Raw genomic sequence first — 57,671 nt, forward strand, 5'->3', positions numbered from 1 at the left:
GTTGAGTAACTGACAAAGATGCTTAAGGTTTGATGTGTTTTACCTTCATTGGTCAGTCCATTGATTGGAACGTAGTTTACCTTCAAGGTATACCTTTGAACCGTTCTTTAAATATTCAGTGACTTTAGTCAGTTTTCCAAATAGAACTAGCTGATGCCATTCCACTATGGTATGCCATTCATTATTTCGTTTGAATGATTCATTGGTAGCTAAGGTGGCTGTGACAAAAGATTGACCGTCCTTTCCGCTGATGCTTTTAGGCGATTCAATATATGGCGTGTGTCAGCTTTACTGGCATGGGAATATATCTTTAGATCTTTGATGCATTTATTGATGGAAAATAATGCACTTTTCAGCTTTGATTTACTTATGAAGATATGTCCATAATGTGTTGCAGGATTTTATACCCAATTCATCCTGTAAAACCAAACAGGTTTGGTAGTTGCCCAGCATCGGCAGTAAGTATTGATACATCTGCCTTGCGTATAGATAACGCCAAGACTTTTTTAGTGGCATACCTTGTTCGATTAATGCATGATTCCAGTCAAGCTTAACTCTTTTATAGCTAAAAAATTGGACCAAGCTTTGTCTATTAGTTAGTTTTTCCACGTCAGACAAAATATTTTTTTTGATTTCATTTCTGATAGGAATCATTCTATCTATTGAATTAAAAGTAATTTCGCGCGTGAGCGAGAGTTTATGTTTCTTAATATGGATACCTGTTTTAATATGTATTGCCTCACTAAAAGTTAACCCAAATTGTGTACGCCAGGCTGGCGTCAGGACAAAATGCAATAATTTAATCAGTGATCTAGTAGAGGGCTGATCTACTGTGCCGCATTGTTCCACTTCCAGTTTCGGATTTCTGGCATATCCTGACCGTATCTGTCTATGTATTGCTTATGCTCAATGAGCTTGTCTTGAATCATTTGTTTCAGATAGTCCCCTTTGGAGCCCAAATGAGGTAATCTATCAATTACGTCTTGCACTAAGTTGAAACGATCTAACTTGTTCTGAACTCTTAAGTCAAAAGGTGTGGTGATTGTTCCTTCCTCTGTATAACCTCGGACATGAATATTGCGGTTGAAACGCCTGTAGGTTAATCGATGTATAAGCCATGGATATCCATGGAATGCAAAGATAATGTGCTTATTCTTTGTGAATAGCGAATCATAGTCTTTGTCACTTAATCCATGTGGATGTTCGGTGTTGGGCACTAGCTTCATCAGATCGACAACATTGATTAATCGAATCTTTAAATTGGGAAGATTTTGCCGCAAAATGGAAACTGCAGCTAGAGCTTCAAGAGTAGGTGTGTCGCCACAGCAGGCCATCACTATATCGGGTTCACTGTCCTGATCATTACTAGCCCATTGCCATATCCCAACACCTTCAGTGCAATGAATTATGGCTGCATCTATAGTTAACCATTGCGGTAGGGGATGTTTACCAGCTACCACAACGTTGACATAATTTCGGCTACGCAAACAGTGATCCACCACCGAAAGCAGACAATTGGCATCCGGTGGAAGATACAGGCGCACTATGTCAGCCTTCTTATTGATAACATGATCTAGAAAGCCAGGATCTTGGTGGGTGAAGCCATTGTGATCTTGCTGCCAGACGTGTGAGGCTAGAAGAATATTCAGTGATGAAATCTTCAGACGCCAGGGTAGCTCCAAACATACTTTTAGCCATTTGGCATGTTGGCTGAACATCGAGTCGACTATGCGAATGAATGCCTCATAACTGTTGAATAACCCATGTCGACCAGTCAAAAGATATCCCTCTAGCCAACCTTCGCACTGGTGTTCACTAAGCATCGAGTCTAGTACACGTCCAGATGGTGCAAGAAATTGATCCTCTTTTACTTCTATAGCGTCCCACTGGCGATTGGTTGCTTCAAAGACAGTGCCTAAAAGATTTGAAAGGGTCTCATCAGGACCAAAGATACGAAAGTTTCGTTGATCCTGATTGAGCTTGGTGACATCACGCAAAAAACCACCCAAAACAAGGGTATCTTGTGCAGCCACGGCACCTGGTGAAGGTACTTGCACGGCATGGGCATGGAAGTCTGGCATGCGCAAGTCACGCAACAGAATGCCGCCATTAGCGTGAGGATTAGCCCCCATCCGTCTATTACCTTTAGGGGCTAGTTCGGCTAAATCTGGAAGAAGTTGGCCATGTTCATCAAACAGCTCTTCTGGTTTGTAGCTTTTCATCCATTTTTCAAGCAGTTTAAGATGACTAGGATTCTGAGCATCAACCAAAAGAGGGACCTGGTGTGAACGAAATGTTCCCTCAATTTGCAGACCATCAACTATTTTCGGCCCAGTCCAACCTTTAGGTGTTTTAAGGACTATCATGGGCCAGCGTGGGCGAGTGGAGTCATTTGTGCTCCGCGCTTTCTTTTGTTTTTTCTGGATGTCTTTGATGATCTTGTCAAGGGTAGTGGCCATTAGTTCATGTACTGTTTCTGGCTCATCACCTTCCACAAAGTGAGGTATCCAGCCGCATCCTCGTAGAAACTGCTCCAGTTCCTCATGAGTGATGCGAGCCAATACAGTTGGGTTACTTATCTTATAACCATTGAGGTGCAGAATAGGCAGTACTGTGCCATCGGTAATAGGGTTGAGAAATTTATTGGATTGCCAAGCGGTTGCTAAGGGCCCTGTTTCTGCTTCACCATCACCGATGACGCAGGCAACGATAAGACAGGGGTTATCGAAAACAGCTCCAAAGGCATGACTCAGCGAATATCCCAATTCTCCACCTTCGTGAATTGAGCCAGGTGTTGTTGGCGCAACATGGCTTGAAATCCCACCAGGAAAAGAGAATTGTGTAAACAGCTTTTGCATCCCGGCTTCATCCTGGCTGATGTCTGGATAGATTTCACTGTAGGTTCCTTCAAGGTAGGTATTACTTACTAAAGCAGCACCGCCATGACCAGGACCTGCGATATAGAACATATTTAAATCGTATTTTTTTATGACTCTATTTAAATGTACATAGATGAAATTCAAGCCAGGTAACGTGCCCCAGTGCCCAACAATAAATGGTTTTACATGTGATAGCTTGAGTGGTTCTCGAAGGAGTGGATTATCGTAGAGATAAATCTGGCCAACTGATAGATAGTTGGCAGCGCGCCAATAGGCATCCATCTTATGAAGCAATTCTTGAGAAAGAGTGTTTGTCATCATCATTCTACTCTATTTTTTTAGATATATGGGATCAATCGCACAAAATTCCATCTCTCAGGCTCCTTGTAGATTGCAGGATAATTTGCTTCAAACGGTTGTTGGCACTTACTTATAGCACTTCCTTACAACAGGACATAGTACAATAGATATGTTTAATAATAACCAAAGTATTATTGAACTTATCCATAAATTGCCATCAACTTTCAGTAAATACTGGGTATAGAATAAAAAGGCAAAGAAAGAAAGTTCAGATATTATCCCAAGAACCCATTCTTTTATGTTATTCATAATAAACTCACCTCCTATATATTAAGTTTAGTAAACTTTTAAGATGAAGGCTTATCAAATCAAGAGGTTAATCTTAGGTCCAGGCACACAGTGGGATAAGTTGTTACCAAAACCAAGTTACAGTTAATGGTTTTATCGCTAAAATAGCAATGACAACAACATATACCCACCAATGGGCGTTTATAAGAAATGGTAATAGAGTTCCAAGCATTAGAGCTAAGAAAAACATTGCCAAAGCTAACAATACCTGGTTTGAAGGATTATTTGTTTTTAGATAATTGTGCATTTTCTCAAATAAATTACCTTTTTGTGAAAAAAGATGAATCCATAAAGGCATAGAGCAAAGGAGAGTTAAAGCAAGATAAAACCACCAATTTAAAGCGGATAGCTTAGGGTATAATGAATAGATTAATAATCCAACAACCAAATAGACGCATTTAACCAGCCCTAAATCTAAAATTGAAAATTGTTGTAACTTCTTTGATAAAAAACTGTCCATTGTCATAATATGAACCTCCTTTTCAGCATCAAGATTATTGGTAGTGATCTCTAGTAATAACGGTCTTATAAAGTAACAATTTCACAGTACTTCCTATGAACATCCAAACCAGTGCATAACCCCAAATGAGTAAAGCATAACTCCAGCCTATTGGAGTAACAAACCATCCGTAGACTGCTGCCAATGTTCCAAGTATTTGGGTCAGCTCAATGGTACAAAAGAGCCGCCAATTAGGCCATGGACGTTGCCAAATGGATCCCGTATTTCGAGTCACATAGATTGTAAAATGACCTGCTACTAATAGTTTTAGGAAAATAAAGGTTTGAATCACTGAAAAGGACAAATAGAAATAATCTTTGGCAACGTAAAACAATATAAAAGTACTAATAACACCCGTTATGCCTAATGCTGTGCTGATAATTAAGACACGGTGCATGTTCCACCGAACAGGATATCGAGCAACGGGCACGTTATCGTAGGCTATCATCATGATAGGAAAATCATTCAAAATAGCAAGTAGCACGATCATCACGGCCGTCACAGGATAAAAATTAAAAACAACGATACTGGCAGAGATAAATAGTAATACTCGAATTGTTTCAGCAATTCTGAATGTTGCATAACTATTCATCCGTTCAAAAATTTTTCTGGCTTCTTCAACTGCACGCGTAATAACGGAGAGTCCACGCTCGGTTAAAACTAAATCTGCGGCTGCTCGCGCCGCATCAACTGCACCGCCAACAGCGATCCCGATATCCGCTTGTTTCAAGGCTGGGGCATCATTTACGCCATCCCCTGTCATTCCAACGATATGATCATCTGATTGTAAAATGGTTACAATTTTAAATTTATGCTCTGGAAATACTTCAGCAAAGCCATCAACTCGTTCAAGTTGACTGATTGCTGGCTCACCCTCATTGAACAGTTCCGCAGCAGAAACGATATTTTCTCCCAAGCCAATCTTATGTGAAATTTCTTTCGCAATAGAGCCATGGTCCCCAGTAAGCATTTTAATTTCCAGGCCCATATTCTTAGCAGATTGAATGGTTTGTAACGTATCATCTCTTGGGGGATCAAATAATGCGATTAATCCAAGGTAGTGCCATTTGTCATCATTATCTCTTCTTGCGATGCCTAATGCCCTATATCCTTCATTTGCCAATTGATCTACTGCATTCTCCACTTGTTTTTTAAACTCTGGCTGTTGGACCAATTCAAGGATTACTTGGGGTGCACCTTTGGCGACTTGAAACGAAATATTATCCTGTTTGATAGTGGCTTCTGTCCGTTTTTGTTTTGAGTCAAAGGGAATAAATTTGAGTGTTTCAAAATTCTTCAAATTGATAATAGGAGGAAGTGCGTTCAATATTGCCTGATCAATGACATCCTCAACATTTTGTTCGGATGCCAATGCTGCTGCCAGTATCAGTTCCTCTTTACTTTTAGCCTCTATTAGAACAGGTTCGCCCATGGTGAGTTGATTTTTCGTAAGTGTTCCTGTTTTATCTGAGCACAGTATATCCATACCAGCCATTTCTTCAATTGAAGAAAGCTTCGAAACAATTGCTTTCATCCTGGCAAGGTTTAATGCACCAACTGCCATGGTTACTGTTAAGACAGCGGGTAATGCTACTGGAATAGCTGCGATTGTCAAAATTAATGCAAATAAAAGGGTATGCAGAAAAGGATCGTGTCTAAGCTGTGCAACAATCAAAATGATAACGACCAAGATTAAGGTGAGTTTAATGAGAAAATTGCCTATTTTTAACACTGCTTTCTGGAAATGCGATGTTGTTTTAGCTGTCTCAACCAATTTGGCGGTACGACCAAAATAGGTGTTCATACCTGTTCCAGTCACGATTCCCATCATTTCACCTAGTCTGACAATGGAGCCAGAGTAGACCTCATCCCCGATTATTTTTTCGACGGGAAGCGATTCACCAGTTAAGGTTGATTGATCGACCGTCAAATATTCACCACTAAGTAATTTCATATCAGCTGGAATAATGTTGCCCAATTTAATTAAAACAATATCACCAGGAACCAATTCGCTTGCCGAAATATTTTTCCACTCACGGTCGCGCAATACCCTCGCTGTTAAAGCAAGTTTATTTTTTAAAGCAGTAATGGCATTATCTGCTTTATATTGTTGCCAAAACCCCACTCCTGCATTCAGTCCTAGCATAAGACAGATAATGGTAAAATCTTCCCATCGTTGTAAGATTCCAGACAAAAGAACAGCTGCTTCAATCATCCAGGGGATAGGTCCCCAAAAGAACGAAAGAAACTTAATAAGATTGTTTGTCTGCTTTTCTTCCAAAACATTCTTACCGAAAGAGGTGAGTCGTTTCTTTGCCTCCTGGGATGCCAGTCCAGTCTTTAGATCTGTATTTAGATTCAATGAGTTCATAATAAAAAAAATCCTTTTTCTTTAACCAGTATTAGCCATCTTTGCATCTGTTCTAAGCGCTTATCCTAATGAGAAATGAAAGCTTTTTTATGGTTTTTCCATCACTGTTACTAACATACATTACTCTAAATATAGCTATTAATGGCTATAATTATCTTAAATTACAATTTAAGGACAAAATAATGTATGGTGAAGAGGATGCAATAAAAGAAGACATTAGAAGCGTTTTGAATAGAAATGGGTATTCTGCTAAGGAATTTAAAATATCCATTGAAAATGGCTCAAGTTATGACCCAAACCAAATTGTCGGTGCCCAAGTATGGATAACCATAGAAAAGAATTCTATAAAAAAACAATATGAGTTATACCGCAGTGACTGGCCTAATGATTTTGAAACGGATTTAAAAAATGGTTATTTTAATTTTTAGGTTATCACTACGAGTGAATTGCCGAACTAAATCCATATTGAATTTTTATAGATTATTCGGAACCGAAGTAATTATATAAATTATGATAAGGGAATTATATGGAAATTACCTTCCTTGGTGCGACAGAAACAGTAACCGGTTCCAAATATTTATTATCCTTTGATAATAGAAAAATATTAGTGGATTGCGGATTATATCAAGGCCGCAAGGACTTGAGATTACGCAACTGGAATCGCTTGCCCATTGATCCTGCAACAATCGATACCGTTCTTATAACACATGCCCATATTGATCATACTGGTTATTTACCCCTTTTGATTAAGAATGGATTTAGAGGCACAATTTATAGCACAGAAGGTACAAAGGATTTATGCTCCATTCTTCTACCTGATAGTGGACATCTTCAGGAGGAAGAAGCAGAAATTGCGAACAAATACGGATATTCCAAACATGCTCCTGCATTTCCACTGTACACACAAAAAGAGGCTGAAGAAGCCCTAAATTATTTTGATACCATTGCTTTTAATCAACAGGTTAATTTGACTGATGAGTTTAGTTTTCAGTTTCTTCCAGCAGGGCATATCATCGGTTCATCATTTATCCGTATACAACATAAAGATTATTCTCTTTTGTTTACTGGGGATATGGGAAGACTTCATGATCCTGTGATGAAAGCACCCACAGTGATTCATGATATTGATTACCTGGTTGTTGAGTCGACCTATGGAAATCGACTCCATGAGCCTGGCCATCCCAAAGATTATTTAAAAGACATTATTAACAAAACGGCGCAGCGAGGAGGAACAGTTGTGATTCCATCCTTTGCAGTTGGTCGTGCGCAAGCGATGTTGCATTATATTTATCTTCTAAAAAAAGAAAAATCCATTCCAGATATTCCCGTTTTTCTTGATAGCCCAATGGCAGTTAATGCAACCCATATTTTACTGAAGCATATTGAGAACCTGCGCTTAAATGAGGATGAGTGCCGACAATTAAATAATATTGCAACCTATGTTAATACTCCTGAAGAATCAAAAGAATTAGATAATAATCCTTTTCCTAAAATTATTATTTCTGCAAGTGGAATGGCCACTGGAGGACGTGTCTTGTTTCATATTAAAGCTTATGGTGGTGATAGCAAGAATACGATTCTTTTCACAGGTTACCAGGCCGAAGGCACACGTGGAGCTCGCATGGTAAAGGGAGAAAAAGAAATAAAAATTCATGGTGCAATGGTTCAAATCCAGGCTCAGGTAGAATCATTATCTAATACATCGGCGCATTCCGATTATGAAGAAACATTAAAGTGGTTAAGCTTTTATAAGAAAGCACCTAAAAAAGTATTTATTACTCATGGTGAGCTTGCTGCAGCAAACTCGCTGAAGGAAAAAATTGAACAACAATTGGGTTGGTCGTGTGTTGTTCCGCATTATTTACAGAAAGAAACATTATCATGAATGTTAATGAAGCAAAATTAAAGCTCAAGTTATTGGGAATTAATACTTATATAGAACCTGTAATTTACATTCGTGAAGACTCACATATTTGTAATGCAGAAGGATTTCAAGCACAGGCACGGGTTAGAGTCTCTCTAAATGGTCATTCCTTGATCGCAACACTGAATACAGTTCAGTCTGAGTTATTACATCATAATGAAGCAAGTCTTTCGACTTACGCATGGAGTTTCTTGAAAGCGAAAAGCGGTGATGTAATTACTATTTCTCATCCAAGACCCTTGGAATCATTGAATTTTATACGCTCAAAAATATATGGGAATGAATTCAGGTTAAATGAAATCAACCAAATTATGGAAGATCTTAGCGCTGGTCGTTTATCGGACATTGATATCACCATGTTTCTTTCTGCATCAGCGGCTATAGGACTTAACCAACAAGAGACACTTGATCTAACCCATGCAATGGTTAAAACGGGTAAAATCTTAACCTGGCCCTCTGATTTAATCGTTGATAAACATTGCGTTGGCGGCTTACCTGGTAACCGTACGACGTTAATTGTCGTACCGATTGTGGCTGCTTTTGGTTTGATGATTCCAAAAACATCTTCTCGTGCCATCACTTCTCCAGCAGGAACAGCCGATACTATGGAAGTATTTGCACCAGTCAATTTGGATATTAAAACCATGCGTAAGGTGGTGGAACAGGAAAATGGGTGTATTGTCTGGGGTGGTTCTGTTTCATTGAGCCCTGCGGATGATTTACTGATTCGCATTGAACGCCCAATGAATTTAGATTCAGAAGGCCAGCTTGTTGCATCTATTCTTTCTAAAAAAATTGCTGCCGGCTCAAATCATCTTCTTATTGATATCCCAATCGGTTCCACTGCAAAAATTCGTAGTTTGCAAGAAGCCAATGCCCTTAAACGCGTTCTAGAAAAAACAGCTCAAGCGTTTTCTATTAAAACAACCATTATTATTACTGATGGAACTCAACCTGTAGGTCGTGGAATAGGCCCATCATTAGAAGCACAAGATGTATTGTCTGTTTTAAGTGGTGATCAAAATGCTCCTTCTGACTTAAGGGAGCGGGCTTTAACTCTTGCCGGGCATATTATTGAATTCTCGCCCAAGGTTCAATCAGGTACAGGTAAAAGTATTGCTACATCAATTTTAGAGAGTGGAAAAGCATTAGAAAAATTTGAAGCCATCTGTAAGGCCCAAGGTGGAATGTTTTCTATACCCCAATCGAACTATAAGCATACTGTGGAAGCAACCAAACCAGGAAAAATTATTAGCATTGATAACAACCATATTGCTCGTCTTGCAAAATTAGCTGGGGCGCCAACTTATAAAACCTCAGGTATCGAACTGTTAACCAAAGTCAATTCAATAGTTAAAAAGAATGAGCCTCTTTTTATTATTCACGCCGAAGCAAAAGGGGAGCTTGATTATGCACTATCTTATCTTCATCAGGGTCATACTATTTTTCAAATTGAGGAACAATCATGAGTAAGAACACAGTTGCATTTAGCCTATTTGGTGCCGATGAATTAAGAAACACACTCTGTGATGCCTTAAATTTTGAGGCTGGAAAAATTATGACTCATCAGTTCCCAGATGAAGAAGTTATGATAACAATTGATACTGATTTACGAAGTAAATCGGTTATTTTCATTTTAAGTACTGATAGACCTAATGAAAAAACATTACCTTTAATTCTCGCAGTAGAAACTGCACGAGAGCTTGGAGCAAATAAAATTGGACTTATAGCACCTTATCTTGCCTACATGCGGCAAGACATACAATTTCATTCAGGTGAAGGCATTTCATCAAAATATTTTGCGAGGTTATTATCCAGTTATTTTGACTGGCTTATTACAATTGATCCTCATCTGCATCGTTGGCATTCTTTAAATGAAGTGTTTACTATAGATACCAAGGTGTTACACGCGACCGATAATATTGCTCATTGGGTAAGGAACAATGTACAAAACCCTTTATTAATTGGGCCTGATATGGAAAGCACCCAATGGGTGGCGGAAATTGCTAAAATAAGTCAGGCCCCCTATTTAATAGTAGAAAAAACACGATTTGGTGATGCAAATGTATCTGCAACCGTGCCACAGATTGAACAATACCCTAATCATACCCCAGTTTTAATAGATGATATTATTTCTACAGGTAGAACAATGATTGAGACAATAAAACACATCCAAACTTATGGAATACACAATATTATCTGTCTCGCTGTACATGCCGTGTTTGCAAACAATGCTTATGATGAACTAATGAAAACTGGTATTACAGATATTGTGACATGCAATACGATAGTACACCCATCAAATAAGATTGATATAAGTAATCTATTTATTGAGGCTCTAATTGAAAAATAATGTTCACTGGACAATGTATCGGATGAGAAACCGGCAATCCTTCAATAACGGTTACCTTTATTGATTTTTTATCCAAATTAGTGATTACTGCGTCTATTGCATGATTAATATTACCAAAATCCTTTCCTGCCATGGTGCATTTACTGGGATAATATATAGGGTATTTTAATCCATGCTGGCTAAAAAAATCTTTTGTATGATTATAATCCCCGATTACCATATAATCAGCCTCAGAGAAATCCCTAACTCTCAATTGATTTATTTGGTTGAATAGTTCATTGACATAATCGTGATTACCTCCGGGATGATGAATAGAAGCTATAATCACTTTGTGATTCGTGATCACATGTTTAAATTGAGCAAAAATACAGGGCTTTTTATCATCCAGAGCATGATAAATAGGATCTCCTACCAATTTAAATTGAGTATCATCATAGAGTAATACACAATGATCGTTTGTATTTTTGTTAATGCTATAAACAAGCATCTTCGATGATTTACCCTGTGCAATTAATAAGTTGTAGATATCTTCAGGGGTAGTGCACTCTTGTAGACAAATAAAATCGTCTCGAATCATTTGCTGAATAAGAGATTTATTGTGTTTAATTAATTTAAATCTTGACTCCCAACGTAATACTCCATTGGGGTTTTGAATCTGGTGGATAAGTTCGATGCAGTGTTTGATTGCTGATTGAAACTTATGTGCATATGGATGCATTGTGTCTTTCATCAATTCAATAATTAATTTTCTACTTTTTTCAATTTGTTGTCTTCTGTTTTTTGCAATTACTTGGTTTGCTGACCAAGATAGCTTTGACATTTGTTGATCAAGAGAGACGAAATCATCAAGAAGTTGTCTGTTAATTACAATCGTATTTTTAACACATTTTGTATATAAATATTGGCCAAGTTCAGAAAAGAAATAAAATAGATCATTGGCTCGTTCATTGAAATAAATATTATCTGTGGATAATTTTGATATCGTTTCTTCAAAAAAATGACTTTCGCTAATGTCTTTAAAATCATTGTATAAATGAACATCGGCAAGTAAGTTCCAACTGAATACGGAATAACTCTGATTGTTTGAACATTTTGCTGTGATTTGAATGGGGAAATGATCGGAGATCCCATTAAGAACTAGGCCAAATCGAAAAGTATCTGCATCTTCTCTATTCAATGAATGTTTCATATATAATTAGGGATTTGTATTATACTTGATATTATTAATTCTAATTTTGTGCAATGCAATGTATTGATGCTGGATGATTAAGAAGAGGGAGCTAAAATGCAAAATCAAAGCCTATTTTCTGGATTAATATTTTTCATAATTCTATTGATCGGCGCAGCATTAGCATATGCATTGCCCCCAGGTGTTGTTGGAAACATAAGTTATTTTGTTTTGGGCATCGCGGTTGTTATCGCTGTAATTGTTTCTGCCTCAATTAAGGTTGCAAATCAGTGGAATAGAGCCATTGTGTTGCGGTTGGGCCATTTTCAGGCCTTAAGAGGGCCTGGATTATTTTTATTATACCCATTATTGATGTAGTTGCTTACTGGATAGATACTCGGGTTATCACGACAGCATTCAAAGCAGAAAAGACACTTACCAAAGATACAGTACCTGTCGATGTTGATGCAGTCCTCTTTTGGAAAGTAATTGACCCGAAAAAGGCAGCCCTCGAAGTAGCCGATTTCGAAAGCGCCATTGGCTGGGCATGCCAAACTGCCTTGCGCGATGTGATTGGCAAAACAATGCTTTCGGACATGCTTGAAGGACGAGGTAAAATTAGTAATGAATTGCAAGTCATTATCGATGAGCGGACTGAGCCATGGGGAATTAAGGTGATTTCCGTTGAAGTGAAAGATGTTCTGATTCCACCTGCATTGGAAGATACCATGTCGATGCAGGCACAGGCGGAAAGAGAGCGTCAGGCTCGGGTTATTCTTGGGGATTCAGAGCGACAAGTTGCGGAAAAATTTGCCGAAGCGGACAAAACCTATACTAACAACCCTGTTGCATTTAAGAGCGATGAATATGTTTTATGAGGGGCTAAAAGAAAACTCTACCATTGTTATAGTCCCTAGTTCAGCTATTGATACGATGCAACTGGGCAACCTTGCAGGTATAACGGCATTGACTATGGATTTGGAAAAAAACAAAGCAAGTGATGTAAAAAAAACGAGAGGAAAAATAAGTCGAGAGAACCCTGAAGAAGAGCTTTAAAAGCTAATTAAAATATCTTCGCGGTAAATCAATACCTCGTCGATGCAATTTTAAAGTGTATATATTTTCACGGCAAAAAGAATAACGAACTAGATAAGCGATTAATACAGTGAGTGTTAGAGGTAAAATAAAATGATAATTTCTCATCATTTCACAAGTTAATATCACGGATGTAATCAATGCACCCGTAGTACTTCCTAACATTGCTGCCATACCGATTAAGGTAAACAAAACTGGGTCTACAACAAATGTTGGAACAAAGTAATTAATCATAAGAGCGAAAGCGCTTCCTAAAGTTGCTCCTATAAATAAGGAAGGTGAAAATATTCCTCCAGATGCACCTGAGCCCAGCGTCAAACAGGTTGCCAATAATTTAGTTACAACCAAAAATAGTAACAGCCATAGATTGAGGATCTGATTATTAAGGCAGTCTTGAATTGTTGCAAATCCTATTCCTTCAATATAGTAATGACCGAATAAATACATTGATAAATACATGAAAAAGCCAACAATTAGCATCCCAGTCATATGACGTAGAAACACATTTTTAAAGTGACTATTAAAAAAATCCTCGAAGTAATAAACGCTGCGAATGAGCAAAATTGAAATGATTCCTACAAGCATCCCAAAAGAAACAAATAAAAGTAGGTTAGATAACGTCAGGTTACTGTTTATTTGATTTACTAATGGAGTAGAAAAAATCGGTTTTACGTCAATCAATAAATATTCAATGCAAAGAGCAAAAGATGTCGCAATAATAATGAGCGCTATGCTTAAAACAGAAATAGTCTCTAACATAAATTCACTGGCGAATACAATTCCAGCGAAGGGAGCATCAAATATTACAGCGGTACAAGCAGCTACGCCCGCTGCCATGAGTATTTTTCTTTGTTGTCTGGATAAATGAAGCAAATTACTGATGATGGAGCTTGATAAAGCGCCAATTTGAAAAACAGGACCTTCACGTCCTACTGAACCACCAGTACTTATCGTCAAAGCAGATGCTATTATCTTAGCCAAAGATACTGAAGGTTGAATTTTTCCATCTTGGCAAAATATAGCGTTTAAAATTTCTGGAACTCCAAGCCCACTCTGTCCAGGAGCAAATTTTTTGATAAGCCAAATAACCATGATGCTGCCAACTATAGGTACAAAAATAACTCCTATTCCCCATATGCTGGCTGATGTATGAAGATTTTCATTATAAATAAAACTGAAATGACCTAAAAAAGCGACATTATGGATAAGGGCGACTAAAGTACGAAATAATATTGCTCCTAATCCACCTAAAATACCCAAAATGATTGCAAACACGACCATTTTAATAGGATGTAATGATTCGTGTTGACTGTATTTTTTTATTTTTGATTTAATTGGTTTCAACTATGTTCCAAGTATGTTTCGCAATCATATATTCTTCATTTGTTGGGATGACGCTGACCCTAATTTTACTTTCATTATCACTAATAATAACCGAATTCATTTCATTAGCTTGATCATTAATTTTAATGCCCAACCAACTAAGTTGTTCGCAGATTTTTTTGCGGATAATTGCTGCATTTTCACCAATTCCTGCAGTAAATACCAATGCATCACATCCTTTGAGTGCGGTAGATAAAGAGCCCACTTCAAGTGCAGCTCGATAACAAAATAAATCAATGGCTTCTTGTGCATTGACATCAGAGTTTGCTAATAGCTCACGTACATCATTACTGATGCCGGAGACTCCTAGTAAACCGGATTCTTTATAAAGTAAATGTTCCATTTCTTTGGGAGAATATTTTTTTTCTTGGATCAGGTATAAAATAACGCCAGGATCGATGCGTCCGCAGCGAGTTCCCATCATCAATCCATCCAATGCGGTAAATCCCATCGAGGTGGCAACACTTTGGCATTGATACATAGCACACATACTCGCGCCATTACCTAAATGAGCCACTATGACGCGTTTATTTCCAGTCTCACCCATATGTTGTGTCATGACGGAGGCAATGTATTCATAAGAAATTCCATGAAACCCATAACGAAGTACCCCTTCATCAGTTAACTTTCTTGGAATAGCAAAAAGGGTTGCCAGTTTTTCTTGAGTACGATGAAATGTGGTATCAAAGCATGCGACTTGGGGCAATTTAGGGTAAATCGTTTTGATGATTCTGATGGCTTCCAGATTATGTGGTTGATGCAAGGGGGCTAATGGATTCAAACTAGCCATAGTTTTCATGGCTTCATCAGTCACTAATGTGGGATGAAAGAAATACATCCCTCCATGTACTACTCGATGTCCTACTGCTGTTAAAGTCATGGAATTGGATAGTTGCTCAAACCAGTCAAAAAATGATTTTAGTCCTGCTTCATGTCCTTGGGATACAATCTTCTGTTTGAAAATATGCGCATGGGTTGCATTAAGTATCGTTAAATAAGGCGACTCAAAAAGACCTTCAATCTCACCATGATAAAGCAAATTGAGTTTTTGCTGACAAGCAAACAGTGAAAATTTAATGCTCGAAGAGCCTGAATTAATCACTAAGATGACTTTATGCATTTAATTGTTCCCCTTATGACGCACATAAGCTAAAGCCAGTGCACAAGACGCTTTACGTGAGATATCATCACTTCCACGGCTGGTTAAAATAATAGGGATTTTTGCACCCATCACGATACCAGCAGCTTCCATGCCAGACAGATAAGTCATTTCTTTATAGAGCATATTGCCTGATTCAATATCAGGTACAATGATAATGTCAGCATCGCCAGCGACATTTGATCTAATCCCTTTTTCACGTGCGGCTTCAATAGAAATGGCATTATCAAATGCAAGTGGCCCATCTACAATGGCGCCCGTTATCTCATCTCGGTCAGCCATTTTACTTAATGCGGCAGCATCGAGGGTGGATTGCATTTTTTCATTGACCGTTTCAACAGCACAAACAATGGCAACTTTTGGGGTACCAAAACCTAAAGTCCGAAACAAATCAATTGCATTTTGAGTAATGTCCTTTTTTTCTTGTAAATTAGGTTGAATATTAAGTGCTGCATCAGAGAGAAATAAAGGTTTGGAATAATTAGGAGCCTCTACATAAAAGACATGACTCATCCTTCGTCCAGTAAGCAACCCAGTTTCTTTATGTACAACGGGCCCCATCAATTCATCGGTGTGGATTTTTCCCTTCATTAGAGCTTCTACTTTACATTCTCGTGCAAGCTGCACTGCAACCTCAGCAGCCTCCTGACTATGTTGGGTTGGAATAATTTCGTAGGCAGAAATATCCAGATTGGCTTCAATGGCAGCGGCCAGAATTTTATCTTTTGGACCAACCAGAATAGGGATGATGATGTTTTCTTTAGCTGCATCGATAGCCCCTTGTAAGGCGAGTTTATCGACTGGATGAACAACAGCGGTTTTAAGAGGGGCAAAGTGTTCTGTCAATTTAATTATATGTCTGTACCAAGCACCTTTAGGTTCCTTAAAAAGAACCTTCGGTAATTCAACCCGTTCTCTTTTTACTTTTAGTGTTGGGGCAATAACCGTGGCAATACCACTGATTACTGTTTTATCGTGTTGATTCACGCAGTTGCACTCCAAATCAACGATATGGTTTTTAGGATTTTTATCAGTCACGGTAACGATAACAGTGACCGCATCACCTGGTACCACGGGAGCAGTAAATTTAAGTGTTTGATCTAAATAAATGGTGCCAGGGCCTGGGAGCTCTGTACCAAGCACCGTTGATATGAGTGATGCGCCCCACATCCCTTGGGCGATGATCTTATGGAACATATCATCTTTGGCGTATTCAGCGTCCACATGGGCTGGATTTACGTCACCTGACATGATGGAAAAAAGTTCAATATCCTTTGGGGTGAGTGTGCGTTTAAGGTGCGCTGAATCACCGATTTTAAGTTCATCAAATGTTTTATTTTCGATAAAAGACATGTTTGTGCTCCTTATCCCATAATGGAGTAACCTGAGTCAACATAATAGACCTGTCCTGTCATATCCATAGAGGCATCACTTACTAGAAATGCTGCTAAGTTGCCGACATTTTTAATATCAACCAAACGGTGCAATGGGGATCGTTCTTCTTCTGCTTTAATGTATTCATAAAAATTAGGAATACCCAATGCGGCACGTGTTTGAATAGGCCCAGGGGAAATCGCGTTGACTCTTATATTGCTGGGACCTAACTCATAAGCCAGATATCTTACTGATGCTTCTAATGCTGCTTTGACTACGCCCATTAAGTTATAATTGAGCACGACTTTTTGGCTGCCATAATAGCTCATAGTCAAGATACTACCACCGTTCTTCATCAAGGGTGCAGCGTATTTCGACAGTCGAATTAAGGAATGACAGGAGATATCCATAGCCTCCAGGAATCCCTCTTTGGTGCATTCAACCAGTTTATCATCTAAGTCAGTTTTAGGAGCAAAAGCCATAGAGTGCAACATGAAATCCAGCTTTCCCCATTTTTTTTCAATCGCAGCAAATAATGCAATAATTTCTTCTTCTTGCTGTACATCACAAGGAAGAATAAGGGCGGATTTTAATTGCAGGGCTAAAGGACGAACATAAGGTTCTGCTTTGGCATTAAGATAGGTTGTTACTAATTCGGCATTGGCTCGGCGAAATTGTTCTGCACATCCATAGGCAATACTATGCTCATTGGCAATTCCGGTCACTAAGCCTTGTTTATTATTCAGATCGATTATCATCATAATATCCTTTTATTTGTAGCGAACGCTTTTTCCAAATTCAAGCTTTAACAGGATCAAGAATCCGATAGGCAAGCAGTTTCACACGGTCACTCAAGAGTGCCCATATCAGTGCATATCCCCAAACAAACCCAGCCCAACCCCAACCAAGAGGCGGCATAAGAAATCCGTAGACTGCAATGAATGTTGCTATTATTTGGGTACCAATTACTGCAAACAGCAAAATCTTTGCGGGGCGTATAGACCAGAACGGGCCTCGTGTGCGGGTAAGAAAGATCGTCAGATGCCCAGCCACTGATAGCATTAAATACATCATCGGCTGAAGATGTTGGTGATCGAGATGGAAAACGCGGTCGCCCAGGTAAAACAGTCCAAACGATGCTATGGGGCCGATAGTGCCCAGAACTGTGGCAATTCCCAGCACTAGACGCATATTCCAAGCCTCTGGCTCATTTTTATAATGCACATTATCGTATGCAATCGATAAGATGGCGCCATCATTGAGTAAGGCCAGCATCACAATCATTACCGCAGTTATTGGATAAAAATTAAAGATTAGGATAGCCAATGTCATAAACAAGAGCACTCGCAAGGTCTCAGCAATACGATAGATCGCATAACTGTTCATGCGCTGGAAAATTTTCCGGCTCTCCTTAATTGCGTCTATTATGACTGAGAGACCTGGCGTCATTAACACAATCGATGCAGCTGCTCGTGCTGCATCTGTAGCACCTGAAACAGCAATACCGCAATCCGCTTTCTTTAGAGCAGGAGCATCGTTTACTCCATCCCCAGTCATACCCACAATGTGACCGAGTTTTTGCAAAATCGTCATAATACGGAATTTATGTTCGGGGAACACTTGAGCAAAACCATCGGCATGTTCAATGGATTCTGATAATTTAACTGACACTTTTTCTTTAGGGGTATCAAAACCGCTGGCATCGAAAATATTGGTGTCCATGCCTAATTTCTTGGCAGTTTCCGCAGCAATTGCCAATTGATCGCCTGTTACCATCTTAACTTTCACACCCATCTGGTTTGCAGTCGCAATGGTTGTCTTGGCATCTTCTCGTGGTGGATCGAATAGAGGCAACACACCAAGAAATTGCCATTGTCCCTCTTTATCAGCTCGCGCCACACCCAAAGAACGAAAGCCTCGAGCTGCGAATTCATTGACTGCTTTATCTACTTCGGGTTCAACTTTTTTCGCATTAATTGACAATGCCAAGATTACCTGTGGAGCACCTTTAGTTACTTTAAATTCTTTCCCATCTGAGGACTTAACAGTGGTTTCAGTCCGTTTGTGTACTGGATCAAAGGGTTGAAAATGAAGAATCTGGTATTCTTTCAAGACTTCAACATTGTTAAGACCTGCAAGAACCGCCAGATCAATCGTGTCATTATCATCCGCACGTGAAGCAAGGGCCGCGTTGAGTATCAAGTTTTCAACTGTAATATTATTAACGCCAAATGGTTCACCTAAAGTGAGCTTATTTTGGGTAAGCGTTCCGGTTTTATCGGCACAGAGTACATCCACTCCAGCTAATTCCTCTACGGCGGCTAACCGCGTTACCACTGCTTCTTTTTTAGCGAGAAGACGTGCTCCGACTGCCATGGTCACAGACAACACTGTAGGCATTGCTACAGGAATTGCGGCAACAGTGAGCACCAAGGCAAATTGCAATGTAGTTAAAACTGGATCACCCCGATAAATTGCAACAGTAATGATTGTTCCTACTAGAACCAATGCAAAAGCAATCAAATAATTGCCAATTTTTAACACCGCGCGTTGGAAGTGACTGACGGTGTGTGCCTCCTCCACTAATTGTGCTGTCTTACCAAAATAGGTGTTCGTTCCAGTGGCATACACCAGTGCTTCGATTTCTCCTTGACGAATAATCGAGCCAGAAAATACAGCCTCGCCTGATTTGCGAGTGACGGGTAATGATTCTCCAGTGAGTGTGGACTGATCCACCTCTATAGGATCACCTTCTAACAAGCGTGCATCGGCAGGTACAATGTCGCCTAAACGCAGAAGAATCATATCGCCAGGAACCAGCTCACCTGCTGGTGTGTTGATCCACTTTCCATCACGTTTCACGCGTGCTTTGAGTGCTAATTTGGCCTTCAGCGCCGCAATGGCATTACCTGCTGCGTGTTCCTCCCAGAATCCAACCAAAGCGTTGGATATAAGCAAAATGAGAATGATGAAAAAATCTGGCCAATGTCGAACTACTCCTGATAGGATCACCGCAATTTCGATCATCCATGGGATAGGACCCCAAAAATAAGAAAGGAATTTCAGGATGGGATTTTCTTCTTTTTCTTCTATTTGATTCGGCCCATATTGGGCCAGCCGCTTTTGTGCTTCTTGATGATTTAAGCCGTCCTTAGATGTTTCTAATAGTCTCTCCACTTCTGGCAGAGGCAGAGTTTGTAAATCATCTTGCATATCAATTTTCGATCCCAGGGTTGATTTGGAATCTTTGGGGTGGCCTATACTGAGTTTCATAATGAGAACTCTCCCTTATTTGCTAGCTCAGGTTTAAAAAATCACTAACCAGACACATCCTTTATGCATCACTTTTGAAAAACATAGGTTCCTGGTGCATCACATATAACTTTATACCCTTTTTTTGAGTTTCCTAATGAAGGAGGTAACACTTTATTACCCGAATGACTGGCGAGCCAATCTTGCCATGCAGGCCACCAGGAAGGGGTTCTAAACGCTAACCCCAGAAATTTCCGACCGATTTTTAGTCATCTTAGATGCTTATAAAACATGGCTAGCTTTACTTGATAGTTTGTTGTAACCAGTCCAACATATATTTTCGAGTCTCTTGAGGTGCTTGGTCAATGCTCTGCATACAGACGAAGGAAATTTGATGATTATGTTGTACACTGTGCAAACGAGCCTTTATTTTTTTAAAGGAGTGGCAAGCTCCGTTGACCATGATTGACTGATGATTAGAGTCATATAGTACTCTTTTATGTTTAATGTCCAAATGCACCATCAGTGGAATACTGGATACTTGCTCTGGATCACGAAATGGGTAGTGGAGATTATCTACAAATAATTCTGGTTTTTGTATCATATAATCGTCAAAGGTTTCTTTGATCAATGGGAATGGGGCATGAGGCAATAGATAAAAATGTTTATCTAGTCCTGCAAGTCTGGCGCTTTTTTCCTGCCAAGACCGATGAGGATTTGTATTGGGTTGCACCTTATCTTCTCCAATCAAAACGCTGAAATATTTTTTAATTCGGTATGATATTTTTTGTTCCGCTTGTATTTTCCACTTACCGCGAAGAACGATGCATTCATTGCGAAAAAAATCATTGGGGGTTACGTCGCGAATAATGAAAAAATCATCGTTAAAATAAAGAAACTGATTGGATAATCCTTTGATACGCCAAATTAGCCATTCAATACTAAGGCTGTTAAATACAGGGGATGTTATATTAAATTCATTGAGCAAATCATTTTGATCGATTACCTTAATTTTATTTCCAAAGGCGCTTCCTTGTAAATCTAAAACAGCTTGAGGTGTTTGCTGGTTAGTAATTATATAAATAGTTCTTATCCACGGAGCAAAACGATACAATGAATGCAAGCAATAATGAATTTCATTACATTGTTGAATACGAGTGGGTTCCACCGCAATGTCCTGTTCAATCCCCTTCTGAATACAGAAAGAACTTAATTTTTGTTGATACTTAGGATCGTAACCATCAACCCATGAGATAACTGCATCAATAGAACTCATTGTTAATCCTTTAGAAATAGTGCAACCAATATTTTGTATTTGTACTTAGATTCGGGAATCACCCATATTAAAATATTTTGATTCACAATCAAATAATTCAGGCATTGATGACTTTTTTTAATCACTCCAGAATCCTTTGAATCGAGTTGCAGACATTTCAGTATACCGCACTGTATTCTGAATATTTTTATGCCCTAAATAATGCTGAATGCTTCTTGTGTCTCGTCCATCATTAGCAAGCTTATACCCTGTAGAATGCCTAAGCATATGAGGATGTACGGACAGACCTAATTTGGCAACCTCACCTGCTCGTGTAACAATCTTTCGAAATGTATCCCCAGTTATTGGTGCTTTTCGCTCAGTCATGAATACATAGTCAGTTTCAGGATAATCACGTTTCAATTGCCGAAGTGCGCGAAGTTCTGCGCCAAACAGCGGATGATGGGTAGATAAACCATTTTTACGACGAATAACGTGAAACACCCCTTGTTCCAAATCAATTTGTGTCCAACAAAGAGAAATCAATTCGGAAACTCGCAATCCATGTCGATAGGCGAGCAGTATCATTGTTGCATCGCGCTGACCGTGTCTACCAGTATGCCTTGCTGCCGCGATTAACTTGTCAATCTCTGTTGGTGTTAAGTATTCACGTGCTCTAAGCAGGCTATTTTTAATTTTTTTAGGTGGCATCATTATACTATTGTAGCAAACTTTCCGTAAAACAGTGTTTGGTGAGCCATTATAAAATAATCGATAGAGCTTAACCACACTGGATCTGTATTTCTTATCTTTCCGATAAATAGCCACTGTTCAGAATGTTTGGTAGAATCCACTGCCCCGTTTATAGAGTAAAATTTATTCATGCGAGCAAGCAATAATAACCTAACTATTTTATCTGAAGCGGAGCAAGCCGCTTTGTATGAGATCCCTGATTTTGATGATGTTCAGCGTTCGAACTACCTCAATCTCACCCCTGAAGAGCAAGTCTTGATGTGCAGCCGTGATGATTTATCAGCCCAAATCCATTGCGCCATTCAAATAGGTTACTTCAAGGCGAAACATCGGTTCTTTCCATTTAAGTGGGAAGAGGTGCAGGAAGACATTGATTTCATTATGGAAGAGTATTTCCCAGAACAACAGTTTCATCCAACCCCTATTAGTAAACACCAATATTATGCACAATGCACCGTGATTACAGCGCATTTTGGTTATCAGTCTTGGTCAAAAGAATTTGAACCATTATTAATTGCTCAGGCACAACAGATTTTGCGCCGTGATGTTAGCCCACAATTTATCGTCATCGAATTACTCGCATTTATGCAAAAAAAGAAAATATTGCGTCCCGGATATACAACTTTGCAAACGATTGTGAGCAAAGTCTTAAATACGGAACGTAATCGGTTAGAATCAATTCTTGGAGAATCCCTGACGATAGAGGATAAATCCGCTTTGCAAAAATTGTTACTGGAAAAAGAGGACCAAACACTCTCTGAATTAGCGGATCTCAAGCAGGATACAAAAGATTTTAAAGCACGCATGATAAGTGCTGAGCGCGAAAAGTTGCTTTCAATAAAAGCCCTCTTTCAGTTAGCTAAATCGCTCTTGCCTAAACTCAACCTCTCGCAGCAAAATATTCACTACTATGCAAGTCTTGTTGATTATTATGATGCCTATGAATTACGGAAGAAATTAAAATCTGAGCAGACTTATCTTTATCTTCTATGTTATCTCTCCCAGAGATACCTTAAATTGAATGATAATTTAATTGACGCTTTTTCCTTGAGCTTAAAACAATTTGAAGCCGACCTTAAAGAAAAAACAAAAGATGCTTATACGGACTATGCGGTAAGCAAACAAATTGATTCTTTTGTTATGAGGAAATTTGCATGGTTATTCATCAATCAAGAGCTTCCGGATCAGCTCAGTTTTGGCGATGTACGCAAAAAAGCATTCGAAACAATCATCCCTGAAAAAGAGTTACGCAATAAAATACCTGACGAAAATGAAGAGGAATTAAAGCCCATCGATTTTCAATAGAAACTGGTTGATACCTTATTCCATCGATGTCAGCTGCAGTTACGACCATTAATGATGGCCATTGATTTTTCAAGCACTGTAGCTGACAGTCCTTGGCTTGCAGCCATTACCTGGCTTAAGGAGCTATTTGGTGCCAACAAAACGATAAACCAATATCCAGTCACCGCAAGCCCCGAAAAAACCAGGCCAAAACGCTTGGAAAAATACTTGTTTGATACGAATGCCAAGGGTGAGAAAAAATTCCATGCCGAGCGCTATGAATTTTGGATTTATCGCCAACTGAAGAAACGGCTTAAAGCAGGAGAACTCTATTTGGCAGACAGTGTACAGAATCGCTCGCTTCAACAAGAGCTTAATTCAGCCAATGACAAAGGGGCGCTAGTGGAACCCTTAGATATTCCAGCATTGAGAAAGCCTATTAAGGACTTACTGGACGAACGTTGTGCTGAATTGCGATCAGAATGGTTGAAATTTAATACTGATTTTACTCAAGGTAAGCTCAAGCATCTGTACTATGATGAACAAACCAAAACGCTCCATCTAAAAAAATCCAGTGATGAGAAAACCGATGAAGAGAGACAACAGCGTTTTTATGAGCAATTGCCTTTGTGTGATATTACGGATGTACTTCGATTTGTTAATGAACGGAGTCGTTATTCATCTGCTTTTACTCTCATACAACCTCGCTATGTTAAATTGCTTGCCGATGAAAACACTCTGAATGCTGTGATTATCGCTCAAGCGTTGAATAACGGCAATCTTAATATGGCAGAAATTTCTGATATTCCTTATGCCAGTTTGTTGGACGTTTACCAATCCCGTGTGCGATTGCAAACATTAAAAAAAGCCAACGATATGATTGGGGATGATATTGCACAAATGCCTATTTTTCCTGATTACTCGTTGGATATAGCAATTCTTTATGGCGGGGTGGATGGACAAAAATTTGAAGTAGCAAGACCAACACTTAAAGCAAGGCGATCCAAAAAATACTTTAAAAAAGGTAAAGGAGTTGTGGCTTATACGCTGCTAGTCAACCATATCCCGCTTCAAACTGAATTGATTGGTGCTCATGAGCATGAAAGCTATTTCGCTTTTGACATTTGGTATAACAACACCAGCAGCATCATGCCTGAGGCCATTACAGGCGACATGCACCTTATTAATAAAGCTAATTTTGCTGTGATGGACTGGTTTGGTGGTAAACTGTGCCCTAGATTTACCAATTTGCAAGCCCAGATGAAGCATCTTTATTGTGATGATGATTTATCGCAGTACGCAGATTGGTTAATCAAGCCTGTAGACAAAATTGATCGCCAACTCATTGAGGATGAATGGCCTAATATCGAGCCGATTATCAAGGCGTTAGGCTGTAAAGAAATTACCCAAAGTATTCTGATTAAAAAATTATGTACGTACAGCGCCTCAAACAAAACCAGAAAGGCGATATTTGAATACGATAAATTGATCCGTAGCATCTATACCCTGAACTATTTACAAGACAGAAAATTGCAACGAGACATACATCGTTCCCAAAATCGGGTAGAATCCTATCATCAACTGCGTATGGCTATTGCAACTGCTTATGGAAAAAAGCAATTATCAGGCAGAGGAGACCGTGAAATTGAGATTAGCAATCAATGCGCTAGACTTATTGCCAATGCTATTATTTATTATAATTCGGCAATCTTATCCAAGCTCAAACTAAAATATGAAGCTGATGGAGATCACAAGGCATTGGCACTGCTAAGGAAAATTTCACCTGTAGCTTGGCAACACATCCATTTTCAGGGGCACTTCATTTTTTCTGGTGATAAAATCATTGATCTTGATGCAATAATAAACAAGGTTTTCTTGCATGGAGTAAAAAAGAAAAAAGTGGTTGAATTTAGTCCAGAAATTTCTGGGGTTAGCGTTTAGAACCCCAGGAACCATCATTATGTGATGCTGTTTCTTGCCAAAGCTCTGGAGAAATGTACTTCTCACCTTTTTTATGCGTCATGAGTTGATAGCTTCGCCCTGGATGACCTGGTTCATTTACAACCCCTGAATTATGGCCTCCATTTGTTAATACAAAGGTGATGTCAGTATCAGTAAAGAGGTGAATTTTGTATACGGATTTCCAGGGTGCAACGTGGTCTCTTAAGGCACTTACTGCAAAAACAGGACAGTCAATATCTTCTAAAGATAGTGCCATGCCATCAATGCTGTAATGTCCTTCAACCAGATCATTATTTAAAAATAATTTTCTCAAATATTCTGAATGCATGGTGTACGGTAAACGTGTGGTATCGTAATCCCAAGCCATAAGATCGTTAACCGGTCTTCTTTTTCCCAATTGATAATCAAGAACATTTTTAGACCAAATGAGATCTACAGATTGCAGCATACTGAATGTTCCTGCCATTTGCGATCCATCTAAATAGCCTTTCTCCGACATAATGTCTTCAAGATAAGCTATTTGACTTTCATCGATAAAAAGCATGAGTTCACCTGCATCCTTAAAATCGATTTGAGCTGCAAATAGGGTAATGGTCTTTAGTTGGTCTAGTTTTCTTTTTGCTAATAAAGTTGCTGCAAGCATTAACATCGTTCCACCAAGACAATATCCCACTGAATGAATTTTTTGTTTTGGTACAATATGATTGATGGTTTCGATAGCATCCAATACGCCGAGATTAATATAATCTTCCATACTCAAATTTCTATCTTTGCTATCGGGATTTCTCCAGGAAATGGTAAATACAGTATGCCCATGATCGACTAAATACTTGACCATGGAGTTATTGGGAGAAAGATCTAGAATGTAATATTTCATAATGCATGCAGGTACGATTAAAATAGGCTCTGCATAAACCTTGGTGGTTGTTGGTTTATATTGAATCAGTTCGATTAAATGATTTCGATAAACTACTTTTCCTGGGGTAATTGCAACATTTTTTCCGACTTTGAATTCTTCTGAACCCACTGGAGGTTGTTTATTGATAATACGAGAAACATCTTCAATCCAATTATTGAATCCATTAACAAAATTCATTCCTGATTCATTAGTTGTTGCCTCAATGACTTCGGGATTGGTGACAGGAAAATTGGATGGTGCAAATATATCGAGTATTTGTCTTGTTATAAAATTCATAAGATTTTGATGATGTTTTGAAACGCCGCGAATATTTGTTGTGGCCTTATCCCAAGCTTGCTCAGTCATTAAAAATAATTGCGAATACAGTGCAAATGGAAATTGATTCCACAAGTCATTTTGAAATCGATGATCGGATTCTCGTAACGTCACGCAGGGTTCACCTTCCTGATTGCGGCAAATATTCAATAAATAGAACAATAATTGCAAATTATTATTTGAATTATTGTTCATCAGTTCCAAGCGTTTATCAGGAGAGAGTGTTAAATGGGTTAACCAGTCATAGTAAGAGGATAGAAAAGTAGATGGTGATAGCCATCCCGAAAAATGACTTAACCAGGCGTGTAATGGTTTGTCTAAACCAAATGTTGGAGAAGCCTCAGTATCATTTAATTGGTTATTATTTTGCTCCTGTTTGTTTCTTGGTTCTTTCAAAATCATCTCCATTTACTAAAGCAGAAAAAACGTATAATTCCCTGTTTTATCCAGTGTTATAATTTTATTGATAAGCAAGATTTAGAGGAAGATCTTTTAACCTCAATTTAAACCTTAAACTCATTATCAATTGTAAATTTGATTATTCATCTATTATAGTAGAACAGTTAAAAAGCGAACAATTAGCTAAAAAACAATCTAAACCAGTAGCACATTAAAACATACAAGGAGTGTTGTTTCTGGAGCGAAAGACCGAGGAGGTACAGGCGGAATAGGGACAGCAATTTGCAAGCGTTTAGCAGCAAACTATCAAGTAATTGCTTGTTATTTCAAGGATGGCAGACATGAAGAAGCAAAACGATGGCAAATGGCTCTGAAAGAAGAGGGGTATGATATTGAGCTTGCTTATGCTGACATTGCTCACTTTGCGGATTGAGAAAAACTGGTTTCCCTCGTTATGGGGCGTTTTGGGCATATCGACGTGTTGGTAAACAATGCAGGTATTACCCAAGCCAGAAGAAGTAGCTGGTGCGGTAGAGTTTTTGGCAGCTCTTGAGAGAGGGTTTATTACTGGTGCTAACCTGGATATTAATAGCGGTCAATATCTGTAGCAATATCCTCATAGGCTTTTCTGATTATTTGACATTGGATTGATGCACTTCTAATCTAGTATTGTGCGGTGCATCACAAGGAAATTAAAATGAATAATCTATTTGAGCAATGGAACCAAGGGTATAAACTTTTTCAACTGATGCCCCCATTAAATAGTAAAATTCTGGAGAGTTTCACCATTGGAACAAGCCCAAGATTTCTTGCAAATTTAGATGAGCTAGACCAATTTTTCCGCATTTTGACTGATAAAGACCAAGAGAGTTTTCCTTATCTAAAATCCGAGATGGCGAATTTTGAAAATGCAGAAGAATTATTACAGAGACAGATGAACATATTGTTTGAGCTGGGTTACAACACATTAGATTACATGCAAAAGTCATTTCAAATTATGGAAAAAGAAATTCAACTTTTAGTGGAAATCACACAATCTAAGTCAGAAGAAAAGCGCTTATTTAACAAGGACCAGGAAAAAAGGCTATAGAAGAGTGACTCACTCTAGTGAGTACAAGCATCAACAGATGCTATAACTAAAGTTACTAAATCTATGAGTTTTAGCACTGATTTACATCTCACCATTCGCTGTACAATGAAGTAGGGCAAATTACTTTTTTCTAACCAAATGCAAAGATCTTCTAGCAGTCAATTTGAAAGTACCTTCAATCATAACCGCAATTAGGATCAATGCGGCCAAAAACCATAATTGGATTGGTTGAGTTTTTCCCACGTACCATACCAAACATCCCAGTGCAACAAAACAAAAAAAAGCGCCCAGAGCAGAAATCCAGGCACGGCTCTTTGTCTTACTAGCCAGAAGAACATTTGCACAATTTACTGCTGCAAAAATCAAAAGAAATCCGGAACTACCCATTAGCGATAAATTATCTAAATCTATCACGTTAGCGATAACTATGGTTAATCCTCCAGTAATGAGTAAACCAGAAATAGGTCTATTCCAAACTTTTTTCTCCAAAAACTGTGGTAATTCCCTGTCTTTGGCAATAATGAAGCTCAACCGTGCTGCACCATAAATAGTGGCATTAATTGCAGAAGCAGTCGACAACATTGCTGCCACAGCAATCAAAAAAAATCCACCAAAACCCAAAGCAGGGCGTGCTGCTTCAGCAAGTGCATAATCGCGGGCATGGATAATTGTTGTAATTGGTAGCGTTCCTACCGTTACGGTAGCGATTAAGACATACAGAATGATGACAAAAATAACTGAAGTATAAAAAGCTTTGGGTAAATTTTTATCGGGGTCGCGAATTTCATGAGCAGTGTTAGCAATCAATTCAAATCCTTCATAAGCAAGAAAAATAATCATTCCTCCTGAAATCAAATTTAACGGAGATGGCCAGGGCGATTGAGTCAATCGGCTAACTTCTATACCGCCAATCCCAGCAAATATAAAAAAAACCAGGATTATTATTTTTATCAAAACAATCCATTCTTCCGAGTCACCGATCACTCGCACGCTGAAAAAATTCAAAGCAGTGAGCAACACAATGCTCCCGGTAATCGCTAAATGTTTGCAATAAAAGTGTAAGGACATGGGCAACAAAGAAGCAGCATAACTACCGAAAGCATAAGAATAAAGAGAGAGCATGATAATGTAACTAATCCATAACAAAACATTTGCACTTCCCGTTAACAACCCAGAACCAAAAGCTTGGTCAAAAAAATAAACGGTGCCACCTTCACTAGGAAAGGTAACCGACAGACGTGAGTAGGAATAGGAAGTGAATAAGGCCACCATTCCAGCTACAAAAAACGCTAGTGGCGCTGCACCGCGAGCCAACTCCACTGATAAACCAAGAACAGCGAATATCCCACCGCCTACCATACCTCCAATACCAATGGCAGTAGCTTCAAGAAATCCAATCTTATTGTTTTGATTTTTTGACATTATTTGTCAACCTATTAATATAGAGCGGACTTGAGGTAAAAAAATTCAATAAATTTAATGATAAATGTCAGAAGGTAAATTAACAATTGTCTGTTATAAAATAAACTCCCTCATCCCCAAGTGGTGTATCATTAACCATAGAAACTACTGGTCTGAATGGATTGAGTCTTGAACGATGGTTTAACCATTTAGCTAATTTGCTGTGCTCATGGTTTTGACAAAATCGTCTTACTGTTTGATAGCAAGAGCCTTTTTGCATGAATTTTTCATTTTTTATTTGTTTGATTTGGTGAATCTTTTGCGTGTGACTTGGCCGCCAACGAAATCCTTTACCAAGGAGTAGCCAGTTTTTAGACAAAGGAATTTCTGAGGTGGAGAGGGCATAAGTGGGCATCCCAATAATTGATGATGGTAGCATTTTACTCTTATTGCTTGCCATGCTCTATAGAGGCCTGGAATGGGTAGAGTAATGAATGCAGTTGTTCGGCATTAATTGGGTTTTGTTTGTTTAAGCGGTGGACTAGTTTCGGCCATACCAGGATGAGAGTAAGTAAAAGAGTGCATGCAATACAATGAACCATGGATGAATTCCTGGTTTTTGCAGGTGGTTGATAACTTGGGTATTAATGAACCATGGGGCAAGAACAAGCAATACCGCTATTGGCAATAGAATTTGAAATATGCCTATAATGGTTGAACGGATGATGTAATTTTTTATCACAGGGAAGGCTCCAAATGAGAAAGACATTTCAATGGTTGGTTGAGTTTCTTGATGCTATTGTTGGTGTTACGGAAGAAAAACCTAATAATCGCTATATGAGTATTCATGAGGCTCGAGAAAAGTATGAGGCCGGTTTGATTAGTATTCGTGAGTTCAATGAAGTATTTGAACGCAATGAAATGTTTTAAAAACATTATAATGCTCCCTTGGAGGCGATTTTTAATCCTGTTTTGGCAACGTGCATTCCGGATTGAGTCATGTTTTCGCTATGTCGTTCAGAACCACTAATTAAATCCATTAACCCAGCTCCTGCTTCTCCACCAAGTGACTGGAGAGTTTGAGCAACAATACAGGTGCGACAAAATAAAACATCACTGCCATATTTTTCATGGCGGCAACTGCATCATTTTCACCTAATGGGTCTAGGACCGAACGTTCAATAAAGCATCTAAAACTTGCAGCATAATAGTATTAATCCTAGTATTTAATTGATATCTAAAATTAAATTTATAAAATGGATGAATACCAATTAATCTATATCAGCTCTTTAGATCCTGACTCTAATAGCTGTCAGTTCAAGGATATTTTTGAAAAGATAAGTTCTCATTCCGTAGAGCTTAATCTCAGTGGCTTTTTATTACACTCAGAACATACTTTTCTCCAGATCCTTGAAGGAGAAAGAAAAGATATTCTTAAGATGTTCAATTCCATCTCAAAATATACAATAAAGAGTGAGCACTTAATCCTATCTGAAAAGCCAATAAAAAAAAGAAACTTCCAAAGCTCTCTAATTCGTTTTAAACAGATTGAACAATCAGTATTTAATGATTTATATAGACTAAGTTTATTGGGGATCGAGAATTTCATAAAAAAAGTAGTGGCTCTTGCAGAAGAACCAATCTCTGAAAAGCATGATCTGAATACAAAGAATAAAGAACAAAGTGAGAATCAAATACCGATTAATAGTAAATTTTTTCATTATTCAACAGAAGTTTCTTCGGATGAAGTTTTTTTGATGAACGATGAATCTCAAATCGTATATGTAAATAACGCGGCTTGTGAATCACTGGGTTATACAAGCGATGAATTGGTTGGAATGTCTGTATGGCAGTGGGATCCGCTGTTTCCGAGAGAGGTTTGGCCTACATTTTGGCGTGATTTTGTCGAAAAAAAGCAATTACATTTCGAAACGCAACATAAAAAAAAATCTGGAGAAGTTTTTCCAGTTGAAGTTCGTGCTCACTTATTTATCAAAAACAATGAAAATTATGCACTTGTATTTGTCAATGATATTACCTATCAAAAGAAAACGGAGTCTGAATTACTTGCTTATAAAATTCAGCTCGAACGACTAATTGAATCAAAAAACGAAGAATTAAAAAAATCATTTGAAATGTTACAACTTCATAAAGAATTGGTGGATATTCACAGTAGCATGTGCATCACGGATGCAAACGGAAAAATAACTTATGTTAACAATCTCTATTGTAAATTAAGTGGGTATACAAAAGACGAACTCATAGGACAGAACCACAGAATGCTGCAATCAGGTGTACATGATAAAAAATTTTATCAAAATCTGTATCAAACGATCGAGGCTGGTCATGTTTGGCGTGGCGAGTTATGTAATAAAAGAAAGGATGGAAAACTCTATTGGATTGATGCCACCATTGTTCCAAGACTTGATGCCAATAGGAATACTACTCAATTAGGACGGATATAACATCTCAAAAAAATACAGAAATGGAGTTAATGGAAAAAGCTGAGCAAGTTAGGACTATTTTAGAGTTAGCAGGGGATGGAATACACATACTGGATGAAAATGGTGATGTGATTGAATGCAATCAATCTTTTGCAGACTCTCTCGGTTATACCAAAGCAGAAGTGTTAAAACTCAATGTAAGAGACTGGGATGTTCTTATACCAGGTGATGAGATTGCATGCAAATTAAAAACATTATTGTACTCATCCGATACTTTCGAAACGAAGCATAAACGTAAGGATGACTCTATTATTGATGTTGAAATTAATGCAAAAGGCATCTCTTTAAAGGGAAGAAATTACATTTACGCCTCTTCCAGAGATATTTCAGATAGACTAAGAGAACAAAGAAAAATAAAAAGAATGGCTTCAACCGATCAACTGACTGGACTGGCTAATCGACATAAATTTGTTGAGTATTTTGAATGCAACCTTAATTTAGCACAGCGAGAAGAAGAAAAATTGGTTTTAATATTGGCAGATCTTAATAAGTTTAAAGGAATCAATGACCAATATGGTCATCAGGCAGGAGATGAAGTGTTAAAGCACGTAGCAGATTTGTTTATTAAAAACTGCAGAAAATATGACCTGGCAGCCAGGATTGGTGGAGACGAATTTGCTGTATTGCTAATCCACTCTGATATATCTACAGCCATAAGATATGTTGAAAAAATCTTATTAGATTTGCAAAAATCACTGAAAATTTATGATAATGAAATCTTAATTGGATTAAGTTTCGGGATTGCTTTATATCCTGAGCATGCACAAACCATAAATGGCTTATTTAAAAAAGCAGATTTAGCACTTTATAATGCCAAAAACAAAGGTAATTCTGGATATTTCTATTAAGATACGTCACCGAGTGATTCCCTGTGAGTTTAATTTATGTGTGCCCAGTTAATCTTGACCGGATTCAAAAATCTATTAGTGTTAAAATCTACTTCATTGTTCAAAGTGGCTAATAGCTAATAGAAATTCATCATACTCTTTTTCAAATTGGTCCCTTCTCCAAGGACATTTAAAATTACCAAGTTTTGTATAGATTACTAATAGAAATAGGAGAATAAGAGGGGAAAGCCCCAAAAACTCTTGGAATCCTTCTAAAACTCAATTCCATGATTTAAGGTTTCGCCTACACAAACCTGTTTCTCCGATGAAGTAACAAAAATTCCGTGTTTCCCAAGAAGTGCACCCGTATTTTGAGGAATACTTTGAGATAGTTGATACCTATTCCACACATCAGGAATTGGATAGATTTGCGTTTTAATTAAATCAATTGTTTTCATCCCTGTTTTGAATAATCCATCGGCCTTTAAGCGTTGAAAACTATTCATTCCACGAATTAGCTCAGACATTGACTCTTTGATAGTAAAACCTTCAATCATATTGGGATTATCTAGAAGGGTTGGTGAAAACCCATGACGAACCAATTCTCGATTTAACAGGAGATTGCAAAACAATCTTCCATTGCAATCCCTAAAAGGATGAGTCAGCTCTAATTTTTTGCAAAAACTAATGATTGCATGTAATAAAGCTTTCGGGTTTTCAGCGTGGGCAGAAACTGTTGATTCATACTCTTCTATTATTTGCCGAACGAAAGTATCTAAGCGCTTTGCTTCTATAGAAGTTACTGCATCAAACCCCGAGGGGGCATGCTTTTCTAATGTGCATAAGTTATTAAACTGCGTTAGGTACTCCATGTAGCCAAGAAAAGTTAAAGTTCTCAATGATAGTCCAAAACTAGTCCCATATTCTCGATACATCCCTTCCGTTCTATTCCAAATAATGCCTTTAGCACAAATAGAGTGTAGTTTCCTAAAGTACTCAGGGGTTAATGGTTCTGTGATGGTTTCTTTAGTATACAGCCAGGCTTGATATAATTGATTAATACAGCCCTTTTCTCGCGCCTCATAATTAGCCCAACCCTTCTCTTGTTGATAACCATCCATAAAGAGGCGCCACAATTCAAGCTCAGGAAAATCCTGATAAAAATAGGCTGCATTTCCTTTTTGTTCAGGATGCCAGTAACTTTTGAGTGAGTTTGCTAGTTCTTCTTCGCTTAAAGTATTTCTCTGAAAATGAGGCAAATTAAATTGGCCTGAAGCATACAACTCGAGCACTAACCCTACGAGCAATTGATTTCCATGTATCGCTGCAACCAATCTGCGTAACTCTAATTCGCTAAGATTGCGCGCATATTTTTTAATAAATAAAGACAACTCTGGGATAAGCTCTTGTAATAATTCAGGAGCCTCACCTATTTTCTCTAGGGCAGAAGATGTCCAAACAACATCCCCATGTTCATTTTTATATTGAATTGATTTTATAAGAGACAGTGGGTTTTTTTCAAAAAAAATACGAAAGGCAAGGAAAATACTTCTTTTATTTTCCTCCGATTGCTCCAAAATAGAGTCTGGTAAAATACCAAATAATTCCGCAATGACTGTACAAGTTTTGTCATCATCAGTTTGATTAATGGCTTCAATATCAGTGGGATTGGTAATATGAGCAAGAATAAATTCACGCAACTCAGCTTCCTCACCAATAATATGTCCATAATGGATCCCTCGTGCGATCAAGCGTAAAGGAGTATCTAATTTGGGTGTTGATTTGAAGTTATTTAGTTTTGATTGATAAAGAGGAGAAATTTTCATGAATTTAGTAAGGGGGTTTCTGATCATTTATTGTGTAATCTATTATTTAATTTGTCAACTTTGGAGATTTCCAAAATAAAAAGATTAGCAAGGTAGGTCGGGCCTTGGCCGACAAAATAAGAGAAATGTATGTTTAGATGCAATTGCTTCATTTAGTCAATAAATCCTGACCAAACCTACGCGCAAGCCTTGTTTAATGAATAAATTACTCACAGGAGTTCTGCCGCAAAATATTCCAAAACACAAATTGAAGTTATTACGGCATTCCCTTCTTTATCTAAAGCCCAATCCAGATAGCCCCATTGGCTTTTTGCATTAATATAGGTCTTATCCATGCGCCATGAATGCTTGTGGCGTTTGCGAGATGCCTCTTCCGGCTGGTGAGATACAGAGCCAACTAATCAATATCACGATAACGACTACCAGCATCACCTTTTGAAGCTCAGCATCGCTGGCCTTGCTCTCATAAAAATATAGCTTTTACATGAGGGTTCAACTTTTTGTGACCGCCCCACATCCTCAGCCGGTGTACCAACGGCGTCTTAAAGCTACATATTCGCCATTGTTAGAACAAAATTTGGGATGTTAGGCGAGCCTATCCCAACGGCATCATTCCAAAATTGATCTTCGGGTTCAAGCGTCAGTGATGAATCCCATCCAAAGGTTTTGTTACTAATAGTAAAAGCAGATGCAGGGGCCGGAGTTCCTTGAATTGATGTAGACGGTGGAGGTGTTGCACCACTAATGATAAGCGCAGGGGGAATAATAAGATTAATTGCTCTGTTGCTGAGTAATACATCATGCCTTTGATATAAATAAGGTGCAGCCTGGCCTATAGGGGTCCCTTTATTCAGTAAACTACGTGCTTGATTAACTAGAACTAAAGTTGCCGAAAATAATGGACACGCTAAGCTAGTACCACCATCCTGGACTGATGTTCCATCGGCAATAATCAATAATCCTGTTTGCGGATCACCAAGCATGGCAATGTCAGGTAATGCACGATGGCGCCCATAATTGTTAATCACTCCATAGCCACCTGCTGTGAAATTGCTAATGGAGTTCTGCCAAGCAACTGGCCCATAAAATTGACTGATGCCTCCGCCAGTACCACCATCATAGGAAAAACTACCCTTAGTGTTTTTAACAGAGCCCCAGACTGTTTCAAATGCATAACGGTAATTTGTATCTACAAATAAAGCAGTGGCTCCAACAGCGGTCACATAAGCAGAGCTGGAAGGGTAATCAACTACTGGTGAAGAAGGACGTGGAGGGGTGCATTTTTTATCTGTTGTGTATGTATTATCGCCACAATCTCCAGAAGAAAAATTAACGCTAATTCCTGCAGCAGCAGCTAATTCCAAGGTCTGTTCGAACGCTGTATCTGAAATCTCTTGACTACTCCAGCTATTCGAAATGACATAAGCATTAGGAAAACCTGCAATAGTAAAATTATCATTAATCAGTGTGTGAATTACATCAGTTAATATGCTCTTTTGATCACTTCCTAGTACCAGAACGGTATTATCTCCTGGTGCTATTGTATGGGATGATTCAATGTCTAGCGCAATTTCATTACTAAAAGAGGATGCATTCGGACATGTTGTAAAGGGGGTACCATCAGGATTAATTATCGCAAAATTCTTCGATGCACCTGAGGTGACGAAGGGCTGTATATTATTCGCATTAAAATATTGATTCGCATCACTTACGATTTGTTTTGCAGTGTTCGTGCCGCACGCATCAACAATAACTAAAGTCTGTCCCGTTCCATCGAGATGAGTGCCATTAATGCGAGGAATATTTTTCAGATTATAGGTTTTTTGCAAATTTGCTCCCGTAAAACCTTGCAATGAAATATCGGTCGGAATTGCAAAAGAAATAAAATTATCCCAAATAAAATTTATATCATGAACTGCAAGAGAGTTATTTTTTATACTTTCTATGTTTGAGTGAAATTCAGGAACAGAACTCAGACCTGTAATTTCCGCAATATATTGGGCAATCTCTTGATTTACTTGGGGTGGGCTTGTATTGGCGTGGACGATCTGGTTTTGATAAAGATAATAGTTGATTTGCACATGAAGTGCTTGTTCAATTTGAGCGACTGTTCCAGTGACACGAACACTATGGTTGACGACTTTTGTTTGCATCCCTTGAGAAGAGAAAAATTGTTGTACTGAATTTTCCGCTTCATGACCAGGTGAAAATTCTTGCTCATAAAGACTGTGAGTTAAAAATTGATGATATTGAGGGCTATTGGGATCATAGACATCTTGAACGAGCTTATCCAACTTGGCTTTATTACGTAAATTTAACCAGACAATAAATGAAATGTCGCTCTCAGGGGACATAGGTCGAATTCGTGTGGCCTGATTAAGTAAATTTAATCCTGGGCTGGGTAAGCTCAATAAGTCATTTGCTTGCTTTGCATAGGGAGTTATCGTCACAAAACTTAATGACAATAAGAGAAATACTGCTTTTTTAAGTTTCAACATGAATAATCTTCCTTGTTACCCGAAAAAAAATAAACTTGTAATTGGGCTATTAATGATAAATCCCAAGTCATCTCCAGTGGTTAAAGAGAAAACATGGCCATTCTGTGTCCCTGCGAGGATTACGGTTAAATCTGAATTAACAAATAAGGTGTAGGTTATTTGCGATAAAAGAGTCCATATCGGATTTGGATCTGTTAAGCTATTGGTAAAATAGACATATTCAAAATCAATGGTTCCAGGGGGGAATGTGCTATTAGAAGAGGTTTGCCGAGTATTCACATAAAGCTGATTATTTACAGCAAAAACATTTTGGACCGGGACAGGGGTACTTGATTCTGGGCCGTTGATTCTATTCCAGTTACTTCCATTGTTCATTGAATAATAGACATTGCCATCTTCACTTCCTACATAAATTGTAGAAGAGGTCAAGAATATACTATTTATAGCTCCAGTACCTGGATTAGCGGTGGTCAAAACCCAAGTCGCTCCATTGGTGCTTGAGTAATAAACTTTACCCTCTTGAGTTCCAACATAAATTGTTGCGTCAGCCGTAACAAAAACACTATTCACCGATGAACTACCTGGTGCCGTTGTAGGGCTCCAAAAAGCACCGTTATTGGTTGAATAATATACTTTTCCATCTTCGCTTCCAGCATAAAGCGTGGTGGATGTTGCAAATATACTATTTACTGCGTAATTTAAAGAAGGTACAGCCGTGGTAGTCCAAGTTAAACCATTATCAGTAGAAAAATAAATAGAACCACTCTTAGTACCTGCATACGTTGTTCCTACCCGTGTAAAGGTTACTGCTACTGTGTGGTTACTATCGATATTGGATAGTGTAAATGTTGTTCCTCCTTTCTGGGCGGTACCTCCATCCATTAACCATTCATCCACTTGATAACCCGCATTAGGGGTTGCAGTAAACGTCAAATTGTTTCCAGCAATAACAGTTTGCGGTGTATTGGGTGAAATGACTCCATCTGGACCAACACTAGGAGTAATCAAATAATGGGTCACGGGAACTACAGTAATGTTTAAAATGTTCGCTGCATTTGGTTGATAACACTGCAGTGCATTTCCTTGTTCACATACTTGAGGGCCACCTTTAATATTGCTTGGAAGCATGCTTCCATTCACAAGCAAATTTAGAGTACAAGATTGATGAAATGCCAATTTAAAGGGATTCGGGCAATTTCCGATTGAAGTGACCTGGGTAATCCCAACGATAGGTTTCATCGACAGCGTGTGCGCTCTCCTCGATTGATTCGTTACTGTGTATTTAATCGTTGCAGATCCTATTGATGTTATCGAAACCGTTGGTGGATAATTAGGATCCGCCGTCAAAGTCCACACCGGTTTACCTGCGCAGCTTATTGTAAGAAAAAAAAAAGCCATTACAGCGATAAAAAGCTGAGACCAAGAAGCTTTAAATATTTGCATCTTCAAATCCATATACAGACATTCATTGAGCGCTTATCTTAAGTTGGATACTTATCGAAAATCAATAATAAGTGATAATAAAAAGTATTTTTTTCAATAACTTAATAATTTCTAACAAAAATTCCACATTCACTTTTTATCGTATGATCTATGGGGTCGCATCTGGTCTTTTTAGCAGAGCAGATTAAATTATCTTATCAATCCTACTCCTTGCTTTTTATGGATCCGTTGCAAAAACCAAGGATAGTTTATACTTCAATGTAAATTATTAACTGAGATTCCAACGACCATACTACACTTTATCGTTGGGTTCAGCATTACGCTCCTGAATTAAAAAAACGCCTTGATTGGCATAAGAAACGCTACGCCTGTCGCTGGCACCTTGATGCAACCTATATTAAGGTAAAAGGTGAGACTGGTAACACTTAACACTGAATTAGGAGAAAATAAGGTGTTATCTATGAGCTGGAAGGATACTGATGAATACAAGGAAAAATTAAAGTTTATTGGTGATTGGTTGAAGGATGAATTTAGTTTTTCTGATTTAAGCAAGGTTGGGCCATTTTGACCCAACCTTCGCCTGCTTATTAGGCACCGTGAACTGTGTCTAATGAGGTTTAGGTGCCGTATTTAATAAGTTTTCCCAATTTTCAATAAGGTCTTTTAAAGGATGAACATTGGTTTGTTTGTGTCTAACATATAAAGCGGGTTCTTTACCTGCTTTGGCTTCAAGATGTTGTTCCATCGCCTCAAGCATATACGAACCAGATTTAGCAGTTTTCGGATCAATTAATTCACGCGTAAACGGATCTTTAAATTGACCACGTTCTAGCAAGTTTAATGCGGTACCTCTATTATAAACACGATTATTGATTTCTATAGGGTCAGTGAGAGGTTCCATGCTTATAGGATCGGTGCATTCGCTTGGTAAATCATTTCCTAATTTCTCCATTGCTTTTTTAGCACGTTCTTGTAATGCTGTATCGGGTTTAGGCACATGTCCAAAAGGTGTATTTGGTCGTTCTGCGGCGACTCTACCTTGGTCGGGGACTAGTCTCTGTGATGCCCTTGGTGAAGGAGCCCTTTGTACCTCTATAGGTGTTTCTAAATTTCTAAAATGAAAATTTGCTCGATTAACCGCAGCGTTGAAAGAATTTCTATGTGCTGGTATTTCATAGCGATGGTTTAATGCCATTTCTAAGACAAGAATACGGCTTAACTCTTTAAGATGGTTTATTCTCTCTTCTTGATAGGAATTATTATAAAAAGAAATATACGGAGTATGATGTGCTTTGCTTATATTATTCACTTGATGATAGAAAGAAAATAGATCGGCTTGGGTAGTAAAAGGATTAAACCGGACTCTTGGTGGAATCTGCACGATTATTAATAACATTATTTATCCAATTTGATTTTTATTTGTTTATTTTAGCAGTGAAATCTTAAAATATTATTAACATTTGTAAGTAATATTCATTACCTCAAATTATCTGTTGCCGAAGCAGGGAAAACCGGCATGGGAGGATTGAGGATCGATTTATATTTAAAAACACGGCGTTGGCCAACTGTCTCAGATTAATACACATGTTTCCCACTGTGCATTTTAATTCGCCTACAACCCCGGCGTTAAAAGATTTGATTAAGCAGTAGTAGAAGTAGTATTATTGATCCGTGTGATTATACTAAGAACACTTATGTATATTAAAAATAGTATTTGAAGTAGTAGAGTTAGGCGGGGGCCAAACTAAAACCGCAATGCGCAACGAAAAAAGGTATAGTTGATGGACAGAACATCTAATGATCCACTGCACGGCATTACCCTAGAGACTATCTTAAATAGATTGTTGATTTGTTATGGCTGGGAAGGCTTGGCGGAGAGAGTCAAGATTAACTGCTTTTCTTCCAACCCCAGCATCAAATCAAGCCTTAAATTCCTGCGCAAAACACCATGGGCAAGGACTAAAATTGAAACCCTTTTTCGTGATTCCTTAAAAAATAAAGATTGCGACAACTCATCATTATTGGAGTAATAAATATGAAGGATATTTTCATTAATAAAGAACCTGTTGAGCTCTTTAAAATTCTTAAATTTGAAGGTATCGCTTCGAGTGGAGCGGAAGCTAAGGATATGATAGCTGCGGGCACTGTATTGGTAAACGGCATAATAGAAAAACAGAAAAGAAAAAAGATGGTCGCAGGAGATACGATTCAATTGAAAGGAGAGATCTTTCGGCTAAAGTTGGGTACTAATTAACGTTTTTCTACACAGGCTCTAGTAAAAATGGATGAAAATAAGAAGGATTATAGGGCCCCCAACTCTTTAGTTACACAAGTTAAATGTCTGTGCAATTGACTTCTGATATGTATAAATTTGCACTGGGCTTGGTTAAAAAATGAAGCTCTTCAAAGCGAGAATTCGCCGTAAGCAACCTAAGGTTTGTGCTAATATTCAGTACTTGGCTAAAGTGATTGGTCAAATTTAAATGCGTTTACCGTGGCCTGCACTTGTCATAATAGTCTTACACCGATTAAAATAGCACGTTTATAAGGGAAAGTTGCGACTGTACACATAAACATTTCATTTTATTAAATGACTCATATGGCTTGGATTAAACCAGATACATCACAAACCCGGGTTGAAGAAATCGGTAATGCCTCTACTCATGCACTTGGAGCATTCTTAAGTTTCATTGCCCTTGTTTTATTAACGTTATTTGCCGCATATCAAAACAATAGTTTAAAGTTGGTATCTAGTATTGTTTTTGGATGTACTTTGCTCTTGATGTATGTATGTTCTACTGTTTATCACAGTATGACGAACCCTAAAATAAAACATCTATTTCGTATCTTAGATCACGCGTCAATTTATTTACTCATAGCTGGAAGTTATACACCATTTGTGTTGGTCACGATTAACGGCTCTCTAGGATGGACCATATTCACTATTGTTTGGTCTTTAGCTTTTGTTGGGATATTATTCAAGTGGTTCTTTGTCCATAAATTTGACCTACTTTCCACACTAATTTATCTTTTGATGGGATGGATGGCACTCCTCATTATAAAACCTCTTTATCAATTACTGCCACCAGGCGGCTTAACCTATATTGTAGCAGGAGGTTTGAGCTATACCGTTGGGGTCATTTTCTATATTTGGGAGCGATTGAGATTTAGTCACGTGCTCTGGCACTTATTTGTCTTATCAGGAAGTATTTGTCATTTCTTCGCGGTATTTTTTTATGTGGTGCTTGTCTGATACGTTCGATTGAATCGGTACTACTACATCCCCAAAAGATGTAGTAGTAAAATATCTTAAATTTAAAGGGCTGTTATATTCTGTGCTTGAGGGCCTTTAGCACCTTGTGTTACAACGAATTGCACTCGCTGACCTTCTGTAAGAGTTTTACGGAGTAGGAAAGTAGTAGATCCCCGACTGGGATCCTGGTAAATCTGTCGAGGAAGCCATTTTAGATATGCCCCCGAAGATTCAGGCTCGAATGCTCAAATTATTAAAATTAATTGAAGAGCACGGGGCTAATTTAGGTTCTCTCCATACAGCGTCTATGGGTGATGGATTTTTTGAAATTAGAGTTTAAGACCCAGGTAAGCATAGGGCGTTTTCCTTATTGTTATATGGAAGTAAAGTAATTTCGATGATTATTCATAAAAGACATTAAGTCTGATTACTCTGAAAAGCAGACTGAGGCGGTTCTGATTTAGACTTGCCAACCAGTAAAGTATAAAAAATTAAAGTCATGGTTTCGAGCGCTGCGCTATTTCATTATTTATTTTTGGCAGTTTTTAAATTTTCAACAGCTGGCGCTCCTTCAAAGTTGTTTCATCACTATTCAGTGGGCTTTAGCTTTCTAACCGTTGACAATATTCCACAAATACTTGTTTCACTTGCTCTGGATTGTCCATCCATGGGAAATGAGATGCATTTTTTATCTCACGGATACAAATATTTTGCCGTTGAAACGCCCGTGCTTGTGAAAATAGTATTAATGGCGTTAGATGATCCTGATCACCAGAAAAAATTAAGGTTGGTATTTTCTCTGGAATCCATTTTGCCTGATAGGTTCGATCAAAATTGTTTTCTGCCCATAGGTGGCTTTTATAATTAAAAGGTAATGAAGCAAGCATTTCGATTATTTTATCTAAACTTTTGGATGTAGAAACGTAAGGAGCGCAGGCGATGGTAAGCTCTCGTAATAAATCATTTGATGGATTTTTTTCATACATTTCTTGTAATTTTTCAACTTCTTCTAGTGGGTGATTTTTAACGTACTCCATAAAAAAACTTTGCCAGCTTGCATTAGGCGCAGAGTCCATTAATACGAGTCCGAGAAGATTATTTTCCAATTCGGGTGTTGCAAGAGCAAACATGCCACCCGATGAATGAGCCACTAAAATAACGTTATCTAACTCATTAGTGGCTTCGATAAGAGCGTTAGACCAGTTGGAAAAGCTTTTCTCATCATCTTCCGTATTATTTGAGCCGTCTCCAGGCAAGTCTAGATACCAAAGAGTACCGGGAAGGGATAAGATTTCAGTTAAATTATGCAGAGATTCAGACCCTAGGCCGGGGCCACCAGGTAAAAATAGCCAGTTATATTTTGTATTATTATCTCGATGCAATCGATTTAGGCGTGCCTTTGATTTGGTCCAAATTGAATTTTGATTCATACATACACCAGATTCTTTACTTTTGTTATTTCATGAAGGGATGCATATGTTAGCAGAAAATAGACTGAATATGAGCGCCAATAGGGTCTTTAGTTTACAATGGTCGTGCTTATCATTGAAAACCAAAGACTGATTCAAAGTAATTATTTTGGTTGACACATAGCAATCGTATTTTAAAAATACACCCAAAAATAATTATTGGGTTTATTTGAAAACGATAAAGAATTTTATTAGTCTACTCTCTCCATGAAATAAATTGGTTACAGAAAGGAAGCCTATTATGAGCAATCACTTAAAGTTCTACATCGATGGTCAATGGGTCTCTCCTGTTGTTCCAGCTACTCTCGATGTCATTAATCCAGCCACTGAAAAGGCCTACACTCAGATTTCTATAGGCTCTAAGGCTGATGTCGATAAGGCAGTAATTGCAGCTAAAACAGCGTTCACAACGTTCTCCAAAACGTCGCACAATTCTCGTATGGCACTTCTAATGAACATCCTTGAGCTCTACAAAGAACGCTTTGAGGATATAGCAAAAGCAGTTTCCGACGAAATGGGGGCACCCATTGCATTTGCTCGGGATGCACAAGCTTTAGTTGGCCGGGTCCATCTGGAAGCGACTATTACTGCATTTGAGAATTATAAGTTTAGTGAAAAGCGTGGTACAACAACCATTGTCAAGGAACCCATAGGTGTTTGCGCATTAATTACGCCATGGAATTGGCCTCTCAATCAAATAGTCTGTAAAGTTGCCCCAGCCATTGCTGCTGGCTGTACCGTCATCCTAAAACCATCAGAAATTGCACCAATAAGCGGCATCATTTTTGCGGAGATTATGGATGCTGCCGGCGTACCCAAAGGGGTTTTTAACCTAATTAATGGTACTGGACCGGATGTTGGTCAAGTGATGGCCTGCCATCCAGATGTTGATATGGTTTCATTCACCGGTTCAACCCGCGCCGGTATAATCGTTGCTAAGGCCGCCGCAGATACAGTCAAGCGTGTGAGTCAAGAACTAGGTGGTAAATCGGCCAACATTATTTTGCCAGACGCTGATTTTGTAACTGCCGTCACTAAGGGAGTGCAAAATTGTTTCGGAAATAGTGGACAATCCTGCGATGCACCAACTCGTATGCTAGTACCCAAGGAGAGGCATGAAGAAGCATTGAATATTGCAAAAAAAGCAGCCGAAGCTTTTAAGACTGGTGATCCTAAAGACCCTGAATCTGATCTGGGTCCAGTTGTCAGTCAAGTGCAATATGATAAAATCCAGGCACTGATACAGTCTGGACTTGATGAGGGTGCTACCCTTGTCACTGGTGGTTTAGGTCGTCCAGAGCATCTCAATTGTGGTTATTATATCCGTCCAACTGTATTTGGGCACGTTACACCAGAAATGGAAATAGCTCGCGAGGAGATATTCGGACCGGTCCTGTCTATCATGTCTTACGTGGATGAAGAGGATGCAATCCGTATTGCCAATGACACAATCTACGGACTTGCTGCCTATATCCAGTCAGAAAATATAGATCATGCCCGGGCTGTAGCCAGAGAAATGCGTGTCGGTACAGTTTCAATAAACTATCCGGACTGGGACGCCTTCTCATCATTTGGGGGCTATAAGCAGTCTGGTAACGGCCGAGAATACGCTGATTTCGGCATCCATGATTTTCTCGAAATCAAGAGTATAGTTGGCTACAATGATTGAGCTTCTTGCTTCATCCGGTATTCAGCAAGTGTAGGCTGGGCTGAAAAGCCCAGCAATGATCTGATGAATGGATTGATACTTGAATTTATATTATGTTTTCGAGTTAACACTCAATTTTCTAGGTACTGCTCAAGATTGGATGCTGGGCTTTTCAGCCCAGCCTACGTTTACTTATTTCATGTTAAGTTGACTCCAAAATCATTTGCTCTAATTCAATTGGTAAATGAAAGTAGCACTTTTGGTACTGATGCAAATGGTACTGTAAGCCAGTCAGTGAAAACTAATGACTACGAATCACGAGGGTGTAAATGTTAGATCCTATTATCTGTGGAAAATACAGGCATTATAAAAACGAAAAATTATATGAAGTCATTGGCCAAGCGCGTCATAGTGAAACAGATGAAGAGATGATAGTGTACAGGGCACTTTATCATTGTGAACAATTTGGTGATAACCAGCTTTGGGTTCGCCCTATGAAAATGTTTTTTGAGAATGTCATTCATCATGGAAAAAAAGTTCCTCGATTTCAACGAATAGAATAGCCTTAATTTAATCACTTATGTTAGTTAATTGAGTTGCTGAAGATAATAGTATTAAGGCAAAAAACCAACCTATTTTTCGTTTTGACTCATAAAACGATATATAAATTTATTTTTGAGGATTAATAAAGCTTTGTATTTTAATAACACAATACTCTAGAAATGATTCCTTAATTTTAATCTTGGCCGTATCTTCTTTATGACCTTTTAAATTAACTATTTCAATTAGAATTGTGCTTGCATCACCATTGAGAGTCTTTATTGTCTCTTTTGTATCTATACCGTATCTATCAATATCTATTCTTCCATTTGCATGTAAAAGGCAATTGCGGATTTTAGAAATGTTAAGCAAAGCTTTCCAATGTTCACTATCAATACAGTACCCTTGTTCATTAAGTGCTGTTTCAAAGCGTGATATACTTGCATTTTTTTTAATTAATTGTTTTTCACACTGATGGTATAAAGACTCTTCAAGTTCCGCATAAATTTGTAGGAAAGTCGATTCAATCAAAATGTCTAGGCTTTGTTTATAAAAGGCTAAATTACGGATTTCATCCATGTCTAGTTTATTAATATTGTTCTTGGACTCTAAATGAGAGATATCTTTTTTGATTGATTCAGACACTAAGTCGTATATTTTTAACTGATATTCAAAATTAAATATGGTTAGGAATTTAAATTGATCCATAAATGATGATCCAATGTGAACTAGAGGCTGCTCCGTATTTCAAGGGAAGCTCAATTTAATGTTATTGTATTCGCAGTTTCAGCTTTTCAGCAAGCGTAGGCTGGGCTAGAAGCTCTGGGAAGTGATAAACATTTGCGTAGAACAGTAGTTGGTGCAAATAAAGGGAATTATTTTTAGGGAAAATTATGGAAAAATTAAAAAAAGTAACACACTATAACTTAATGAAAGTTGTAACGTTGTTCATCTTAGGCGTTAGTCATTTTTTGCTCTCATCAGGAGCCATGCAGCGGATTCAGGAAAAATGAAGATTGATGATATCAATATGTATTATGAAGTACATGGCAAAGGTACTCCAATTATTTTAATTGCTGGTTTTACTTGTGATCATACTTTTTGGGCTGGAGTTCTCAATCAATTAGCAGCAAACCATCAGGTTCTAACATTTGATAACCGTGGTATAGGTCAAACAGATAGTCCAAATACTCCTTATTCAATCGAAATGATGGCAGATGATGTCATGCGATTGAGTAAAAAGTTAGGGCTTCAAGATCCAATTATCATCGGTCAATCGATGGGGAGTGCCATTGCTCAAAATATTGGAAAAAGATACCCTGATCAAATTCAAAAAATTGTGCTGATCAACACGTTTGCTTACCTAACCAAAGCCCCAGAAATGGCTTTTGAATTAACGGGTGAATTACAACGCATGAATTTACCTCTTCGTTATCGAGTGCAATCGATTGCACCATGGGTATTTTCAAGCGATTTTCTCTCGCAACCAAATCAATTGGAAACACTAATCAGATTAGCTGAACAGAACCCTTATCCACAATCACTCATTGGATATGAACGCCAATTAAATGCATTAAAAGAGTTTAATTCAGGGGACTGGTTAAGCGAAATCAAAACTCCAGCATTAGTTATTGCAGGTGAAGAGGACATGATTGCTCCATTGGCTGGTGCTAAGGAAGTGCAAAAAAAGATCGGTAATAATACTCAACTTGATGTTATACCTGGTGGGCATGCAAGCCCCGTAGAACAACCTCAAAAAGTAGCGGATGCGATTTTAAAATTTATTGATTAGCGACCTACGCTTGCTAACTTACTTTCTTCATTATTTTCGGCTTATAAAAGTTAAATTTAAAGGGATAAATTTATACCAAATTACATTTGTAAATATGTCGGCTAGGAATATTCGAATTTAAGTTGCATGATGGAAATGATCTATACTTTACGTATTCATACGGATATTTTAAGGGATTAAATTATGTATAAATTAATTCTAAGTTTTTACATAGCAATATTAAGCACCAATGTAATAGCTGGAACCTACGATGAGCAAATTCAACAAGCAATGAAGGAATGCGACATTGAGAGAAATATGACTCAGTCATCGTTTCATGACAACGGTTCTGCTTGTGAACGGGTACAACAATTAATTGAACTACAGAAGTCAGAAAACAATCAAAATCAAAATTTGAATGTTCATATAGAAAATAATAATGAATAGCAAGCGTAGGCTGGGCTGAAAAGCCCAGCAAATGATCTGATGAATAGATTGATACTTGAATTTATATTATGTTTTCGAGTTAATACTCAATTTTCCAGGTACTGCTCAAGATTGGATGCTGGGCTTTTCAGCCCAGCCTACGTTTGTTGAGAGCAAACAGGTTACCTTGCTAAATGACGCTCATCAATTTTAAGTAAAGCAAGTAGGGCCACGAACATCATTGTGAACACTGTAATTAGAGCCATCGATCCATAAATTTTTAAATGAGTTGAGGTGCCAAGGGGATCAACTAATTGTGTTAAACCTTGTATGCCATAAATAGCGACCGCTTCTCTCCAAAAATTTCTAGAAGAAAAAACACTCTGTTTGCGTATGGCCATTACATCATGTTTGGCAATATAAACTGCAAAAATTTGATAGATAATATAAACCACCAAGAACCAACCGAAATAATTTTGCAATGGCACACCGAAATACAATCCTCCATCTTTCCATACCCATAATGAATAGACTGTTGATGAAAGAGGATCCATGCATATATCCCACATCACCATAATAAAAGCAGCGATCAACGGCACAAAAAATATTTGCTTCCCAGTTAGTTGGGTAGCATATTGTCCCAGAAGTATATGAGCTAAAATCCACGAGGCGTAACCCGTTCCAAAATAAGCAAACATAATAATGATAGGCACCTCAAATAGCCGTGGCCCAGCTAATTTATCATAATAATAATGCCCAAAAGGAAATCCTGTCTGAATGCTTAATGCTTCAAAAAAATGACTGACCAACCAAGTTATTATAAAAAATATAATTAAATTTTTTATTCCATACCGCTCCGTACCATGTAGGGACGCTGAAATAAAAATAGTAAAGACAAGAATAATGGGTAAAACAAGCTCTGCGACCGGGCCATGCCAAGCAGCAGAAAAAAGAGTTGCCAGAAGATAAATAGTAATCACTGTCCATCTAATTATACTGGATCTATTTTTCGTTTCTTCATTTTTAGTCATGTAAAGCGTCCTTGCTCGTATGCAATTTAAATAACTTACACTATAAGTTACTCAATAGATAAAACCAATGCTTGACTAAACTGTTCTCAACAATGATGGGTTTGTGAACTCTCTTGAAAGATAGGATTTCTTCTTCATTTTAAGGAGCTAATCCCGTTTGCAAGCAAAAGGGCTACCTTGATGTAGAGCCTAGTTTCTACTTATTTGTTTCGGTTTTCTAAGAGATTCAAGATGAGAGCGCTGCACTCCGGGAATCCAGAAGCGCTACAATTTATTGGTAAAAACATCGTCATTACTATTGGCTTACAAAAAGGGGGCAATACCAGCCTACTAAATTACTTGATGAGATGATTCAAGCGATGCAAGCCAAAAAACAAGTGACCATTTTGGAATCTGGGCAGCATGGCTATTTTGGCTGTATGGATGGTTACCGACTGGTTAAACTTTTTGATGTAGGCAAGAATATTACTTATCCGTATGTCGCGAGTGGTCCATACGATTCAGCAACCATTTTATATCCACGGAATTGTCGGGCCAAGGCCCGACCTTGTCTTAGGAAGGACACAGTACTAGTCCTTGCTTCATCTGTTTTAAACCTTGTGCCACTTTTTCTTTGCTTAACGCGTAACAAAGACGTAATACATGTTTTCCTTGATCTGGATTTAAATAAAAAGAGCGACCAGGAACCACTGCAACTTTTGCACGTTCAAGTAACAGACGCGTCATGGTTGCATCGTCTTTAATACCCATGCGTGAAAAATCAGCCATAATATAATAAGCCCCCTGGGGAACTGTCACTTCAAAACCAATGTCACGTAACTCATGAACTGTCTGATCACGTTTTTCCAAATAGGTTTGACACATGGTTTGGTAATAATTTTCTTGTAATTTGAATGCATCGATCGCCGCATGTTGTAGCGGGGTTGCAGGACACACATACAATAAATCTTGAATCAAAGCCATTTTTGCGATGACATGTGCAGGGCCACTGGCATAACCTAAACGCCATCCTGTCATATTATATGTTTTTGAGCATCCTGAAATCGTAATGGTGCGTTCTTTAAAATCTTTTAAACTAGCAAACGACACATGTTGATAACCCGGGTAAATAATATATTCATATATTTCATCAGTGATAACTGCTAAATTATGTTGTTCAGCAATTTCGCCAATCGCTAATAATTCTTGCTCAGAAAAAACTTTGCCACAAGGATTACACGGTGTACAAATGATAATGGCGCGGGTTTTTGGAGTAATCGCTTTTTTAAGATCATCAATTTGAATGCTTAAATCATGTAAATTAATAGGAACCGCTTTAACCTTCACTTGATACAGCTCCAAAATATTTTTGTGGTAGCCATAAAAAGGTTCAAACAAAATCACTTCATCACCTGGATTAAACAAAGACATCGTTGCACAAATAAATGCGCCAGTAGAACCGTGGGTTACCAGGACTTCTGTTTCGGCATGAACCGGAATTTTATTAAACGTTTGAATTTTATTGGCAATAACATGGCGTAAATTGAGTACCCCTTCACAAGCAGAATACACATTTTTTTCTTGTTCAATCGCACGTATCGCAGCTTGTTTGATTACCTCTGGTGTAGGTAAATCACAAATACCCTGACCTAAATTAATGCCGCCAATTTTTTCACACTCCGTGCTTGCTGCACGAATTCCAGATTGACATAAGGTTTCACTCACTTGACTTGTTTTTAGCATATTGTTAGTTCCTTTTGAGGGGGACGGTCCGGGGCCGCCCCCGTTAATCTTTTAAGATTATCTAAATTGTGCGGTGAATGAGCCTGTACCAAATGCACTTCTCGCCATGTCCTCATCACTAATGCTTACATCTTGTTTCATCGTTTTGGCTTCAAATAAAGTGAGCAATGTTCTTGCGTTGACATCAAATGGGTTATTATCGTTTTGAACCACATAATCAAATGCTTTATTCTTTGGATGGAGTTCGATAATTTTCTTAACTACAGCTACAGAATAATGCTCAGGATCAGCTCCATGCTTAATTAAGGCGTCAATTAGTCTTGAGTCACCACCACGTAATAAGAAGTAGGCAATAGGATTAACTGCGCAATACACTGGCATACCTGAATAGGTTGTAAGGTAATGGGTACTATTGAAATCAACATGATGTTTTTTTAATAGTTCTAGACTATTTAGTGTATTTCGGTGAGCATAACTTTGATGGACAGCCGTAAATACAGAGGACCAACCTTTCAATGTTGTAATTGATGATGCTAAAGTTGCAGAGCCATCCAGCATTCGTTTTAAACTATATGTATTTCCTGTAAGCAATGACTTTTGAAATATTCCATAACTTCTAGAGAAACCAGTATGCTCTTTTATGATTTTTGCTGCTGCTTTAAAATGTTGCGATTGAGCAAAAGAAAGCGGGGTTCTATTTTGGAAGCTGGTATTTTGCGTATTAGCCCCATTATTAAGAAGACATTGAACAACAGCTACCGCGTCCAACGAATCACGGTTAGAACGGGACAATTGATTATTTATTGCATGATGCAATGGTAGTTTTCTCATGTGATCAGGTTTATTCGGATTGGCGCCCAGATCCACTAGTCTTTGGACTATTCCAACATCTTTACCGTACTCACAAGCTAGACCAAGCATGCTATATCCATTGTGATCAAAAGCGTTAGCAGCCATATGCACTAATTTAGGAGAATATTTTTCTGGTTGAAATGACATCAATAGCTCTGGCCAACTCTCTTTACTGTGGTGAGGGAAAAAAGACATAATTTCATTTAATTGTTCGATTTGTTCTTTTGAAAGCGGCTCGTGGCTGTCGATATAATTTTTTGAATTATTAAAATAATAACGCTTCATGATAAGTCCCTGTTCTTGTTTTTATTAGTCTGAAGTCATTATATACATGATTTTTGCGGTTTTTTGTAGGTTGGATTTATCCGATGAGGAATCAATGTAGTCGCGCTACATTTGTCTTGCAGGTAATTTTTATATTTGATTAAGAACAAGACCCGACCTACGTAATCTCGTTTGCATGCACACGGGCTATCTCAATCATGACGATGAATCAATTAGATTTTGTTAATAAAGTTTTACGATTGCACAAAAAATAGTAAAATAAGGTCACATTAAAGAGATCAGAATTAAATTGATGAATAACACGGCTTTAAAGCAAATCCTCCCGACGATTCATACTTTCGAAGACTATGAACAACTTAAACAGCAAATTGAAAATGATTTGGTGAGAGCGATTATTCATAAGCACCAATTACCCGAAGAATCATTAGTACTTTTCTCTGAAGGGACCAATATCGTCTTTGCATATGGAGAGAGAAAGGTCATTAAAATTTTTCCGCCATTTCATCAAAGCCAATTTGAAAGTGAGCGCTTAGTATTAAAGCATGTGGATGGAAAGCTTTCGATAAAAACGCCTGTACTTGAGTATGAGGGAGAACTATTTGGTTGGCCTTATCTTATCATCAGCAAACTTGATGGAACACTGCTAGAGACCCTTTGGGAAAACATGGCCCACAGTAATAAAATGGTCATTCTTCGTGAATTAGGGACACTTATTCGTGAAGTGCATGCTTTGCCGACTGAGGGGCTTGAGGCTATTGATTGTTATTGGCCGCAATTTCTTGAGAAACAAATAGCGCGTTGCGTAGCGCACCATCAAAAGAAAGGACTGCCAACGACTTTGTTGCAAGAATTGCCTATTTACCTTGAGTCACTCAAAGAAGTATTACCGAAGATAAAAAAACCAGTGATTTTAACTGGAGAATATACGCCGATGAACTTTTTAGTGAAGCAAGCAGATGGCGTTTGGCATATCAGTGGTTTGATTGATTTTGGCGATGCAATGCTTGGTTTGCCACAGTATGATTTGCTTGGCCCAGGTGCTTTTCTGATACAAGGTGACAAGCAATTACTGCGCACATTTTTAGAGGCTTATGGTTATTTGCCATATGAGTTGACAAATAGCTTGAGTTATCAATTGATGGCGTTAATGCTGCTCCATCAATATAGCAATTTGAACATTCAGGTAAGAATTGCAAATTGGCAGGATAAAGTTAGAAACTTGCAAGATTTAGAAAATTTAGTGTGGGGTTTTTACTAGCAGACGCAGCCATTTGCAAGCCAAGGGCTACCTTGTTCAGTTTGTTTTGATCAATAAAAGGCTTGAGAGGTCATATATTGTGCTATGATGGCGCCTTACTCATTATGGGAAATATAAAATGCCAAGAGGTTTGACTGTTTTTGCAGCCAGTGCTGCGGTTAGCTATTCCGAAGATGAATTAAAAAGCATTGCTAAATGGTTTGAAACGGCAATGATTGATGACCAACATCAAAAAATAATACCATTAAGTGTGCATCTATATAAAAAAGGTTCAAATTATTCTCTTGAGTTAATCTCGGACGAGACATCAAGTTTGAAAGAGCTATTCAAATATTACATTGAAAGGAAAGGGGTAGATGTTTCCAAGTGTCTGAGAACTATAAATAAAGAGAAGGACACTTATACTATTAGATTAACGCTAAGTGCAGTTGACACCCTTCACTCAAATATAAACAAGCAGCAAGATAAAGCTGACCAAAAAGCACCACATTAGCATGAGTAGCCTGTTTGCGTGTAAACAGGATTTCTGGAGCTAATAATTTATTTGCAAACAAGTATCTGCGGGCGCGAGAAAAGTGCCCCTATCGAACACTCTAGCGCTCAAGCAAATTTTACTGACTTTCTACAGGCTTCTCACGCAAAAAATATCATGCTTTACTATGTTAACTATTAATATGAACTGTTGAGAATAAGAATGGTAAAGATACTCATGTACTTAGGCCTGGTTTTAAGCAGTAATTTACTTATTGCTCAACCGGGGGTGCAATCTGGTGCTAATAACGTAATCTCTTGTGGTAGCATGAATGAGATAGAGCGTGTAGGGAAACAAATAAAAGAATTCTTACAACGCGAGTTTTGTGAAACAACCATTGACCCCAAAAAACTTGCTCCTATCAGTCAAAATGTTCTGCAAAAAATTATGACTACATCATTTCTTGGAGTAGCCCCGCCCCAAAATTGGCAGCAACTAACCGATGATATGATAAACAACTGCCTCAAAAATAATAACCTATGTAAAAAGGAAGCACGGAAGGAATTCGAAGCCTGCATGAAACAGAGAGTTCCTTTTATCTTGCTCCAATTTGGACCTTGGGTTGCTGAAAATTGTTCGCAGCTGAATAAATCATTAATTCAGAAATGGTCAGATAAAAAAGCCATTCTCAAAAAGATAATTGATGAAAGCAAAGTGGATAATAATGTAGGTTTACCATAAAATTTATCAGCAAGCTAACGATGGCGCTATTCATTGTCAAAGGCAATAAGGATAGGGCAGGGTTGCGAATCTGCTTTATTGCATTCTTTTACCAAGCGATGGAGTGACTTTCGTGCCTCTATGAGTTCCTCAATTTGTCGATCTAGTTTGCTAATACGTTTTTGCGCGATGTCTCTTACATGCTCGCGATCATTTTTGGCATCAAAATCTAATAGTTCTTTTATTTCCTTAAGCGTGAAGCCTGCTTTTTTTGCTGCAAGAATAAAGCGTAAACGACGGATATCATGCTCCCCATAACGTCTAATTTTTACTGAGCTGAATTCTTTGCCAAGAGGGGGGATATTAAGAATCCCTTGGCGTTGATAAAAGCGAATCGTTTCTACACCAACCCCGCATGATTTAGCAAATTCACTAATTGTTTTATGATTCATGATTTGACTCCGTACTATAGTACATACCTTATAGTATTTATAGACTATAGAGCAATGGAGTATTCAAATGAGCAGTTCAACAGTTAAAAAAGCAACCCTTTATCGCATGGTCATGTCAAAACATGTGTGTCCATACGGTCTCAAAGCAAAAAGTTTTTTGCAACGTCAAGGCTATATTGTTGAAGATAAGTGGCTCGTTACCCGTGAGCAAGTGGATGCTTTTAAAGCAGAACATCAGGTGAAAACAACCCCACAAACTTTTATCAACGCAAAGCGAGTCGGTGGTTATGATGATTTACGTCACTATTTTGGAAAAAAAATTCGTGATTGTAAGGGCAAAAGTTATCGCCCAGTAATCGCTCTATTTGCAATAACCGCACTTATGGCAGGTGCCACAAGCTACGCATTCACTCATACGGCGTTTACAACACGGACTTTAAGTTGGTTTATTTCCTTTAGTATGGTTGTGCTTGCACTGTTGAAGCTACTGGATGTCGAAAAATTTTCAACTATGTTTTTAAATTATGACCTCCTGGCCCAACGCTGGGTTCCCTACAGCTATATTTATCCTTTTGCAGAAGCATTAGCTGGGATCTTAATGATTGCAGGAGCCTTGAGTTGGATTTCAATTCCGCTTGCGTTGTTTATAGGTACAATAGGTGCCATTTCTGTATTTAAAGCAGTTTATATTGATAAGCGAGAATTAAAATGTGCTTGTGTTGGGGGTGACAGTAATGTCCCATTGGGATTTATTTCACTCATGGAGAACTTAATGATGATGGGAATGGCTCTGGTAATGTGGATTATGTAATAAAAATGTGTGGTCATTGTCTTGAATTAAAAGCAAAATAATCAAAAAAAAAAATTAATATAACAAAATTATGCTGCAAATCTGGATAAAATAGTGTACAATATGTGACAAAATTTTATCCAATTTAATTTTATCTAAGAGTGCTATGACTGATTTAAACCTTTACAGAAACATTGGTATCTTCGCCCACGTAGATGCAGGAAAAACCACCACTACCGAGCGTATTCTTAAGCTTACTGGTAGAATTCACAAAATAGGTGAGGTTCACGATGGTGAATCAACAACCGATTTCATGGAGCAGGAAGCGGAGCGTGGTATTACTATTCAGTCCGCAGCAGTAAGTTGCTCTTGGAAAGGTACTCGTTTCAACGTTATCGATACCCCAGGACACGTGGACTTCACTGTTGAAGTATATCGTTCACTGAAAGTACTCGATGGCGGTATCGGGGTATTCTGTGGTTCTGGCGGTGTTGAGCCTCAGTCAGAAACTAACTGGCGCTATGCGAACAATTCAAAAGTATCTCGTTTGATTTTCGTAAACAAACTAGATCGTATTGGCGCGAACTTCTTGAAAGTGACCGAGCAAATTAAAAAGGTATTGGGTGCTAATCCTTTAATTATGACTTTGCCAATTGGTTTTGAAGACACCTTCGTAGGTGTTGTCGATGTATTAACCCGTCAAGCGTATGTTTGGGATGAATCTGGCCAGCCAGAAAATTACAAAGTTACTGATGTTCCAGCGGATATGCATGACGATGTTGAAATGTATCGCGCGCAATTAATTGAAACGGCGCTTGAAATGGATGATGAGTTGTTGATGGCTTATCTAGAAGGTGAAGAGCCTTCAATTGAAGAAATTAAGCGTTGTATCCGTAAAGGTACGCTTGAATTAGCCTTCTTCCCAACTTATTGTGGTTCGGCATTTAAGAACAAAGGGATGCAGCTGTTACTTGATGCGGTTGTTGACTATTTACCAGCTCCTCATGAAGTGAACCCACAACCTTTGACTAATGCTGAAGGTGAGCCAAATGGCCAATTCGCTATCGTTTCTCCTGACGAACCATTCCGTGCCTTGGCATTCAAAATTATGGATGACCGTTTCGGTGCGCTTACGTTCGTACGTGTCTATTCAGGAAGACTAAATAAAGGCGATACTATTCTTAACTCCTTTACTGGTAAAACAGAGCGTGTCGGCCGTATGGTTGAGATGCAGGCGAATGAGCGTAATGAGTTGCAAAGTGCTGAAGCAGGCGACATTATTGCGATTGTAGGTATGAAAAACGTTCGCACCGGTCATACTCTTTGCGATCCAAATCACGAATGTACACTTGAAGCGATGGTCTTCCCTGAGCCAGTTATCTCTATTGCGGTTACGCCAAAAGATAAAGGCGCTACCGAAAAAATGAGTATTGCTATAGGTAAGATGGTTGCAGAAGATCCAACGTTTAGAGTTGAAACGGATCAAGATTCAGGTGAAACCATTCTGCGTGGTATGGGTGAATTACATCTTGATATTAAAGTGGATATTCTGAAGCGTACATACGATGTTGAGTTAATCGTAGGTCAGCCACAGGTTGCTTATCGTGAAACCATCACTAAATCGATTCAAGACAGCTATACACACAAGAAACAATCAGGTGGTGCAGGTCAATACGGTAAGATTGATTACACGATTTCTCCAGGAGAGCCAAACACTGGATTCACGTTCATCACTTCTGTTGTGGGCGGAAATGTTCCTAAAGAATTCTTCCCAGCAATTGAGAAAGGGTTCCGTTCAATGATGGATACCGGTACGTTGGCAGGTTTCCCTGTATTGGATGTTGTTGTTAACCTTACTGACGGTGCTTACCATGCCGTTGACTCTTCAGCAATAGCGTTTGAAATTGCAGCAAAAAGTGCATTCCGTCAATCGATTCCAAAAGCTGCGCCGCAATTGCTTGAGCCAATCATGAAAGTTGACGTGTACAGTACTGAAGAAGATGTAGGTAATGTGATTGGTGACTTGAACCGTCGTCGTGGTATGATTTCAGGTCAGGAGCCAAGTGCTGCTGGCGTTCGTATTAAAGCCGATGTTCCTCTTTCAGAGATGTTTGGTTACATCAGTACTTTACGTACCCTTACTTCTGGTCGTGGTCAATTCTCAATGGAATTCTCTCACTACGCTCCTTGTCCAAACAACGTAGCTGAAGCAGTAATTGCCAAAGAAAAAGAGAAGAAAGCCGCAGCTACTGCGTAATTAAATTAGTAACTTTTAAAAAAGCTCTATCAGTTTGTTCTGATGGAGCTTTTTTTATTTAAGCAAGAGGTTGTCGGGCCAAGGCCGACTTACGCTAAAAATTTTTACGATTGAAATCAGAAATATCCTCAAGACTCTCAATAT

At 38.3% G+C, this 57,671-nt stretch carries 54 protein-coding genes and 6 pseudogenes (1 of these 60 running past the window's edge); 28 read left to right on the forward strand and 32 right to left on the reverse strand.

The window, feature by feature from the left end; genetic code table 11:
- Positions 1-45: 45 nt before the first annotated feature.
- The 6 genes and pseudogenes from Lste_RS19660 to Lste_RS15760 all read right to left on the reverse strand — a co-directional run bounded on the left by Lste_RS19660 (position 46) and on the right by Lste_RS15760 (position 6,397).
- Positions 46-270: a single-stranded DNA-binding protein gene (locus Lste_RS19660; RefSeq protein ID WP_337589293.1), complete on the reverse strand. Its 225-nt coding sequence runs from the start codon at positions 268-270 to the stop codon at positions 46-48.
- A pseudogene (locus Lste_RS19665) lies at positions 261-371 on the reverse strand (phage integrase N-terminal domain-containing protein); the annotation flags it as partial. The pseudogene Lste_RS19665 and the gene Lste_RS19660, both read right to left, overlap by 10 nt.
- Positions 364-849, reverse strand: a complete 486-nt coding sequence (locus tag Lste_RS15745) for a hypothetical protein (RefSeq protein WP_237760508.1) — start codon at positions 847-849, stop codon at positions 364-366. The pseudogene Lste_RS19665 and the gene Lste_RS15745, both read right to left, overlap by 8 nt.
- Positions 828-3,203 (reverse strand): phosphoketolase family protein, encoded by a 2,376-nt coding sequence (locus tag Lste_RS15750; RefSeq protein WP_058511947.1) that lies wholly within the window; start codon positions 3,201-3,203, stop codon positions 828-830. Before Lste_RS15750 ends, Lste_RS15745 begins: the two co-directional genes overlap by 22 nt.
- 388 nt (positions 3,204-3,591) lie before the next feature.
- Positions 3,592-3,993, reverse strand: a complete 402-nt coding sequence (locus Lste_RS15755) for a hypothetical protein (protein WP_058511948.1) — start codon at positions 3,991-3,993, stop codon at positions 3,592-3,594.
- Positions 3,994-4,021: 28 nt separating this feature from the next.
- Positions 4,022-6,397 (reverse strand): plasma-membrane proton-efflux P-type ATPase, encoded by a 2,376-nt coding sequence (locus Lste_RS15760; protein ID WP_058511949.1) that lies wholly within the window; start codon positions 6,395-6,397, stop codon positions 4,022-4,024.
- A 182-nt stretch (positions 6,398-6,579) separates the two neighbouring features.
- On the opposite strand from Lste_RS15760, the gene Lste_RS15765 reads away from it, so the two are divergent.
- From Lste_RS15765 to Lste_RS15780, 4 genes are all read left to right on the forward strand, one after another.
- A complete protein-coding gene (locus Lste_RS15765) occupies positions 6,580-6,825 on the forward strand; it encodes a hypothetical protein (RefSeq protein ID WP_058512460.1) in 246 nt (81 codons plus the stop codon).
- A gap of 98 nt (positions 6,826-6,923) precedes the next feature.
- Positions 6,924-8,282 carry an MBL fold metallo-hydrolase RNA specificity domain-containing protein gene (locus Lste_RS15770; RefSeq protein WP_058511950.1) on the forward strand — a complete coding sequence of 453 codons (1,359 nt, stop codon included), beginning with the start codon at positions 6,924-6,926 and terminating at the stop codon, positions 8,280-8,282.
- Complete coding sequence (locus Lste_RS15775) at positions 8,279-9,790, forward strand: thymidine phosphorylase family protein (RefSeq protein ID WP_058511951.1); 1,512 nt, start codon at positions 8,279-8,281, stop codon at positions 9,788-9,790. The genes Lste_RS15770 and Lste_RS15775 overlap by 4 nt, the downstream gene beginning before the upstream one ends.
- Positions 9,787-10,674, forward strand: coding sequence for a ribose-phosphate pyrophosphokinase (locus Lste_RS15780; RefSeq protein ID WP_058511952.1), 888 nt, complete (start codon positions 9,787-9,789; stop codon positions 10,672-10,674). Before Lste_RS15775 ends, Lste_RS15780 begins: the two co-directional genes overlap by 4 nt.
- Here Lste_RS15780 and Lste_RS15785 read toward each other — a convergent pair.
- Complete coding sequence (locus Lste_RS15785; RefSeq protein WP_058511953.1) at positions 10,649-11,851, reverse strand: hypothetical protein; 1,203 nt, start codon at positions 11,849-11,851, stop codon at positions 10,649-10,651. The genes Lste_RS15780 and Lste_RS15785 overlap by 26 nt on opposite strands.
- A gap of 108 nt (positions 11,852-11,959) precedes the next feature.
- On the opposite strand from Lste_RS15785, the gene Lste_RS19470 reads away from it, so the two are divergent.
- The 3 genes from Lste_RS19470 to Lste_RS19480 are packed head-to-tail and all read left to right on the forward strand — an operon-like array spanning position 11,960 to position 12,898.
- The gene (locus Lste_RS19470; protein ID WP_068310989.1) at positions 11,960-12,220 is read left to right on the forward strand and encodes a hypothetical protein; all 261 of its coding nucleotides are present in this window, start codon (positions 11,960-11,962) and stop codon (positions 12,218-12,220) included.
- A gap of 26 nt (positions 12,221-12,246) precedes the next feature.
- Positions 12,247-12,720 carry a slipin family protein gene (locus Lste_RS19475; protein ID WP_237760533.1) on the forward strand — a complete coding sequence of 158 codons (474 nt, stop codon included), beginning with the start codon at positions 12,247-12,249 and terminating at the stop codon, positions 12,718-12,720.
- On the forward strand, positions 12,710-12,898 hold the full coding sequence (locus Lste_RS19480) for a hypothetical protein (RefSeq protein ID WP_068310995.1): 189 nt from the start codon (positions 12,710-12,712) through the stop codon (positions 12,896-12,898). The genes Lste_RS19475 and Lste_RS19480 overlap by 11 nt, the downstream gene beginning before the upstream one ends.
- 3 nt (positions 12,899-12,901) lie before the next feature.
- Here Lste_RS19480 and Lste_RS15795 read toward each other — a convergent pair whose 3' ends face one another.
- The 7 genes from Lste_RS15795 to Lste_RS15825 all read right to left on the reverse strand — a co-directional run bounded on the left by Lste_RS15795 (position 12,902) and on the right by Lste_RS15825 (position 22,074).
- Positions 12,902-14,281, reverse strand: a complete 1,380-nt coding sequence (locus Lste_RS15795; protein ID WP_058511954.1) for a chloride channel protein — start codon at positions 14,279-14,281, stop codon at positions 12,902-12,904.
- Positions 14,268-15,440, reverse strand: coding sequence for an acetate/propionate family kinase (locus Lste_RS15800; protein ID WP_058511955.1), 1,173 nt, complete (start codon positions 15,438-15,440; stop codon positions 14,268-14,270). Before Lste_RS15800 ends, Lste_RS15795 begins: the two co-directional genes overlap by 14 nt.
- On the reverse strand, positions 15,441-16,832 hold the full coding sequence (locus Lste_RS15805) for a bifunctional enoyl-CoA hydratase/phosphate acetyltransferase (RefSeq protein ID WP_058511956.1): 1,392 nt from the start codon (positions 16,830-16,832) through the stop codon (positions 15,441-15,443). It abuts the gene before it with no gap.
- A gap of 11 nt (positions 16,833-16,843) precedes the next feature.
- Positions 16,844-17,611 (reverse strand): enoyl-ACP reductase FabI, encoded by a 768-nt coding sequence (gene fabI, locus Lste_RS15810; protein ID WP_083503997.1) that lies wholly within the window; start codon positions 17,609-17,611, stop codon positions 16,844-16,846.
- A 40-nt stretch (positions 17,612-17,651) separates the two neighbouring features.
- On the reverse strand, positions 17,652-20,126 hold the full coding sequence (locus Lste_RS15815) for a plasma-membrane proton-efflux P-type ATPase (RefSeq protein ID WP_202814176.1): 2,475 nt from the start codon (positions 20,124-20,126) through the stop codon (positions 17,652-17,654).
- Between the two features lie 280 nt (positions 20,127-20,406).
- Positions 20,407-21,381 carry a hypothetical protein gene (locus Lste_RS15820; protein WP_058511957.1) on the reverse strand — a complete coding sequence of 325 codons (975 nt, stop codon included), beginning with the start codon at positions 21,379-21,381 and terminating at the stop codon, positions 20,407-20,409.
- A 117-nt stretch (positions 21,382-21,498) separates the two neighbouring features.
- Positions 21,499-22,074 carry a tyrosine-type recombinase/integrase gene (locus tag Lste_RS15825; RefSeq protein ID WP_058511958.1) on the reverse strand — a complete coding sequence of 192 codons (576 nt, stop codon included), beginning with the start codon at positions 22,072-22,074 and terminating at the stop codon, positions 21,499-21,501.
- 168 nt (positions 22,075-22,242) lie between these two features.
- Between Lste_RS15825 and Lste_RS19860 the strand changes: the two genes are divergently transcribed.
- Together Lste_RS19860 and Lste_RS19865 are read left to right on the forward strand one after the other, a co-directional pair.
- Positions 22,243-23,418, forward strand: coding sequence for a DUF4158 domain-containing protein (locus Lste_RS19860; protein WP_420324195.1), 1,176 nt, complete (start codon positions 22,243-22,245; stop codon positions 23,416-23,418).
- Between the two features lie 51 nt (positions 23,419-23,469).
- A complete protein-coding gene (locus Lste_RS19865) occupies positions 23,470-25,338 on the forward strand; it encodes a Tn3 family transposase (protein ID WP_420324196.1) in 1,869 nt (622 codons plus the stop codon).
- Here the strand turns inward: Lste_RS19865 and Lste_RS15835 are convergent.
- A complete protein-coding gene (locus Lste_RS15835) occupies positions 25,328-26,989 on the reverse strand; it encodes a PHA/PHB synthase family protein (protein ID WP_237760509.1) in 1,662 nt (553 codons plus the stop codon). The genes Lste_RS19865 and Lste_RS15835 overlap by 11 nt on opposite strands.
- 271 nt (positions 26,990-27,260) lie before the next feature.
- Between Lste_RS15835 and Lste_RS18965 the strand changes: the two are divergent.
- Both Lste_RS18965 and Lste_RS15840 read left to right on the forward strand, forming a co-directional pair.
- A pseudogene (locus Lste_RS18965) lies at positions 27,261-27,500 on the forward strand (SDR family NAD(P)-dependent oxidoreductase); the annotation flags it as partial.
- Positions 27,501-27,689: 189 nt separating this feature from the next.
- Complete coding sequence (locus Lste_RS15840) at positions 27,690-28,082, forward strand: hypothetical protein (RefSeq protein WP_058511959.1); 393 nt, start codon at positions 27,690-27,692, stop codon at positions 28,080-28,082.
- A 120-nt stretch (positions 28,083-28,202) separates the two neighbouring features.
- Here the strand turns inward: Lste_RS15840 and Lste_RS15845 are convergent, their stop codons facing one another.
- From Lste_RS15845 to Lste_RS19200, 3 genes and pseudogenes are all read right to left on the reverse strand, one after another.
- Entirely contained in the window at positions 28,203-29,504 is a 1,302-nt protein-coding gene (locus Lste_RS15845; RefSeq protein WP_058511960.1) for an APC family permease, read from the reverse strand.
- A gap of 115 nt (positions 29,505-29,619) precedes the next feature.
- A pseudogene (locus Lste_RS15850) lies at positions 29,620-29,981 on the reverse strand (type IV conjugative transfer system coupling protein TraD); the annotation flags it as partial.
- Between the two features lie 43 nt (positions 29,982-30,024).
- Positions 30,025-30,225 carry a hypothetical protein gene (locus Lste_RS19200; protein WP_157070776.1) on the reverse strand — a complete coding sequence of 67 codons (201 nt, stop codon included), beginning with the start codon at positions 30,223-30,225 and terminating at the stop codon, positions 30,025-30,027.
- 14 nt (positions 30,226-30,239) lie between these two features.
- On the opposite strand from Lste_RS19200, the gene Lste_RS19425 reads away from it, so the two are divergent.
- On the forward strand, positions 30,240-30,413 hold the full coding sequence (locus tag Lste_RS19425) for a hypothetical protein (RefSeq protein WP_193393435.1): 174 nt from the start codon (positions 30,240-30,242) through the stop codon (positions 30,411-30,413).
- A gap of 5 nt (positions 30,414-30,418) precedes the next feature.
- On the opposite strand, the pseudogene Lste_RS18970 reads toward Lste_RS19425, so the two are convergent.
- Positions 30,419-30,669 (reverse strand): annotated as a pseudogene (locus tag Lste_RS18970) (conjugal transfer protein TraG); the annotation flags it as partial.
- Positions 30,670-30,739: 70 nt separating this feature from the next.
- Between Lste_RS18970 and Lste_RS15855 the strand changes: the two are divergent.
- Together Lste_RS15855 and Lste_RS15860 are read left to right on the forward strand one after the other, a co-directional pair.
- Positions 30,740-31,948 carry a PAS domain S-box protein gene (locus tag Lste_RS15855; protein ID WP_058511962.1) on the forward strand — a complete coding sequence of 403 codons (1,209 nt, stop codon included), beginning with the start codon at positions 30,740-30,742 and terminating at the stop codon, positions 31,946-31,948.
- A gap of 29 nt (positions 31,949-31,977) precedes the next feature.
- Positions 31,978-32,835 carry a sensor domain-containing diguanylate cyclase gene (locus tag Lste_RS15860; protein ID WP_058511963.1) on the forward strand — a complete coding sequence of 286 codons (858 nt, stop codon included), beginning with the start codon at positions 31,978-31,980 and terminating at the stop codon, positions 32,833-32,835.
- 251 nt (positions 32,836-33,086) lie between these two features.
- Here Lste_RS15860 and Lste_RS15865 read toward each other — a convergent pair whose 3' ends face one another.
- The 4 genes from Lste_RS15865 to Lste_RS15875 all read right to left on the reverse strand — a co-directional run bounded on the left by Lste_RS15865 (position 33,087) and on the right by Lste_RS15875 (position 38,581).
- A complete protein-coding gene (locus tag Lste_RS15865) occupies positions 33,087-34,667 on the reverse strand; it encodes a hypothetical protein (RefSeq protein WP_157070777.1) in 1,581 nt (526 codons plus the stop codon).
- A 182-nt stretch (positions 34,668-34,849) separates the two neighbouring features.
- Positions 34,850-34,975 carry a transposase gene (locus tag Lste_RS19670; protein ID WP_237760510.1) on the reverse strand — a complete coding sequence of 42 codons (126 nt, stop codon included), beginning with the start codon at positions 34,973-34,975 and terminating at the stop codon, positions 34,850-34,852.
- A gap of 213 nt (positions 34,976-35,188) precedes the next feature.
- Entirely contained in the window at positions 35,189-37,138 is a 1,950-nt protein-coding gene (locus tag Lste_RS15870; protein ID WP_058511965.1) for a S53 family peptidase, read from the reverse strand.
- Between the two features lie 15 nt (positions 37,139-37,153).
- Positions 37,154-38,581, reverse strand: a complete 1,428-nt coding sequence (locus Lste_RS15875) for a DUF6242 domain-containing protein (RefSeq protein ID WP_058511966.1) — start codon at positions 38,579-38,581, stop codon at positions 37,154-37,156.
- A gap of 285 nt (positions 38,582-38,866) precedes the next feature.
- On the opposite strand from Lste_RS15875, the pseudogene Lste_RS19675 reads away from it, so the two are divergent.
- Positions 38,867-38,995, forward strand: a pseudogene (locus Lste_RS19675) (IS6 family transposase); the annotation flags it as partial.
- Between the two features lie 193 nt (positions 38,996-39,188).
- Here Lste_RS19675 and Lste_RS15880 read toward each other — a convergent pair.
- On the reverse strand, positions 39,189-39,977 hold the full coding sequence (locus tag Lste_RS15880) for an RING finger protein (protein WP_058511967.1): 789 nt from the start codon (positions 39,975-39,977) through the stop codon (positions 39,189-39,191).
- Between the two features lie 385 nt (positions 39,978-40,362).
- On the opposite strand from Lste_RS15880, the gene Lste_RS15885 reads away from it, so the two are divergent.
- The 3 genes from Lste_RS15885 to trhA all read left to right on the forward strand — a co-directional run bounded on the left by Lste_RS15885 (position 40,363) and on the right by trhA (position 41,834).
- Positions 40,363-40,611: a VF530 family protein gene (locus Lste_RS15885; RefSeq protein ID WP_058511968.1), complete on the forward strand. Its 249-nt coding sequence runs from the start codon at positions 40,363-40,365 to the stop codon at positions 40,609-40,611.
- A 5-nt stretch (positions 40,612-40,616) separates the two neighbouring features.
- Entirely contained in the window at positions 40,617-40,835 is a 219-nt protein-coding gene (locus Lste_RS15890) for an RNA-binding S4 domain-containing protein (RefSeq protein ID WP_058511969.1), read from the forward strand.
- Between the two features lie 345 nt (positions 40,836-41,180).
- Positions 41,181-41,834 carry a PAQR family membrane homeostasis protein TrhA gene (gene trhA / locus Lste_RS15895; protein WP_058511970.1) on the forward strand — a complete coding sequence of 218 codons (654 nt, stop codon included), beginning with the start codon at positions 41,181-41,183 and terminating at the stop codon, positions 41,832-41,834.
- A 62-nt stretch (positions 41,835-41,896) separates the two neighbouring features.
- Here trhA and Lste_RS18980 read toward each other — a convergent pair.
- Positions 41,897-41,983: pseudogene (locus Lste_RS18980) on the reverse strand (cold shock domain-containing protein); the annotation flags it as partial.
- 92 nt (positions 41,984-42,075) lie between these two features.
- On the opposite strand from Lste_RS18980, the gene Lste_RS19680 reads away from it, so the two are divergent.
- Complete coding sequence (locus tag Lste_RS19680) at positions 42,076-42,174, forward strand: type II toxin-antitoxin system RelE/ParE family toxin (RefSeq protein WP_237760534.1); 99 nt, start codon at positions 42,076-42,078, stop codon at positions 42,172-42,174.
- 262 nt (positions 42,175-42,436) lie between these two features.
- On the opposite strand, the gene Lste_RS15900 is transcribed toward Lste_RS19680, so the two are convergent.
- Positions 42,437-43,264, reverse strand: coding sequence for an alpha/beta fold hydrolase (locus Lste_RS15900; protein ID WP_058511971.1), 828 nt, complete (start codon positions 43,262-43,264; stop codon positions 42,437-42,439).
- 280 nt (positions 43,265-43,544) lie between these two features.
- Between Lste_RS15900 and Lste_RS15905 the strand changes: the two genes are divergently transcribed.
- Both Lste_RS15905 and Lste_RS15910 read left to right on the forward strand, forming a co-directional pair.
- Positions 43,545-44,972, forward strand: coding sequence for an aldehyde dehydrogenase family protein (locus tag Lste_RS15905; RefSeq protein ID WP_058511972.1), 1,428 nt, complete (start codon positions 43,545-43,547; stop codon positions 44,970-44,972).
- A gap of 308 nt (positions 44,973-45,280) precedes the next feature.
- Positions 45,281-45,514, forward strand: coding sequence for a DUF1653 domain-containing protein (locus Lste_RS15910; protein WP_058511973.1), 234 nt, complete (start codon positions 45,281-45,283; stop codon positions 45,512-45,514).
- Between the two features lie 106 nt (positions 45,515-45,620).
- Here the strand turns inward: Lste_RS15910 and Lste_RS15915 are convergent, their stop codons facing one another.
- Positions 45,621-46,199 carry a hypothetical protein gene (locus tag Lste_RS15915; RefSeq protein WP_058511974.1) on the reverse strand — a complete coding sequence of 193 codons (579 nt, stop codon included), beginning with the start codon at positions 46,197-46,199 and terminating at the stop codon, positions 45,621-45,623.
- A 301-nt stretch (positions 46,200-46,500) separates the two neighbouring features.
- On the opposite strand from Lste_RS15915, the gene Lste_RS15920 reads away from it, so the two are divergent.
- Entirely contained in the window at positions 46,501-47,283 is a 783-nt protein-coding gene (locus Lste_RS15920) for an alpha/beta fold hydrolase (RefSeq protein WP_058511975.1), read from the forward strand.
- A 183-nt stretch (positions 47,284-47,466) separates the two neighbouring features.
- Positions 47,467-47,709 (forward strand): hypothetical protein, encoded by a 243-nt coding sequence (locus Lste_RS15925; RefSeq protein WP_058511976.1) that lies wholly within the window; start codon positions 47,467-47,469, stop codon positions 47,707-47,709.
- 161 nt (positions 47,710-47,870) lie between these two features.
- Here the strand turns inward: Lste_RS15925 and Lste_RS15930 are convergent, their stop codons facing one another.
- From Lste_RS15930 to Lste_RS15940, 3 genes are all read right to left on the reverse strand, one after another.
- On the reverse strand, positions 47,871-48,719 hold the full coding sequence (locus tag Lste_RS15930; protein WP_058511977.1) for a carotenoid biosynthesis protein: 849 nt from the start codon (positions 48,717-48,719) through the stop codon (positions 47,871-47,873).
- Positions 48,720-49,271: 552 nt separating this feature from the next.
- Positions 49,272-50,441: a pyridoxal phosphate-dependent aminotransferase gene (locus Lste_RS15935; RefSeq protein WP_058511978.1), complete on the reverse strand. Its 1,170-nt coding sequence runs from the start codon at positions 50,439-50,441 to the stop codon at positions 49,272-49,274.
- 57 nt (positions 50,442-50,498) lie between these two features.
- On the reverse strand, positions 50,499-51,578 hold the full coding sequence (locus tag Lste_RS15940; protein ID WP_058511979.1) for an ankyrin repeat domain-containing protein: 1,080 nt from the start codon (positions 51,576-51,578) through the stop codon (positions 50,499-50,501).
- 292 nt (positions 51,579-51,870) lie between these two features.
- Here Lste_RS15940 and Lste_RS15945 point away from each other — a divergent pair, with 292 nt between their 5' ends.
- The 3 genes from Lste_RS15945 (at position 51,871) to Lste_RS15955 (ending at position 54,049) form a co-directional block, all read left to right on the forward strand.
- A complete protein-coding gene (locus Lste_RS15945) occupies positions 51,871-52,836 on the forward strand; it encodes a phosphotransferase family protein (RefSeq protein WP_058511980.1) in 966 nt (321 codons plus the stop codon).
- A gap of 118 nt (positions 52,837-52,954) precedes the next feature.
- Positions 52,955-53,329 carry a hypothetical protein gene (locus Lste_RS15950; RefSeq protein WP_058511981.1) on the forward strand — a complete coding sequence of 125 codons (375 nt, stop codon included), beginning with the start codon at positions 52,955-52,957 and terminating at the stop codon, positions 53,327-53,329.
- A gap of 201 nt (positions 53,330-53,530) precedes the next feature.
- On the forward strand, positions 53,531-54,049 hold the full coding sequence (locus Lste_RS15955; protein WP_058511982.1) for a hypothetical protein: 519 nt from the start codon (positions 53,531-53,533) through the stop codon (positions 54,047-54,049).
- Positions 54,050-54,075: 26 nt separating this feature from the next.
- Here the strand turns inward: Lste_RS15955 and Lste_RS15960 are convergent, their stop codons facing one another.
- Positions 54,076-54,480: a MerR family transcriptional regulator gene (locus tag Lste_RS15960; RefSeq protein ID WP_058511983.1), complete on the reverse strand. Its 405-nt coding sequence runs from the start codon at positions 54,478-54,480 to the stop codon at positions 54,076-54,078.
- Positions 54,481-54,547: 67 nt separating this feature from the next.
- On the opposite strand from Lste_RS15960, the gene Lste_RS15965 reads away from it, so the two are divergent.
- Together Lste_RS15965 and fusA are read left to right on the forward strand one after the other, a co-directional pair.
- Positions 54,548-55,291 carry a glutaredoxin family protein gene (locus Lste_RS15965; RefSeq protein ID WP_058511984.1) on the forward strand — a complete coding sequence of 248 codons (744 nt, stop codon included), beginning with the start codon at positions 54,548-54,550 and terminating at the stop codon, positions 55,289-55,291.
- A gap of 145 nt (positions 55,292-55,436) precedes the next feature.
- On the forward strand, positions 55,437-57,527 hold the full coding sequence (fusA, locus tag Lste_RS15970) for an elongation factor G (protein WP_058511985.1): 2,091 nt from the start codon (positions 55,437-55,439) through the stop codon (positions 57,525-57,527).
- Between the two features lie 94 nt (positions 57,528-57,621).
- Here fusA and Lste_RS15975 read toward each other — a convergent pair whose 3' ends face one another.
- Positions 57,622-57,671 carry the end of a hypothetical protein gene (locus Lste_RS15975; protein ID WP_058511986.1) on the reverse strand. The gene runs 409 nt beyond the window's last position, so only the last 50 of its 459 coding nucleotides appear in the window; its start codon lies beyond the right edge, outside the window; the stop codon is at positions 57,622-57,624.

Source organism: Legionella steelei (assembly GCF_001468005.1).
GTDB classification, from domain to species: Bacteria; Pseudomonadota; Gammaproteobacteria; order Legionellales; family Legionellaceae; genus Legionella; species Legionella steelei.

Bases quoted from the DNA above. Each gene is read 5' to 3' on its own strand.
- fusA (WP_058511985.1), top strand. From the start codon at position 55,437: ATGACTGATTTAAACCTTTACAGAAACATTGGTATCTTCGCCCACGTA.
- Lste_RS15865 (WP_157070777.1), bottom strand. From the start codon at position 34,667: ATGATCAGAAACCCCCTTACTAAATTCATGAAAATTTCTCCTCTTTAT.
- Lste_RS19865 (WP_420324196.1), top strand. From the start codon at position 23,470: ATGATGGCCATTGATTTTTCAAGCACTGTAGCTGACAGTCCTTGGCTT.
- Lste_RS15965 (WP_058511984.1), top strand. From the start codon at position 54,548: ATGAGCAGTTCAACAGTTAAAAAAGCAACCCTTTATCGCATGGTCATG.
- Lste_RS15825 (WP_058511958.1), bottom strand. From the start codon at position 22,074: ATGATGCCACCTAAAAAAATTAAAAATAGCCTGCTTAGAGCACGTGAA.
- Lste_RS15870 (WP_058511965.1), bottom strand. From the start codon at position 37,138: ATGTTGAAACTTAAAAAAGCAGTATTTCTCTTATTGTCATTAAGTTTT.
- Lste_RS19680 (WP_237760534.1), top strand. From the start codon at position 42,076: ATGCTCAAATTATTAAAATTAATTGAAGAGCACGGGGCTAATTTAGGT.
- Lste_RS15775 (WP_058511951.1), top strand. From the start codon at position 8,279: ATGAATGTTAATGAAGCAAAATTAAAGCTCAAGTTATTGGGAATTAAT.
- Lste_RS15935 (WP_058511978.1), bottom strand. From the start codon at position 50,441: ATGCTAAAAACAAGTCAAGTGAGTGAAACCTTATGTCAATCTGGAATT.
- fabI (WP_083503997.1), bottom strand. From the start codon at position 17,611: ATGATAATCGATCTGAATAATAAACAAGGCTTAGTGACCGGAATTGCC.
- Lste_RS15890 (WP_058511969.1), top strand. From the start codon at position 40,617: ATGAAGGATATTTTCATTAATAAAGAACCTGTTGAGCTCTTTAAAATT.
- Lste_RS15855 (WP_058511962.1), top strand. From the start codon at position 30,740: ATGGATGAATACCAATTAATCTATATCAGCTCTTTAGATCCTGACTCT.
- Lste_RS15820 (WP_058511957.1), bottom strand. From the start codon at position 21,381: ATGAGTTCTATTGATGCAGTTATCTCATGGGTTGATGGTTACGATCCT.
- Lste_RS15770 (WP_058511950.1), top strand. From the start codon at position 6,924: ATGGAAATTACCTTCCTTGGTGCGACAGAAACAGTAACCGGTTCCAAA.
- Lste_RS15860 (WP_058511963.1), top strand. From the start codon at position 31,978: ATGGAAAAAGCTGAGCAAGTTAGGACTATTTTAGAGTTAGCAGGGGAT.
- trhA (WP_058511970.1), top strand. From the start codon at position 41,181: ATGGCTTGGATTAAACCAGATACATCACAAACCCGGGTTGAAGAAATC.
- Lste_RS15815 (WP_202814176.1), bottom strand. From the start codon at position 20,126: ATGAAACTCAGTATAGGCCACCCCAAAGATTCCAAATCAACCCTGGGA.
- Lste_RS19480 (WP_068310995.1), top strand. From the start codon at position 12,710: ATGTTTTATGAGGGGCTAAAAGAAAACTCTACCATTGTTATAGTCCCT.
- Lste_RS15905 (WP_058511972.1), top strand. From the start codon at position 43,545: ATGAGCAATCACTTAAAGTTCTACATCGATGGTCAATGGGTCTCTCCT.
- Lste_RS15760 (WP_058511949.1), bottom strand. From the start codon at position 6,397: ATGAACTCATTGAATCTAAATACAGATCTAAAGACTGGACTGGCATCC.
- Lste_RS15930 (WP_058511977.1), bottom strand. From the start codon at position 48,719: ATGACTAAAAATGAAGAAACGAAAAATAGATCCAGTATAATTAGATGG.
- Lste_RS15885 (WP_058511968.1), top strand. From the start codon at position 40,363: ATGGACAGAACATCTAATGATCCACTGCACGGCATTACCCTAGAGACT.
- Lste_RS15960 (WP_058511983.1), bottom strand. From the start codon at position 54,480: ATGAATCATAAAACAATTAGTGAATTTGCTAAATCATGCGGGGTTGGT.
- Lste_RS15800 (WP_058511955.1), bottom strand. From the start codon at position 15,440: ATGCATAAAGTCATCTTAGTGATTAATTCAGGCTCTTCGAGCATTAAA.
- Lste_RS15945 (WP_058511980.1), top strand. From the start codon at position 51,871: ATGAATAACACGGCTTTAAAGCAAATCCTCCCGACGATTCATACTTTC.
- Lste_RS15805 (WP_058511956.1), bottom strand. From the start codon at position 16,832: ATGTCTTTTATCGAAAATAAAACATTTGATGAACTTAAAATCGGTGAT.
- Lste_RS19670 (WP_237760510.1), bottom strand. From the start codon at position 34,975: ATGGATAAGACCTATATTAATGCAAAAAGCCAATGGGGCTATCTGGAT.
- Lste_RS15955 (WP_058511982.1), top strand. From the start codon at position 53,531: ATGGTAAAGATACTCATGTACTTAGGCCTGGTTTTAAGCAGTAATTTA.
- Lste_RS15925 (WP_058511976.1), top strand. From the start codon at position 47,467: ATGTATAAATTAATTCTAAGTTTTTACATAGCAATATTAAGCACCAAT.
- Lste_RS15780 (WP_058511952.1), top strand. From the start codon at position 9,787: ATGAGTAAGAACACAGTTGCATTTAGCCTATTTGGTGCCGATGAATTA.
- Lste_RS15750 (WP_058511947.1), bottom strand. From the start codon at position 3,203: ATGATGATGACAAACACTCTTTCTCAAGAATTGCTTCATAAGATGGAT.
- Lste_RS15900 (WP_058511971.1), bottom strand. From the start codon at position 43,264: ATGAATCAAAATTCAATTTGGACCAAATCAAAGGCACGCCTAAATCGA.
- Lste_RS15845 (WP_058511960.1), bottom strand. From the start codon at position 29,504: ATGTCAAAAAATCAAAACAATAAGATTGGATTTCTTGAAGCTACTGCC.
- Lste_RS15875 (WP_058511966.1), bottom strand. From the start codon at position 38,581: ATGCAAATATTTAAAGCTTCTTGGTCTCAGCTTTTTATCGCTGTAATG.
- Lste_RS19425 (WP_193393435.1), top strand. From the start codon at position 30,240: ATGAGAAAGACATTTCAATGGTTGGTTGAGTTTCTTGATGCTATTGTT.
- Lste_RS15765 (WP_058512460.1), top strand. From the start codon at position 6,580: ATGTATGGTGAAGAGGATGCAATAAAAGAAGACATTAGAAGCGTTTTG.
- Lste_RS19470 (WP_068310989.1), top strand. From the start codon at position 11,960: ATGCAAAATCAAAGCCTATTTTCTGGATTAATATTTTTCATAATTCTA.
- Lste_RS15950 (WP_058511981.1), top strand. From the start codon at position 52,955: ATGCCAAGAGGTTTGACTGTTTTTGCAGCCAGTGCTGCGGTTAGCTAT.
- Lste_RS15840 (WP_058511959.1), top strand. From the start codon at position 27,690: ATGAATAATCTATTTGAGCAATGGAACCAAGGGTATAAACTTTTTCAA.
- Lste_RS19860 (WP_420324195.1), top strand. From the start codon at position 22,243: ATGCGAGCAAGCAATAATAACCTAACTATTTTATCTGAAGCGGAGCAA.
- Lste_RS15755 (WP_058511948.1), bottom strand. From the start codon at position 3,993: ATGACAATGGACAGTTTTTTATCAAAGAAGTTACAACAATTTTCAATT.
- Lste_RS15880 (WP_058511967.1), bottom strand. From the start codon at position 39,977: ATGTTATTAATAATCGTGCAGATTCCACCAAGAGTCCGGTTTAATCCT.
- Lste_RS15940 (WP_058511979.1), bottom strand. From the start codon at position 51,578: ATGAAGCGTTATTATTTTAATAATTCAAAAAATTATATCGACAGCCAC.
- Lste_RS15910 (WP_058511973.1), top strand. From the start codon at position 45,281: ATGTTAGATCCTATTATCTGTGGAAAATACAGGCATTATAAAAACGAA.
- Lste_RS15920 (WP_058511975.1), top strand. From the start codon at position 46,501: ATGAAGATTGATGATATCAATATGTATTATGAAGTACATGGCAAAGGT.
- Lste_RS15915 (WP_058511974.1), bottom strand. From the start codon at position 46,199: ATGGATCAATTTAAATTCCTAACCATATTTAATTTTGAATATCAGTTA.